The sequence below is a fragment of the Floridaenema aerugineum BLCC-F46 genome, assembly GCF_041929345.1.
Classification (GTDB): Bacteria; Cyanobacteriota; Cyanobacteriia; order Cyanobacteriales; family Aerosakkonemataceae; genus Floridanema; species Floridanema aerugineum.
Genome location: NZ_JBHFNQ010000098.1, coordinates 1 through 53,512, shown reverse-complemented (window position 1 = coordinate 53,512; position 53,512 = coordinate 1). Strand labels below are relative to the sequence as shown.

General features: G+C 40.4%; 42 protein-coding genes. 17 read left to right on the top strand and 25 right to left on the bottom strand.

Translation table 11 applies throughout. The annotated features are described in order from the left end of the window. Positions 1-1,303 (bottom strand): filamentous hemagglutinin N-terminal domain-containing protein (locus ACE1CC_RS12755; protein ID WP_413270810.1); only part of this gene is annotated, 1,303 nt, incomplete at its 3' end. A gap of 431 nt (positions 1,304-1,734) precedes the next feature. Further along, the gene (locus tag ACE1CC_RS12750; protein ID WP_413270809.1) at positions 1,735-4,377 is read right to left on the bottom strand and encodes a CHAT domain-containing protein; all 2,643 of its coding nucleotides are present in this window, start codon (positions 4,375-4,377) and stop codon (positions 1,735-1,737) included. 185 nt (positions 4,378-4,562) lie between these two features. Between ACE1CC_RS12750 and ACE1CC_RS12745 the strand changes: the two genes are divergently transcribed. The 5 genes from ACE1CC_RS12745 (at position 4,563) to gatB (ending at position 11,976) form a co-directional block, all read left to right on the top strand. Then, positions 4,563-4,799, top strand: coding sequence for a hypothetical protein (locus ACE1CC_RS12745; RefSeq protein ID WP_413270808.1), 237 nt, complete (start codon positions 4,563-4,565; stop codon positions 4,797-4,799). Positions 4,800-6,335: 1,536 nt separating this feature from the next. Next, positions 6,336-8,972, top strand: coding sequence for an alanine--tRNA ligase (alaS, locus tag ACE1CC_RS12740; RefSeq protein WP_413270807.1), 2,637 nt, complete (start codon positions 6,336-6,338; stop codon positions 8,970-8,972). A gap of 513 nt (positions 8,973-9,485) precedes the next feature. Then, positions 9,486-9,902, top strand: a complete 417-nt coding sequence (locus tag ACE1CC_RS12735) for a VanZ family protein (RefSeq protein ID WP_413270812.1) — start codon at positions 9,486-9,488, stop codon at positions 9,900-9,902. Between the two features lie 16 nt (positions 9,903-9,918). Then, positions 9,919-10,335, top strand: coding sequence for a zf-TFIIB domain-containing protein (locus ACE1CC_RS12730; protein WP_413270806.1), 417 nt, complete (start codon positions 9,919-9,921; stop codon positions 10,333-10,335). 162 nt (positions 10,336-10,497) lie between these two features. Further along, positions 10,498-11,976, top strand: coding sequence for an Asp-tRNA(Asn)/Glu-tRNA(Gln) amidotransferase subunit GatB (gene gatB, locus ACE1CC_RS12725; protein ID WP_413270805.1), 1,479 nt, complete (start codon positions 10,498-10,500; stop codon positions 11,974-11,976). Positions 11,977-12,162: 186 nt separating this feature from the next. Here the strand turns inward: gatB and ACE1CC_RS12720 are convergent, their stop codons facing one another. The 4 genes from ACE1CC_RS12720 to ACE1CC_RS12705 all read right to left on the bottom strand — a co-directional run bounded on the left by ACE1CC_RS12720 (position 12,163) and on the right by ACE1CC_RS12705 (position 14,760). Further along, positions 12,163-12,423, bottom strand: coding sequence for a hypothetical protein (locus ACE1CC_RS12720; RefSeq protein WP_413270804.1), 261 nt, complete (start codon positions 12,421-12,423; stop codon positions 12,163-12,165). Between the two features lie 125 nt (positions 12,424-12,548). After that, entirely contained in the window at positions 12,549-12,803 is a 255-nt protein-coding gene (locus ACE1CC_RS12715; RefSeq protein WP_413270803.1) for a hypothetical protein, read from the bottom strand. Between the two features lie 65 nt (positions 12,804-12,868). Beyond that, a complete protein-coding gene (locus ACE1CC_RS12710; protein ID WP_413270802.1) occupies positions 12,869-14,584 on the bottom strand; it encodes a S8 family peptidase in 1,716 nt (571 codons plus the stop codon). Continuing rightward, complete coding sequence (locus ACE1CC_RS12705) at positions 14,542-14,760, bottom strand: hypothetical protein (protein ID WP_413270801.1); 219 nt, start codon at positions 14,758-14,760, stop codon at positions 14,542-14,544. The genes ACE1CC_RS12710 and ACE1CC_RS12705 overlap by 43 nt, the downstream gene beginning before the upstream one ends. Before the next feature lie 281 nt (positions 14,761-15,041). On the opposite strand from ACE1CC_RS12705, the gene argJ reads away from it, so the two are divergent. The 3 genes from argJ (at position 15,042) to ACE1CC_RS12690 (ending at position 20,786) form a co-directional block, all read left to right on the top strand. After that, entirely contained in the window at positions 15,042-16,283 is a 1,242-nt protein-coding gene (gene argJ, locus ACE1CC_RS12700) for a bifunctional ornithine acetyltransferase/N-acetylglutamate synthase (protein WP_413270800.1), read from the top strand. Positions 16,284-17,046: 763 nt separating this feature from the next. Further along, the gene (locus tag ACE1CC_RS12695) at positions 17,047-18,993 is read left to right on the top strand and encodes a PAS domain S-box protein (protein WP_413270799.1); all 1,947 of its coding nucleotides are present in this window, start codon (positions 17,047-17,049) and stop codon (positions 18,991-18,993) included. Between the two features lie 59 nt (positions 18,994-19,052). Then, on the top strand, positions 19,053-20,786 hold the full coding sequence (locus tag ACE1CC_RS12690) for a putative bifunctional diguanylate cyclase/phosphodiesterase (RefSeq protein ID WP_413270798.1): 1,734 nt from the start codon (positions 19,053-19,055) through the stop codon (positions 20,784-20,786). 22 nt (positions 20,787-20,808) lie between these two features. Here ACE1CC_RS12690 and galT read toward each other — a convergent pair whose 3' ends face one another. From galT to ACE1CC_RS12670, 4 genes are all read right to left on the bottom strand, one after another. Next, the gene (gene galT, locus ACE1CC_RS12685) at positions 20,809-21,810 is read right to left on the bottom strand and encodes a galactose-1-phosphate uridylyltransferase (RefSeq protein ID WP_413270797.1); all 1,002 of its coding nucleotides are present in this window, start codon (positions 21,808-21,810) and stop codon (positions 20,809-20,811) included. A 318-nt stretch (positions 21,811-22,128) separates the two neighbouring features. Continuing rightward, positions 22,129-22,683 carry a glutathione S-transferase family protein gene (locus tag ACE1CC_RS12680; RefSeq protein WP_413270796.1) on the bottom strand — a complete coding sequence of 185 codons (555 nt, stop codon included), beginning with the start codon at positions 22,681-22,683 and terminating at the stop codon, positions 22,129-22,131. A gap of 23 nt (positions 22,684-22,706) precedes the next feature. Beyond that, on the bottom strand, positions 22,707-23,171 hold the full coding sequence (locus tag ACE1CC_RS12675; protein WP_413270795.1) for a hypothetical protein: 465 nt from the start codon (positions 23,169-23,171) through the stop codon (positions 22,707-22,709). Positions 23,172-23,207: 36 nt separating this feature from the next. After that, positions 23,208-24,440: an RNA-guided endonuclease InsQ/TnpB family protein gene (locus tag ACE1CC_RS12670; RefSeq protein WP_413270794.1), complete on the bottom strand. Its 1,233-nt coding sequence runs from the start codon at positions 24,438-24,440 to the stop codon at positions 23,208-23,210. A 520-nt stretch (positions 24,441-24,960) separates the two neighbouring features. Here ACE1CC_RS12670 and ACE1CC_RS12665 point away from each other — a divergent pair. After that, positions 24,961-25,695, top strand: coding sequence for a tetratricopeptide repeat protein (locus ACE1CC_RS12665; RefSeq protein ID WP_413270793.1), 735 nt, complete (start codon positions 24,961-24,963; stop codon positions 25,693-25,695). Between the two features lie 56 nt (positions 25,696-25,751). Here ACE1CC_RS12665 and ACE1CC_RS12660 read toward each other — a convergent pair whose 3' ends face one another. Together ACE1CC_RS12660 and psaM are read right to left on the bottom strand one after the other, a co-directional pair. Further along, positions 25,752-26,153 (bottom strand): slr1601 family putative cell division protein, encoded by a 402-nt coding sequence (locus tag ACE1CC_RS12660; protein ID WP_413270792.1) that lies wholly within the window; start codon positions 26,151-26,153, stop codon positions 25,752-25,754. A gap of 386 nt (positions 26,154-26,539) precedes the next feature. Beyond that, entirely contained in the window at positions 26,540-26,635 is a 96-nt protein-coding gene (gene psaM / locus ACE1CC_RS12655; protein WP_073596774.1) for a photosystem I reaction center subunit XII, read from the bottom strand. 279 nt (positions 26,636-26,914) lie between these two features. Here psaM and ACE1CC_RS12650 point away from each other — a divergent pair, with 279 nt between their 5' ends. Both ACE1CC_RS12650 and ACE1CC_RS12645 read left to right on the top strand, forming a co-directional pair. After that, complete coding sequence (locus ACE1CC_RS12650) at positions 26,915-27,649, top strand: TerC family protein (protein WP_413270791.1); 735 nt, start codon at positions 26,915-26,917, stop codon at positions 27,647-27,649. Positions 27,650-27,986: 337 nt separating this feature from the next. Next, positions 27,987-30,836: a tetratricopeptide repeat protein gene (locus tag ACE1CC_RS12645; RefSeq protein WP_413270790.1), complete on the top strand. Its 2,850-nt coding sequence runs from the start codon at positions 27,987-27,989 to the stop codon at positions 30,834-30,836. A gap of 496 nt (positions 30,837-31,332) precedes the next feature. Here ACE1CC_RS12645 and ACE1CC_RS12640 read toward each other — a convergent pair whose 3' ends face one another. Both ACE1CC_RS12640 and ndk read right to left on the bottom strand, forming a co-directional pair. Then, entirely contained in the window at positions 31,333-32,052 is a 720-nt protein-coding gene (locus ACE1CC_RS12640) for a Uma2 family endonuclease (RefSeq protein ID WP_413270789.1), read from the bottom strand. 165 nt (positions 32,053-32,217) lie between these two features. Continuing rightward, a complete protein-coding gene (gene ndk, locus ACE1CC_RS12635; protein ID WP_413270788.1) occupies positions 32,218-32,667 on the bottom strand; it encodes a nucleoside-diphosphate kinase in 450 nt (149 codons plus the stop codon). 179 nt (positions 32,668-32,846) lie between these two features. On the opposite strand from ndk, the gene speA reads away from it, so the two are divergent. Then, complete coding sequence (gene speA, locus ACE1CC_RS12630) at positions 32,847-34,847, top strand: biosynthetic arginine decarboxylase (RefSeq protein WP_459563836.1); 2,001 nt, start codon at positions 32,847-32,849, stop codon at positions 34,845-34,847. 409 nt (positions 34,848-35,256) lie between these two features. Here speA and ACE1CC_RS12625 read toward each other — a convergent pair whose 3' ends face one another. The 3 genes from ACE1CC_RS12625 to ACE1CC_RS12615 all read right to left on the bottom strand — a co-directional run bounded on the left by ACE1CC_RS12625 (position 35,257) and on the right by ACE1CC_RS12615 (position 37,897). Beyond that, on the bottom strand, positions 35,257-36,423 hold the full coding sequence (locus tag ACE1CC_RS12625; RefSeq protein ID WP_413270787.1) for a sugar phosphate nucleotidyltransferase: 1,167 nt from the start codon (positions 36,421-36,423) through the stop codon (positions 35,257-35,259). 73 nt (positions 36,424-36,496) lie between these two features. Then, complete coding sequence (locus tag ACE1CC_RS12620) at positions 36,497-37,480, bottom strand: segregation/condensation protein A (protein ID WP_413270786.1); 984 nt, start codon at positions 37,478-37,480, stop codon at positions 36,497-36,499. A 51-nt stretch (positions 37,481-37,531) separates the two neighbouring features. Further along, positions 37,532-37,897, bottom strand: coding sequence for a lipopolysaccharide assembly protein LapA domain-containing protein (locus ACE1CC_RS12615; protein ID WP_413270785.1), 366 nt, complete (start codon positions 37,895-37,897; stop codon positions 37,532-37,534). Positions 37,898-38,198: 301 nt separating this feature from the next. On the opposite strand from ACE1CC_RS12615, the gene ACE1CC_RS12610 reads away from it, so the two are divergent. Continuing rightward, positions 38,199-40,694 (top strand): putative PEP-binding protein, encoded by a 2,496-nt coding sequence (locus ACE1CC_RS12610; RefSeq protein ID WP_413270784.1) that lies wholly within the window; start codon positions 38,199-38,201, stop codon positions 40,692-40,694. Positions 40,695-40,871: 177 nt separating this feature from the next. Here ACE1CC_RS12610 and ACE1CC_RS12605 read toward each other — a convergent pair whose 3' ends face one another. Then, a complete protein-coding gene (locus ACE1CC_RS12605; protein ID WP_413270783.1) occupies positions 40,872-41,546 on the bottom strand; it encodes a DUF1361 domain-containing protein in 675 nt (224 codons plus the stop codon). A 213-nt stretch (positions 41,547-41,759) separates the two neighbouring features. On the opposite strand from ACE1CC_RS12605, the gene psbA reads away from it, so the two are divergent. Then, positions 41,760-42,842 carry a photosystem II q(b) protein gene (gene psbA / locus ACE1CC_RS12600; protein ID WP_413270782.1) on the top strand — a complete coding sequence of 361 codons (1,083 nt, stop codon included), beginning with the start codon at positions 41,760-41,762 and terminating at the stop codon, positions 42,840-42,842. 578 nt (positions 42,843-43,420) lie between these two features. On the opposite strand, the gene hpsJ-A is transcribed toward psbA, so the two are convergent. From hpsJ-A to ACE1CC_RS12585, 3 genes are all read right to left on the bottom strand, one after another. Further along, on the bottom strand, positions 43,421-44,101 hold the full coding sequence (hpsJ-A, locus tag ACE1CC_RS12595) for an HpsJ-like protein, cyanoexosortase A-associated (RefSeq protein ID WP_413270781.1): 681 nt from the start codon (positions 44,099-44,101) through the stop codon (positions 43,421-43,423). A 54-nt stretch (positions 44,102-44,155) separates the two neighbouring features. Then, on the bottom strand, positions 44,156-44,998 hold the full coding sequence (gene crtA / locus ACE1CC_RS12590) for a cyanoexosortase A (RefSeq protein WP_413270780.1): 843 nt from the start codon (positions 44,996-44,998) through the stop codon (positions 44,156-44,158). 117 nt (positions 44,999-45,115) lie between these two features. Next, a complete protein-coding gene (locus ACE1CC_RS12585) occupies positions 45,116-45,742 on the bottom strand; it encodes a TetR/AcrR family transcriptional regulator (RefSeq protein ID WP_459563837.1) in 627 nt (208 codons plus the stop codon). Positions 45,743-45,902: 160 nt separating this feature from the next. Here ACE1CC_RS12585 and ACE1CC_RS12580 point away from each other — a divergent pair, with 160 nt between their 5' ends. Genes ACE1CC_RS12580 through ACE1CC_RS12570 form a run of 3 tightly spaced genes read left to right on the top strand, consistent with a single transcriptional unit; the run spans position 45,903 to position 49,222 of the window. After that, positions 45,903-47,327, top strand: a complete 1,425-nt coding sequence (locus ACE1CC_RS12580; protein ID WP_413270778.1) for an ABC exporter membrane fusion protein — start codon at positions 45,903-45,905, stop codon at positions 47,325-47,327. After that, the gene (gene devC, locus ACE1CC_RS12575) at positions 47,324-48,499 is read left to right on the top strand and encodes an ABC transporter permease DevC (RefSeq protein ID WP_413270777.1); all 1,176 of its coding nucleotides are present in this window, start codon (positions 47,324-47,326) and stop codon (positions 48,497-48,499) included. Before ACE1CC_RS12580 ends, devC begins: the two co-directional genes overlap by 4 nt. Before the next feature lie 15 nt (positions 48,500-48,514). Beyond that, entirely contained in the window at positions 48,515-49,222 is a 708-nt protein-coding gene (locus ACE1CC_RS12570) for a DevA family ABC transporter ATP-binding protein (protein WP_413270776.1), read from the top strand. A gap of 112 nt (positions 49,223-49,334) precedes the next feature. Here the strand turns inward: ACE1CC_RS12570 and hemJ are convergent, their stop codons facing one another. From hemJ to ACE1CC_RS12550, 4 genes are all read right to left on the bottom strand, one after another. Then, positions 49,335-49,907, bottom strand: coding sequence for a protoporphyrinogen oxidase HemJ (hemJ, locus tag ACE1CC_RS12565; protein ID WP_413270775.1), 573 nt, complete (start codon positions 49,905-49,907; stop codon positions 49,335-49,337). Positions 49,908-50,189: 282 nt separating this feature from the next. Beyond that, positions 50,190-51,575, bottom strand: a complete 1,386-nt coding sequence (gene hemN / locus ACE1CC_RS12560; RefSeq protein WP_413270774.1) for an oxygen-independent coproporphyrinogen III oxidase — start codon at positions 51,573-51,575, stop codon at positions 50,190-50,192. A 252-nt stretch (positions 51,576-51,827) separates the two neighbouring features. Next, a complete protein-coding gene (gene hetL, locus ACE1CC_RS12555) occupies positions 51,828-52,556 on the bottom strand; it encodes a heterocyst differentiation pentapeptide repeat protein HetL (RefSeq protein ID WP_413270773.1) in 729 nt (242 codons plus the stop codon). A gap of 19 nt (positions 52,557-52,575) precedes the next feature. Then, positions 52,576-53,430, bottom strand: a complete 855-nt coding sequence (locus ACE1CC_RS12550; RefSeq protein ID WP_413270772.1) for an alpha/beta fold hydrolase — start codon at positions 53,428-53,430, stop codon at positions 52,576-52,578. Positions 53,431-53,512 lie beyond the last annotated feature (82 nt).

Sequence of the window (53,512 nt, the reverse complement as noted above, 5' to 3'; positions counted from 1 at the left end):
TAGCCACAATCGTCACACTTCCGGCATTGCCTTTTTCAAATGTGCTGGCACTTAGTTGAGCACCATTGGTAACACTCAGGGATTTAGCAGTGATACTCACACCACCTGCATCTCCCTCGGCAATCTCTTCCACCTGGCTATTAGCTCCACTGGGAAATCCATCCTTATTCTCACCATCAAAAGAGACACTATCGCTAGCCACAATCGTCACACTTCCGGCATTGCCTTTTTCAAATGTGCTGGTACTTAAAAAAGCGCCATTGGTAACACTCAGGGATTTAGTAGTGATGTTAATCTTGCCGCTATTTCCCATTGCATCAGGATTAACATTGTTTTCTATGGAGCTTGATGCAATTGTCATCGCCTCGGTACTATTAAGCGTAATATCTCCCGCTATAGCATCAACTGACCCTTTTCCTCTAGCTATCCCGGCAGTAAGTAAACTTTCTCCCGCAATATCTAAGTTCCTGCCAGTGATGGTAATGCTACCACCACCAGCGGCAATCACATTAATTCCCGCTTTATTAGTAATTGATATATCTGAAAGTACTACTCCTTCCGGGAAACTCAAACTACCATCAGCATTGAGTCCTACCGTTCCCTCTCCTGTTATTCCCCCTATCTCAACTCTACCCCCTGGTGCTTGTAAAATTCCACCGTCAACTACAACATTGCCTCCAACAAATGTCAAAGTTTTTCCTAGCAAAACTTCCAAAGGATTTAATGAACTGTCAAAACTTTCTGTGGCAAAACCTAAATCTTGACCTTTACCCTGCACGCGAATCTCTGCGGCATTCTTTCCATATTGCAAGCCAATAGGTACATTAATACTCAGTAAAGGTGCAGCTTGGGGATTGGTAGCACTAAATTCGTTGCCATCGGCAAACTTAAAACTATTAGCAGTAGTCGCTAAAAATGAACCGCCAATATTTAATCTGGCATTTGGCCCAAAGATGATTCCATTGGGATTGAGTAAAAATAAGTTAGCAATTCCATTTGCACGAATTAATCCATCAATATTAGAAGGTAATTTACCTGTGACTCGACTAAATATATTTCGGATATCGAAAGCGTTATTAAAAAAGGCTTCCCTACCTGTGGGAACGGAAAACTCTTGAAAACTGTGAAACAGATTACTACCTGCTCTGGTTCCGCCTTCAATTACATTAATATTACCAGTTGGTGTAACAGTGGTGTTGACTGTCCCATCTGGGATAATTTGTGCTGCTGCTGGGTAGGCGGCTAATAATGTTAAGAGGGCGCTGCTTTGGGTGATGTAGAATGAGCGAGTATTGGGTTTCATTCAGGTTGGTAGAGCAATTATTATCAATAATACCACTATTTAGGTTTTCTGAGAATTAAATTATCCTAATCTGAACCACCGGGGATGGCTTGCCTGACAGGTTTAATTCTACTACTTTCAACTAAGCTATTGCTCGTTAATCTCATTAAGTAAAGTTGAACTGGTGGAGCAAAAGCTATGACTAAGAGTATGCCTAATAAGAGTAATAAACATTTGAGCATAGCAAAAATCCAGCAATTTTTCTCGTTTCATTAAATCAAGAACAATTACTAAAATCATTTGCCTTTTCCGCAAACTTTAATTCTCAAATCAGAAACAGCTATTACCGAAAACTACAATTCGCTTAGATATCAGGATAATCAGCCTATAATGTAGAGACGTTATATATAACGTCTCTACATTATTTGTAATGTAATTAGCTGGAAATGATATTACAACCAACTACCAATTAGGATGAAAGGTGCCCAATATGCTGGATGAGCATAGTCTCCTCCTTGGGAAATTAAGGTTTTTTGGGCTGCTTGCAATGCTTGAGCTTTACTTAATCCTTTTTGATGCCAATTTTGGTAAAATTCATTCACAACTTTAACGGTTGAGGCATCATTAATAAACCACAAAGATGCTAAGGCACTGCGAACTCCTGCTTGTACTGCAACTCCAGCTAATCCAAGTGCTGCTCTATCATCTCCTACTGCGGTTTGACAAGCTGTAAGTGCTAGTAATTCTAGTGCTTCAGTATCGCTAATTTTCATGTTACGAATCGCTGTTTCTAATTGGATAATGGTGAGCTTTTCGTTATTTCCGGTGACTAAAAATGTTTCTTCGGGAACACTGCCAAATTCCCCATGAGTTGCGATGTGAATAATCGGGAAAATTGTGGTGTTTAATTCTTGCTGTAAATTCTGATATGTGAAACTTTCATCCAAGAGCAATTTACTTCCGGTAAGCTGACTTTGAATTTGATTGATTTCTGTGCTGACATTAGCTAAAGCTGGAAATAATCGCCCATCAATTGTAGCTTCTTTAGTTAACCCTACCGCTAATGCCCGCAGGTTTTCCGCTTTGGTTATTCTCGGATTTGTTAAGCTTAATGTGGGTGTGGTGGCAATGGCATAGTTTTCAACTAAAAATTTATTTCCATCGTGAAGTGCTGCCATTGGAATGCTGCGTAAAATCCCATCTTGGACAAAAACTAAGGTTTTGATTTGCGCTTTTTCTAAGTCGGCGGCGAAAGGACGGATGATTAAATCATATAGGTTTTGTGCGGGTTTTGGATCGTAAACTAAGTCGCGGAATCTTTCTAATCCTCGGCGAAATTCGTTGATTGTTTGGCGGAAAGTTTTACTGTCTGTGTTTATCCAAGTAAATTTCTTTTCTCCGTTGGGAAAACTGACGATAATAGCTGTGCCTTCGGGGAAAATAATTGAGTTAAAAATAGCTGTTTCATTGCTAATGTTTGCTTCGGCTAGATCTTGATTGGCGGGTGCTATTACACAGTCATTACCAAAGTAGTTTTGCAGTTCTGCTAGTTTCAAGGAATCAATAGTTCGCAAGGCAAAACTTATTTGTTTGGTGCGAGTGTTAGGTTCAATAAGTTGGGAGTTAGCTTGGTTTAATCTTAATTTAGCTAATTCTCGGTAAATGGGGTTAATACGATCGCGAAAATCAAACTGCAAATCCCGATTACTCGTAATAAGATCGCTACGAATCTCTTCTAATGTATTCACCGCTCTTTGATAAGCATTAATAGCTTCTGTCGATTTATTTTGAGCTTGAAAAATTCGCCCAGCTTGCCATTCCCAAAGGAAAAGACTGTCTTTAGCATTCAATCCTTGATCGGCAGCTAACTGCGCTTGTTGAGTTAATTCTAAGGCTTTTTGATAATCTTGCCGACATTCATAAATCTGCCCTAATTCACCTAAAGCAAAAGATTCAGCCCGATAATTTTTCAAATTTTGAGCAATTGAAACTGCTGACTCCAGTAATTTTTTAGCTGTTAATTCTTGCTCAGGAGTCAAGCATTTTGTCCTGTCGAAATCTTCAGCAAATAAGTTGACAGTTTGAAGAGTTCTCACTAATTCAATGGCTGCATAAACTTTCTTTTGGGAGTCTGGTAAACGTTCTAATAATGCAATAGCTTGTTGTCTCAAATCATCAACAAGCATAAATGAACTACTGCGATTATGGACAAAAATTGAGTTAATTATAGCTTGTAATTGTCCGGGAATATCATTTTGTGATTCGGCAATTTTTAAACTATCTGCAAAATATTTGAGAGCTTGGTTATCATAGCTCTTAGCTGCTTCTTTAAATCGATTAGCGGTGGTTCGATCGCCTCTAACTTCCGCTAAGTTAGCTCGATTATAATTTAATATTGCCAGATTAACGTAAGTGTTTCCTAAGTAATTTTGTAAGGAAGCGACAAACAGAGGATTGTTAATTGCTTCGGCAATTTTTAAGCTGTTTTCTAAATTTGCGATCGCCCTTCCATACTCACCTCGCTTAAGATAAGCATTACCTAAACTCCCCAAAGCTGCTGCTTCTCCTAAATTATCTTGAAAACTCCGGGCAATTTCCAATGCACTATTACTTTTGCAAGTTTCGCTTTTGTATTCTCCGCATAAAATGGCGATCGCTCTTTTCGATTGCCCCAAACTACTGTAAGATTGAGCTAATTCAGTTAACATTCGCCCCATTTGTTGATAATTTCCCAACTGGCGATAAATAGCCACAACTTGTTCCCAATAAGTGCGAGATTTATCAATTTCCCCGATTTGCGGATAAGCTCTAGCTAAATTTTCCAAAACGATCGCTTGTTGCGATCGGTCATTGCTGCTTTGATATAATTTTAGGGCAGCTTCCCATTGCGCGATCGCTCCTTGTACTTCTCCCCTTTGATACAATTCCACACCTCGCTGTACCAGTTGTTTAGCATCCACAGACTGAGCGACTACAGGTTTTCCCCATTCTACTTGCCCGGTTGTCAAGGAAAAGTTACCTAACGATAAACTTAAGATCAGGCTACCGAGAAAGATAATTGATAATTTTTTTAGAGAATGCGATCGATTTAGCATGAGTGCTTTTCATAGCAGCGTGATAACATTTTTGAATATACGATGTTTTAATTACCTTGATTATATAAAAAACTTATTTATCAGCGATCGGCTGGCTGGAGTTCGGGTCTCGCTCGACAAAAACTAATGTGTTCCAGTGGCGCAAACGCCACTTAAGTTTCAGAAATAGTACTCATTCTGAAACTATGAAACTGCTAACTTTGTCAGACTTTCAACCAATTAAAACTCACAAATCAACCTCTTCAGTTCCTAGCCACATTCAACAACAATTCCAGTTAAGTAGTCGGACAAAAGAAAATGATACTGTGTTAAGTTTTGCAACACAGGGAAGAGCGATCGCTAAATTTAGACAAGCGATTAATAGAGGTTTTTCAACATCAGGGTTAAATAACCAAAAGTTTTGGGGAAAGTTTTCTAAGTAGAGCTTGCTGAAAAAGTCTGTTGGTGGGGGTAGGGACACGGCATCATTAATATTTGCAATTCTTAGGTTATCTCTTTCATGCCGTGTCCCTACAATTTCCGCAGAAATTGGCAAGGATGAAAGCGCCAAAAGGTCTGAAAAACTAGCACTTGTTTTGAGCAAAAAAGGCGCTTTCACCCTTGCCTATCTTACTTTTTACCTTTATTCAGCAAACCCTAAGTAATAATTAAATTTTAGATAATCAAGGATATTATCGACGAAAATCCTGATAACCAAAGCTTTTCATCGGCTGTGTTATCAGAAGAAAGATTCTATGAAAGGTTATCTGGTTTATTTAATTAAAGCGATATCTTGTTACGTTTAATCCATTGTTTTGTTGCCGAGATTCTATGGCGCTGATCACCGCCAAACATAATTCATATTCATCCTCAAACATAGGACCTGCTAATTCATCTTCTTTGATTCTTTGCCATTCATTCTCAATCCGATTTAATTCAGGAGAATAACTAGGTAATGGCTCTCCCGTATTTATGGTGATAACAAAATCTTATTTAACTGTAGGGTGTGTTAGGCACGGATAACAAATTCAGCATTTCAACCAATAATTAAATTCCCGTGCCTAACGCACCGTTTTCAAAGTTTGTAACACCTATGAACATTTCTCACCATGAATCCGAAATAGCCTAAAATTGGCTCTCAATAATTCGTATTTACTCGTAACCTTGTAAAATTTTTTCTAACCACAATCCCCAAAAACCCCCAAACACAACAATGCCTAGTCAAGGAGACTAGGCACGTTCGGAAAAAATGAGCAAAATTTTCAAGTGTTAATCGTCAAAAACTAGGACGATGATAAACGGTAAACAACTAAGGTGGACAATCGTAATTGCAGTTTGACTACCTTGGCCTTCGCATAGATTGGTCTTTCCTGATCTGGGTTTGGCGCTGCTCTAACAAAGAGAGTTTTGCCACTTTTTTAAGCTATGCCTTGATAACTGCAATCTGGTTCCTGTCAGGAGATACCGCGACCGAACCGTTTATTTTTGGTTGATTGTTTGTTCCTTCGGTATCCATCTTTAAAGTAGCACAGTTAACTTTAACGGTGAGTGGTTGTTTACTTAATTTTATTTGTCTTTACACTACTTAGTTTTTAGCAAAGAGCGTTAACATTGCTCAAGCGGATGACAGGCGGATGACAGGCGGATGACAGGCGGATGACAGGCGGATGACAGGCAAGATGCCTGTCCTACGGGATTCGATCATGGTGCGTTAACACCAGTGTAACGCACCCTACGTTTTCTTCTTGTTCAGATGACTGCCGGAAATAAAACCCAAAATATAGTTAAAATGGGGGTTTGGAGATTGAGAACTGGGTAGCATGGGGAAACAACTCAAAACTTTCTTCCTAACTCAAAACTCTCTCCAACGAAGCTAAGAACTTTCCCAGTTCCCTGTCTCGTAGGACGGGCATCTTGCCTGTCACCCTTAGTTGCCTATCACCCTTAGTCCCCTATCACCAAGTAAATTAAACAGACTCATGCCAGCATCTCTCCCATATCTTAGCGGTAGCGAAATTCGACAAAAATTCCTCGACTTCTTTGCCCAAAAAGGACATCAAATTTTGCCTAGCGCTTCCTTAGTGCCAGAAGATCCCACTGTTTTGTTAACTATTGCTGGGATGCTACCATTTAAGCCGATTTTTTTGGGACAGAGAACTCCCGAATTTCCTCGCGCCACTACGTCGCAAAAGTGTATTCGCACTAACGATATTGAAAACGTCGGACGTACCGCAAGGCATCATACTTTTTTTGAGATGCTGGGTAATTTTAGCTTTGGGGATTATTTTAAAGAAATTGCGATCGCTTATGCCTGGGAACTCTCTACAGAAATTTTCGGTTTACCCAAAGAACGCATTGCTATTAGCGTGTTTGAGGAAGATGACGAAGCTTTTGCCATTTGGCGAGATCAAATAGGCGTACCAGAAAAGCGAATTAAACGCATGGGCGCAGAAGATAACTTTTGGAATTCAGGCCCAACAGGTCCCTGTGGCCCTTGTTCAGAATTGTACTATGATTTTCATCCTGAACGGGGCGACGATGAGATTGATTTAAATGATGATTCTCGATTTATTGAATTTTATAACCTGGTTTTCATGCAATATAACCAGGATGTTGAGGGTAATTTAACTCCTCTACAAAACAAGAATATTGACACCGGAATGGGATTGGAACGGATGGCGCAAATCCTTCAAGGCGTTCCTAACAATTACGAAACAGATTTAATTTTCCCGATTATCAAAACGGCGGCGGAAATTGCGGGAATTGATTACGCCAAAGCTGATGAAAAAACCAAGGTTTCTTTAAAAGTAATTGGCGATCATGTTCGTTCCGTTGTTCACATGATTGCTGATGAAATTCGGGCATCAAATATCGGGCGCGGTTATGTGTTGCGGCGGTTAATTCGTCGGGTAGTGCGTCATGGAAGATTGATTGGAATTTCGTCAGAGTTTACGCCGAAAGTTGCGGAAACTGCGATCGCTCTTTCCGAATCAGCTTACCCCAATGTCCGCCAAAGAGAAACCACCATCAAAGCGGAATTACAAAGAGAAGAAACTCGCTTTTTGAAGACTTTAGCAAGGGGCGAAAAACTGCTAGAAGAAACGATCGAACGAGTTAAGCAAGCTGGAAAAACGGAAATTCCCGGAAATGATGCTTTCACTCTTTATGATACTTACGGTTTTCCTTTAGAACTAACCCAAGAAATTGCCGAAGAAGAGGGATTAACGGTAGATTTGCCAGGGTATGAAGCAGCGATGAAGGAACAAACAACGCGATCGCAATCTGCCCACGAAACTATAGACTTAACGGTACAAGGTTCCCTGGATAAATTAGCCGAAAATATCCACGCTACGCAGTTTGTAGGTTATACCGAAGCTGTAGCTAACGCCAAAGTGGAAGTACTTTTAGTTGATGGGGAAGCAGTAGAAGAAGCAGAAGCGGGAAGCGAAGTTCAAATAGTTTTAGATCGAACTCCATTTTATGCCGAATCAGGGGGACAAATTGGCGATCGCGGTACAATTAGCGGCTATGGATCGATCGTTAGCATTCACGATGTTAAAAAAGAATCAGATTTCTTTGTCCATTTTGGACGCATCGAAAGAGGTAATTTACGAGTCGGAGATAGCGTCAACGCGCAGATCGATCGATCTTGTCGTCGTCGCGTGCAAGCTAATCACAGCGCTACCCATTTGTTACAAGCAGCATTGAAGAAAATTGTCGATGATTCCATATCTCAAGCTGGTTCTTTGGTAGCATTCGATCGCTTAAGATTTGACTTCAATTGTTCCCGTGCTTTAACTTTAGCAGAAATCCAACAAGTTGAAGAATTAGTTAATACTTGGATTGGGGAAGCACACGCCGGAGTTGTGGAAGTTATGCCCATAGCGGAAGCAAAAGCTAAAGGTGCGATCGCTATGTTTGGCGAAAAATATGGTGCAGAAGTCAGGGTGTTAGATTTTGGAGTTTCGATGGAACTTTGTGGCGGAACTCATGTGAATAATACTGCCGAAATTGGGGTTTTCAAAATTATCTCAGAAACAGGTGTAGCTGCCGGAATTAGACGGATTGAAGCTGTGGCAGGGCCAGCAGTGTTAGAATACTTGAATCTGCGGGATAAGGTGGTGCGAGAATTGAGCGATCGCTTTAAAGCAAAACCCGAAGAAATTCCCGATCGAATCACCAATTTACAAACCGAACTCAAAGCAACTCAAAAAGAATTAGAAACCTTAAAAGGCGAATTAGCAATTACCAAATCCGATCAATTACTATCCCAAGCAGAAACAGTTGGCGAAGTGAAAATCTTAGTAGCTGAACTGCCAAATGTGGACGCTGAATCATTAAAAACTGCCGCCGAAAGATTACAGCAAAAATTAGGGGAAGCTGCCGTAATTTTAGCATCCAGTCCTGAACCGCAAAAGGTGAATTTTATAGCAGTTTTTAGTCCAAAAGTCAATAAAAAAGGCTTACAAGCTGGCAAATTCATCGGGCAAATCGCCAAAATTTGCGGAGGCGGAGGTGGCGGAAGACCAAATTTAGCCCAAGCTGGTGGAAGAGATGCCACAAAATTAACAGAAGCCTTAGAAACTGCTCGCAATCAGTTACGAGAAGGATTATAAATCCGCATCTGGGGGATGGGGGACCCGGAAACTTCTTAGCTTCGGTTGAGAGAGTTTTAAGTTTTGGAGAAAGATTTGAGTTAATCAACTTTCCAAGAGTCCCCTTGTCCACCCATCTCCCCTGAATTTACGGATTTTGATATATTAGCTAGAAGAGATAAATTAGAAAATATTTAAGAGGCTATCAACCTAAACTGGGACAAATGTGTTTCCTGTTCCCTGTTCCCTTCCCTTACCAAAAGTCCCGATCGATTACCGATAGCCTATTAAGACCATAGGGTGATGTTTACTATCTGCCTAATTAGGTAGATCACTAGAAGTCGTGTTTAATAAACTGGCTCTCTTTTGCTTATGGTGATAAGTAAATCTGATTAATTTGTCATGCTTGATTTATCAGGGATTCCAGTTCTGAGTTTCCTGTGCTGAAAACTAGGATTTCCACCACAAGAAGCAGAGAACTAATAAAACTCAGCTAATTTCTCATTTAGCTGAGTTACCTTTGTAGTTTTTGTAATCTTTATAGCAGGCTCAGCAACTATGAACTTTTCCAAGATCAGATCGTCAAACAAAATTTGGATTTTTGCTTGTAGCTTATATTTAGGATTTTTAATTTTTATTTCTACTTCCGCCTATTTAAAAAGTCTGCAACCTCTACTTTTGAGGATACCTTTTGCCGATACATTCATGCACTTTCTATTACTGGGGCTAGCTGCCTTTTTGAGTCATCTAGCTTTAAATAAACGATATGTAATGGTATTTGGGATACTTTTTCCCCAAGGGCCGTTCATCATAGCTCTCTGTTGTATGGTTGATGAAATACTGCAAACACTTTCACCCAGACAGACTTCCAGCTTTTTAGACTTAATCGCTGACTTAGCTGGGATTATATTGTTTTACTTTTTAGCAGAAAGGATAAAATTAAAAAGTTAGTTGGGAGAGTAAATATATGAAATGTCCTGCTTGTGGCAACGAGTTAAGTCAGAAATTAGCGGGAAATATCATCGTTGATGCTTGCGAAGGCGGCTGTGGGGGTATTTGGTTCGATCGCTTTGAACTGCAAAAGGTTGATAACCTGGAAGAAGCAGAGGGAGAAAGTCTACTAAATATTAAAAAAAGTCCAGAAGTGGAAGTTAATCCTAACCTGAGAAGGTATTGTCCTAAGTGTTCAGGTATCCCGATGATGCGGCATTATTACAGCATCAAAAAACAGGTTTTAGTAGATGAATGTCCTAATTGTGCAGGTTTTTGGTTGGATGCAGGAGAATTGGCAGCAATTCGCTCTCAGTTTAGTTCAGAAATGGAGAAGGAAATCGTAACCGAACAATATATTGCCGATATTGTTAGTAAATATATGGGAACATAGAATTGGGGAATTTTTGTAATAAAATTGCAGCAGTTACTCAGTTGGCTCTGAAAATTGCTGATGGAAATAGGGCGAAAAATTTGCGGAAAACCGATTATCATAATGAGGACACAGAGGTTAAAATAGAAGCCAATTCTCAAGAAAGCTGCAATTTATTCAATTATGACTACAGCTGCTCCAGCTAAAACTACCTACGAAGCCATCATTGGTTTAGAAACCCATTGTCAACTGAGTACCGCTAGCAAAATTTTCTGTAATTGCTCTACCAAGTTTGGTGCAGCACCAAACGAAAATGTTTGTCCTATTTGTATGGGGATGCCAGGAGTATTACCAGTACTGAATCAAAAGGTGCTGGAATATGCAGTAAAAGCAGGTTTAGCCCTGAATGCGGAAATTGCGCCCTATAGCAAGTTCGATCGCAAGCAATACTTCTATCCCGACTTACCAAAGAATTATCAAATTTCGCAATATGATTTGCCAATTTGTGAGCATGGTTGGCTAGAAATTGAGTTAGTAGATGAAGAAGGTAACGCGACAAGGAAAAAGATTGGCATTACCCGTCTGCACATGGAAGAAGATGCAGGTAAGTTAGTTCACGCCGGAAGCGATCGCCTTTCCGGTTCTACCTATTCCTTAGTTGACTTCAACCGCACAGGCGTTCCTTTGTTAGAAATTGTCTCCGAACCAGATATGCGATCGGGACAAGAAGCAGCGGAATATGCCCAAGAACTACGAAGAATCATGCGTTATCTCGGAGTCAGCGACGGGAATATGCAAGAAGGTTCCTTGCGTTGTGATGTTAACGTTTCCGTGCGTCCAGTGGGGCAAAAAGAATTTGGCACTAAAGTAGAAATTAAAAATATGAACTCCTTTAGTGCGATTCAAAGGGCGATCGATTACGAAATAGAACGGCAAACTGCTGCACTCGAAGCCGGAGAAAAAATCGTTCAAGAAACTCGCCTTTGGGAAGAAGGAAGTCAAAGAACCGTCAGTATGCGAAAAAAAGAAGGTTCCAGCGACTATCGCTACTTCCCCGAACCCGATCTTGCACCTTTGGAAGTTTCCACCGAACAAAAGCAACACTGGAAAGAAGAATTACCCGAATTACCAGCCGCCAAACGCCACCGTTACGAAACAGAATTGGGACTTTCCCCTTACGACGCGAGGGTGTTGACGGACGATCGCGCCGTAGCCGAATATTTTGAAGTAGTTGTCGCAAATGGTGCTAGTCCCAAACAAGCAGCAAACTGGGTAATGGGTGATATTACGGCCTATCTGAACAACGAAAAACTCAGTATTACCGAAATTGCCCTGAAACCAGACTCTTTAGCTGAACTCATCTGCTTAATCGAAGACAAAACTATCAGCGGCAAGATTGCCAAAGAAATCCTGCCAGAACTGCTCACTAAAGGCGGCTCAGTCAAGGAAATGGTCAAAGATAAGGGATTAATCTCCGATCCAGCCGTTTTAGAATCCCTAATCGACAAAATCATCGCCGCCAATCCCAAAGAGTTGGAACAATACCGTAACGGAAAAACCAAACTACTCGGCTTCTTCGTCGGACAAATGATGAAAGAAACGAACGGTCGCGCCGACCCCCAGCTTACCAACCAACTCTTAGCCAAGAAGTTGCAATCTTGATAACTTCTTTACGAAAAACCCGCCAAATTTCATAAAAAACTTAAAAAAGGGGTGTTACCCCCCATACCCAAAATGGTATATTGATGTAAGTAGATGCACCCTGATGATCGGGAGAGTCGTTAAACAAGCGGCTCCCCTTTTTTTTTGGCAGAGCGGCAAAGAAGCAGGGGAGCAGGTCAACTAATCTCAGGCAATGGGAGCAGAACCGCCATCGATCGCACCGATCTGGGTTCCGTTTGAGGTTACGGCTGCTGAGAGCTCTTGAATCAACCAATTGGGCGGATCGCCAGCATTGATAGAATCGGCGGCTGGACTTGATACAAACTCATCTGCCGAATTAGAGGTTGGATTGGCTGCTGCGCCTCCGTTAATGCCTGCTGTAACAGGTAAAGAAACCTCTGACAATGAGCTTTCTAGAATTTGATCAGATTCGATGATAATTTTCATGATTCCATTTCCTAATTCAAACGACTCTAGGGTATGAACCCGGTTTCTTAACCTAATCGGTTGATTTCAGTGTTTGGATAAGAACGAAAAACCGGGTTTCTGGGACTATGGTGCTTCAGTCCTAATTAATTTAAAACTGCGTATCTCGCTTCAATATTCACTGGAACAGCTGTTAAATTCTGGATGCTGATCCAATAGGTGAAGTACTGAGCAGAAGTCCTGGTTACTTCAACTTTCCATTCAATCTGCTGACCGCTAGCAGCAGTAGAAGTTGGCACCACATTCCAGACAACGTGCCAGTTTGCTGGCCAGTTGAAGGTAAACCACTTTTGAGTGCTATTCGGATTGACTGTACCCGTAAATTGAACACCTACTCTCATGACTCATTCTCCTTAATTTGGATAGTATTGATTGCACGCAATTGAACAAGATTAGGGCTAATTGATTACCAACCTAAGACCGCAAACCTTCCTTCGATATTCACAGGTTGGTTAGTAAGATTAGTCACGCAAATCCAATAAGTAATAAACCGATCGGATGAGCGAGTAACACGCACTTTCCAAGTCACTTGGGGAGCGTTGGAAAAAGGTGAAGTGGGTACAACTGTCCAGAGGACGTGCCAGTGGGCAGGCCAGTTGAAGGTAAACCAGCAAATTGTTTGATTCGCGGGAACTGTTCCCGTAAACTGGGTGCCTGTCCAGGATGATTGTTGCAGGGCTGCCGGAATTAATTGCCGCAGATTGGGGCGATTGCCAATTCGTTGAGTTACTGGACGACCCGTTGCTGCCTGTTGAGGTGAACCTGTTGACCGCAGCAGTTCTCTGGCTCGTGCTGGACTCAGGGGAATACGACCAGCTGCTCGCAATACTCCTTGAACACAAGCCAAGGCACCGACGACGATCGGTGAAGCGCTGGAAGTGCCGCTGAATTGATCGGTGTACCAAGTGTCTTCGCTGCTACCGCCCTGTAGATCGCCATAGCCAGAGGTGGTGACTTCCCAACCCCAACCTTGCACATCTACCATTGCACCAAAGTTGGAGAATCCACAGCGGGCGCGATCGACATAAGGTTCACCCGTGTTGGGCTGAGAGTTCCGTCCGTGCGTTCCCGCAGGTGGATTTCCGGCTCCCACTACTACTGCGCCAGAGTCACGATTAGCCCGATTAAAAGGGTTAGTCCAACTGGCTGGGAATCCGGCAAGCGGTGTGTTGTAAACCGGATCGTCGAGATTATTACCACCGTTGGCGGCTGCTTCTACGACAATAATTCCCCGCGTTACCGCATAGCGAATGGCATCGAACTCAGCTGGCCACCATTCCACAGTTGTCCAACCTCTTGTGGGATGACCGTACTGCTGTTCTATTAAGATAATGTCTCCTGGACTCAGGCTATTAGCTGCTTGCACCAATGCCTGTGGCAAGTTATAGGTGAATGAGGCATCGCGAAAGACAGATACTGCCCGACAGTTGGCATCGGGAGCAATGCCAGTTACTCCGATCGCATTGGCATCTCCACCAATCTCACCCAACACAGCGGTTCCGTGATTGCGCCATCCCAGATCGGTAGACTGAACGCCGCCAATTAATCCACCTGCATTTTGTAGTAAATCCTCGTGACTAAAGCGCCATCCTCCTTCGATGTCGATCACCCGCACACCTGCGCCACGTCCTCCAGCCAGACTCCAGGCATAAGCAGTATCAATGCCGACTGGAGCAGGATCTAAATAATTTTGTCGTAAGACAAAGCTGGGTGTGATCGGGGGTGTTGCTTGCTGGGTGGGAGCCATCGCATTTAGCTCAAAGGGTAAACCCATCTGTGGCTGCACGTATGCTCCTGCAACACCAGGCTGATTGCGAATCTGTTCGGCTACAGCCTCGGCTCGCTCCGCAGGTACAATAGCCTGATAGTAAACCGATAGGTCTGGTACTGGTTCGCTGGTTTCTTCTGCTAGATTCGCTGTAGCAGAACGCAGTCGTTCTTCGCTTTGACCAAATAGGGGTTCTAAGGTAATACTGTCGTTTGCTAGTACTGCGGATAACGATGATATATCAGCACCTGTGGCTGAACGAATCCCGTTTGTTTCAGAGCGGAGTCCAATTTCCGGTTCTACAATCACAATTACTTGGCGAGTTGTGCCATCGCCTGCAAATTGTGGGGACATTTTTTGCCTCCTAAAATATTGTTGATATCCAGTGCAATCCCAAATGATGTGAGCGTGTGGAAGCTTTGTTGTCCCTTTTTGGGCAACAAACTCTCCAAACTTTGCGTTGTTTCTTGCAGAACTAATTTAGGATTGCTGTAGAGCAAAGCAAGTTCAAAAAATTGATTGGTAATCAAAATTTAATCAACTGCAATCCCGATCCAGATTTAGTTGGTTGGAGATGCAATATTTTTGGGATCGGACTTGTTTACTTGTGGAGAAGCACCAATACTTCTTTATGATTACGTGCAACAACATAGAAGCCAGTACCCTCAAGGGTACTCTTTTAATCAGCTTCTTTAACTGAAGCGCTCTGAACATTCTCCCCTAACTCAAAACTAAGAACTCGAAACTTTCTCCTTCTGCCTTTCCTGATATAATCGCCTCTCAAACAAGGATGCTGTCGGGAGGAGAAAAAATGTCAGATTGGCAGGTGATTGATGGTAGCATTACGGCACCGAGAGGGTATCGGGCGGCGGGAATTACGGCGGGATTGAAGGCTTCGGGATTGCCGGATTTGGCGTTGATTGTATCGGATTCCGAGGCGATCGCAGCTGGAGTTTTCACCACCTCTGTTGTCCGGGCTGCGCCTGTGGACTATTGTCGGCAAATATTGCAAACTAAACCTAGTGCCAGAGCGATTCTTTGCAATTCTGGACAAGCTAACGCCGCTACAGGCTCACAAGGCATGGCTGATGCAGAAGAATGCGCTAAAGTACTCGGAGAATCTTTAAATATTCCTGAAGATTCGATCTTACTCGCCTCGACTGGCGTGATCGGTCAAAGAATTAAAATGGACATCTTAAAAGGTGCTATCCCGCAATTAATTGCTTCCCTTTCCGAAACTGGGGGAGATACAGCAGCTAGGGCAATTATGACTACCGATACTGTGCCGAAAAGTATTGCTTTGGAAACTACCATTGATGGTCGTCCAGTGCGAATTGGGGGAATTGCCAAAGGTGCGGGGATGATTCATCCTAACATGGCGACAATGTTATCTTTTGTGACTTGCGATGCCGCAGTTTCTCCTTCTCTGTGGCAAGAAATGCTCTCTCGCGCCGCTGACAAAACTTTTAACCAAATTACAGTGGATGGCGATACTAGCACTAATGACAGTTTAATTGCTTTGGCAAATGGTCAATCCCGCACTCCGGCAATTACGGAAATGAGCCCGGAAGCAGAGAAGTTGGAAGCAATGTTAACCGCTGTTTGTCAACATTTGGCTAAGGCAATGGCGCGGGATGGCGAAGGTGCTACTTGCTTAGTTGAAGTGGTAGTTTCCGGCGCAGTGGACGATCAAGCAGCGCGTCAAGTTGCCAGAACGATCGCTGGCTCCTCTTTGGTTAAATCTGCTATTTTTGGTCGTGACCCAAATTGGGGTAGAATTGCGGCAGCAGCTGGTCGTGCAGGCGTGCATTTCGACCAAAAAGATTTGCAAATTAGTCTGGGTAATTTCCTGTTGATGGAAAATGGTCAGCCTTTACCCTTCGATCGTGCTGCGGCTAATGAGTATCTCAAAAAAGCAGCGTCGGGTACTTTTTTACAAGATGACACAGTGTTAATTTCTGTCAGCATTGGTAACGGGAATGGCTCTGGCAAAGCTTGGGGCTGTGACCTGAGTTACGATTATGTGAAGATTAACGCTGAATATACAACGTGATTGAATCACTTTTTGTTGGTTTTTTGTAAAGTAAAGCACTCCTCAAACTAAACTTTCTCAGAAGTCAGGAACAAGGGGTAAGGGGGAAAGGCTGGCAACATTCTTTCCCCTTGATAAATAAAAATATTTAGGCGATCGCACTAAAATTATTAAGTAAACTTTCTCAGTAAATTCCGTAGGTTTCATTTTTTTCAATATTTCGCACATAAATAATTAAGTAATAGTACTGACAAAGCCAAAATTATCTTTAATATTGTAATTATAAGAATATATAATATACTCAGTATAAATTATTTAAAATGAAAAGCTTGACTGGATAAGCTTTTCATTCTCACTTGTTATTAATGAATCATTTAGACCGACTATAGGAGTACTAACAGTCTTTTTTTTTAATTTATAATTAAACTTATGAAAAAAATTAAACCTATATTAAATTTAAATAGGCCGATCTATACAAATTAAAGAAGTTGGTTTATATTAAAAGATGTGTATTGCTCAGTCCGGGCAATCATTAATGATTATCACCCTAAATAGGACAATTGTAAGTGTTTGAATCCCTGCTTATAGTTTGGGTTTAAATCAAAAAGAAACAAGGTCAAAAATTTAGCAAAAAATAGTCTAGTTATACCAGGTTAAATTTTAAGTAAGAACTGCTTAAAATTAAGGAATCTAAATATATCAAGTTGCAAGATTGCCAAATTTGTTGTTTATTGCTGGCAGAAATTAAGAATAGACAATAATCAAGTAAAGGAAACTAATCATAATGGCTGATATCGGACATTTTTTCAGCAAGGAGTTTAGTATAAGGGGGTTAGAATTAATCCTGACTAGCCAGATTTTCTTGAGTTATTATCTGATATTTATTCTACTGATTTATTTAGTATGTCAATTTAAATTCCCGGTTTTACCAAACAGTATCCAATTCTTGAAGTTCCATTATTTGCTAGGAAAAATCAAACGAAGAAAACAACATTTGGGTTCAGTAGTAGAAGAAATGGCAGCTATTTTACAAGCTATTCCCGAGGGAATATTTCACATAGACAGAAGTGAAAGAGTTACAGATTATCAGAATACGGCGGCAAACTTAAATCTAGATTTACCTAAGCAAAACTTTTTAGGAAAAAATTTATCTGAAATTTTACCCCCAGAGGTTTTTGCTCAATATAAAAATGCGATCGCCGAAGCCAGAGAAACACAAACTCCTGTGACAATTGAGTATAACTTAACTTTTGCCAACAGCGAAAGAAGTTGGGAAGAAGCTCGCCTAGTTCCTTGGAAAAATGACCAAATTTTGGCGATCGTTCGGAACATTAGCACTCACAAACTTACAGAAGAAGCATTACGCGCCAGTGAAGAACAATATCGTCGGATTGTGGAAACTTCTGCTGAAGGAATTTGGCAATTCGATCGTCAAGGAAACACTATTTTTGTCAATAGTAAAATAGCCACAATGTTGGGCTATACCATAGAAGAAATGATGGAAAAATCTATTTTTAAATTCATGGATAAAGAAAGCCAACTTATAGCAAAAGAAAGAGTAAAAATTTGCCGCCAAGGTATTAGAAAACCGGAGGATTTTAAATTTCGGCGAAAAGATGGCTCGGATTTATGGGCGATCGTTTCTTGCTCACCGATTCACAATCAAATAGGGGAATATAGGGGTGCATTGGCTATGATTACTGACATTACTGAGCGCAAACTTACAGAGAAAGCATTATTACAAAGCGAAGCTACAAATCGGGCAATTATTGAGGGAATTCCCGATTTATTGTTGCGGGTGAAAAGAGATGGAACTTGCCTAAACTTCATTCCTCCCAAAGATTCTTCAGCTAAAAATTACGTACCGATCGCTACCCACCTTGACGAATTACTTACACCAGATATTTTGCAAAAACAGTTAGAACAGATAGAACAAGCACTGACTACCAAAGAAGTCCAAATTTACGAACATCAACTTTTAAAATATAACAAAATTTGTTATGAAGAAGTTCGGATTTCGCCCTGTGGTAAAGATGAAGTATTAATTATAGTCCGTGACATTACTCGGCGTAAAGAAGCAGAACAAAAAGTTCACCTAGCGCTGGAAGAAAAAGAAATTTTACTCAAAGAAATTCACCATCGCGTCAAAAATAACCTTCATGTAATTGCTAGCCTCTTACATTTACAAGCTCATACTATTAACGAGCCAAAGCTCTTAGATATTTTTGATGATAGCCAAAATCGTATCTACACAATGGCATTAATTCATGAGCAACTATATCAATCTGAAGATTTAGGAAAGGTGAATTTAGAGAAATATATTCGGCGGTTAATTGGTAATCTTTGTACATCGTTTAATAGTAATAGTAAACCTATTAATTTAATTGTGGAAGCCCAACCATTATCATTAAATTTAGAGACAGCTATTCCTTGCGGGTTAATTATCAATGAATTAATTACAAATGCTTATAAACACGCATTCCCTAATGGTAAATCTGGAGAAGTAAAAGTGCAACTATTTCAATGGGAAAATCAGCAATTAAATTTAATTGTCGCAGATAATGGCATTGGTATTCCCGCGACTGTGGACTGGCAAAATCCGGCTTCTTTAGGTTTGAAACTAGTCCAAATTCTCGCCAAGCAATTGAAAGCTAATTTAGAATTTGATTGTCAATCGGGGACTATTTTTAAATTAACCTTTCAGCAGTTACCCTATAAACCCAGGATTTAAAATACCTATTTACTTAAGCAAAAATCATGTTAACCTTTGAAAAGGAAAATAGAAAAATTATGAAAACAAACATTAAAATCCTTATAGTTGAAGACGAGCTAATTGCAGCCGAAAACATTTCCCGGAACCTTAAACAACAAGGTTATGAGGTAGTAGGTGTAGTTAGTACAGGTGAAGAAGCTATTCAAGAAGCGATCGCCAATCATCCAGACTTAGTACTCATGGATATCATGTTACCAGGAGATATTGACGGCATAACAGCAGCACATACAATTCATACTCAACTACAAATTCCTATAGTTTACATGACCGCTTATGCTGATAATGATACTTTAGAAAAAGCCAAACATACAGAACCTTATGGTTATTTAGTTAAACCTTTTAAGCCACAAGATGTCCGCACTACCATTGAAATTGCTTTACAAAGATATGAAACTGAAAAAGCAACGGCAATTCGTTACGCCGCACAAATGCAGGTAGCTCAAGAACAATTGCAACAATTAAGTCAAGTATCCAGTTTAAAATTATTAGAAAAAAAGTTTGAGCAAATTATTAATGCTCTGAATGAAACAACCAGTAATGAAAGTATTGTTCCGGTGTGTTGTTTGCGTTTAGATCGGTTACAAAAACTCAGCAACATATTAGGTTATCAAGAAAATGAATCTCTGGTGAACTTACTAGTAAAAAGATTAATCAGTCATTTAGGCGATCGCGAAGTTTTGGCGAAGTTAAATAATGATGAATTTGCGATCGTCCTCAACCCTGTGAAAACTAAAAGAGAAGTTACCGACACTGCTCAAGAAATTCTCCAATTATTTAACCAATCTTTCTTGATTAATTATCGGGAAATTTTTGTCACTGCCAGCATCGGCATAGCAATTTTAAATTATGATGGTCTGAAATTAGAGGAATTAATCAATAATAGCAAAAAAGCTATGAATTATGCCCAAAGTTTAGGAGGAAATCGCCATGAATTTTATCGAGAATTATTGAGTATAGATTGTGGCAATGAACTAGAACTAGAAGTAGATTTGCGTCATGCTATAGAGCGTCGAGAACTGCAACTTTACTATCAGCCTAAAGTAGATTTATGCACAGGTAAAATTGTCGGTGCTGAAGCTCTTTTGCGCTGGTATCAGCCAACGAAAGGGTTTATTTCCCCAGCCAAATTTATTCCGCTCGCTGAAGAAACAGGTTTGATTAAACCAATTAGTGATTGGGTGTTAAAAACAGCTTGTAAACATACAAAAGCTCTGCATCAAGAAGGGTTAGGATTTATCAGGGTAGCAGTGAATTTATCAGGTTATCAGTTCAATCAGCAACAGTTACCGCAACAATTACTTGAAATCACATTAAACGCTGGGATTAATCCAAAATTTATAGAATTTGAATTAACGGAAAGTTTGTTAATTGCTGATGTTACCTTAGCAGTTAATAAATTAAAATTATTGAAATCCTTGGGGATCAAAATTGCGATCGACGATTTTGGCACTAGATATTCTTCACTAAACTATTTACAACAACTTCCATTTGATATATTAAAAATTGATCAATGCTTTGTGCGTGATATTGAAAATAATACCAAAAAACAAGCCATTACTAAAGCCATCATTGACATGGCTCATCAATTAGGTTTAAAAGTAATTGCTGAAGGAGTGGAAACTGAAGGAGAACTGCAATTCCTCCGCAAAAATGGATGTGATGAAATGCAAGGTTACTTATTTAGTCGTCCCCTGCCATTTCGGGATTTTAAACAATTAGTTAAAAGTCAGGCAGCTTTATCTATTAAATAACCCCAAAACTGATGATAAACCCTTACAGAGGAATTTCTAAGTCTGATAAATATTTCGCACTTTCTTCCGGTAAAGCCGGGTTAATATACATCCCACTTCCTAATTCAAAACCAGCACTAATTCCCAACCGAGGCACAACAGCAATATACCAGTGAAAATAATCTTTCGCAAATGAATCAGTAGGAAGAGAACGAATAGAATAATTATAATCAGGATTATTTAAACCATAGTATAATTTGGCTAAAACAGTTTTTAAAGTCAAGGCAAGATCCCAAAGCTCTACATCAGTAATTTCATCAAAAGACGAACTATGACGCAGGGGAAAAATCCAAATATGAAAAGGAGAAAGCGCTGCATACGGAATAAAAGCAACAAAATATTCACTTTTGAAAACGATTCTTTCGTTTGCTGCTAATTCCTCTCTCAAAGTTCGGCAAAACAAACATTCTCCGGTATCATCAAAAAATCGAATCGCCTCTTCAATGCGAATCCGAATTTGTGAAGGAACAACGGGAGTAGCAGCAATTTGGGAATGGGGATGTTCTAAAGAAGTACCTGCTCTTTCACCATGATTTTTGAAAATAATAATCGCCCTAACTCTGTGATCCTTACTAATTTCTTGATAGCGTTGGCGATACATAAAAATAATATTAGCTACATCTTCCACAGGTAGTAAAGCAGTAGTTAAATCATGACGAGGATGTTCAATTACTACTTCGTGAACACCTACAGCTTCCATAGAACGGTAAACTCCTTGGAGGTGCATTGTAGGTTCACCTTCAGTTGCTAACGCAGGAAACTTATTAGGAACAGAGCGCACTTTCCAACCATTAGCATCACTAATTCGACCACATTCAATCGGTGTTCGCTCCTCATTTCCCGCACAAAATGGACAACTGGGGCTATAGGATGGCACTGCTGTTTTCAGGGGTTTTGGAGTAACTAATTCATGGGGTCTTTTCGCTCTCTCAGTAGCAATGATTACCCAATCTCTAGTAATTAGGTTAAGTCTGATTTGTGGCATATTTTTAAGTTTTGTTTGTCAAAAAAAGCAATTTGTATAGTGTCGGGGCAAAACACTCCAAATCTACGTTATCTCTCTATTTTTATTTAGGCAATAGAGAAGCCCACGACTAAGTAGGTGCAAATAAATAAAGTGAAAATAGTTATCTATCAATGGGGCGGGCAAGATGCCCACCCCACAAGAAAGCTGAAAATTTTGTGGGGTGGGCATCTTGCCCGCCCTTGTTTTACTTTATTTAGATCTACCTACTTACTCATCGTGGGACATTCGATTTCAGATTTCAGATTTCAGATTTGAGATTTTAGATTGCTCCCTTAGTTAGCGCTGCATTGCCTTTTGAAAAGCAGGGCGTTCTGTCACCCGTTTCATATAATCTAAAACAGCTGGGTAGGGACTAAGATCGACTTCCTTTAACATCATAGGAATGTAGGCTAACATCGATCCCACTGCCACATCTGCCACACTAAATTCTTGACCTAACAAATAAGGTTGTTTTTCCAAAATTGAATTTAATGCAGTCATTAAGCGGGGCATTTCCCGATCGCGATTTGCCTCCACAAACACCCCCGGCCCCAGTGTAGCATTAGCGAACAACACCCACTGAGTCAGCGTCGCTTTATACTCTGGAGAATTAGGTAAATTGCCATACTTTTGGGCTAGATACAACAGAATCGCACCCGACTCCCAAAGTTGAAAATCTCCATCCACAATTGCCGGAACTTTTCCGATTGGGTTAATTGCTAAAAACTCAGGTTTTTTGTGTTCCCCATTTTGCATATCCAACAAAACGAACTCATAAGGAACACTCAACTCTTCCAAATACCATTTAACAATTGTCGCCCGACTAAAAGCGCCACCGTATAGTTTCAACATCTTAGTTAAACTCAGTAAATCTGCTAAAGTGTTTTGTGTGTATATTCGTGCTGCTTTACATTATCTTCAGTACGAACTATTCGCTGAGAATTTAATACTCGCTTGCGTTCTACAGAATAATTAAAATCATTGCGGGTTGTCCCTGGGGGAATATGGGATTGAGCAACCGGACGACTCTTGTAGGTACGCGCAGCTGCGATCGCCCTTTGAGCAAAATCATCACAAAACTGAGCATCAGCAGGAAAATCAGCTGGTAACTGCGGTACCTCACTCGGTAAAACCGCCCCCAACGTAGTCGCATAAGCAAATTGATAAGAAGTAGGAATGCCTTTGATCAACGCTTCTAGCGCCGCAGAAGGAATAGGTTCCACCACAGAAACCTGATGTACTTCGCCATCTGCTTTCAGAAAGCAAGTCGCTAGTCCCAGAACCACATAATCATCAGCTGACACATCAGAAGCTTTAGCATTTAGGAAAGCAGTTGTCATGGTTAATCTCACATTCAGCAACAAAGATATCGTGAACTACCCACACTGACCTGAAGGTACAGTGTGGGCTTCCTGCCCAACAGAAAGCGCAGTAGTGGATTTCTTGCGTCCTCCCTTACTCCGTCTTACATCTGGGCAACAGGCTTTATCCCCCGTTCCAGAGGTCAAACCTTCGACTGCGCTCAGGTTTAAAATTCGTAGACCCTCATCTCTTAGGTTAATACTAGCGTTCACATCTCTGTCATGTGTTGTGTTGCAGTGTTCGCAAGTCCAAAATCTTATATCCAGTGGCAAACTACCAACTTGATTAAGACACACATGACAGGTTTTTGAACTAGGGAAAAATCTATCTACTTCTAGATAAATTTTCCCTGACATCTCTGCCTTGTATTTCAGCATGGTGCAAAACATTCCCCATCCAACTTGGTGAATAGATTTTGCTCCCCAGTGATTTTGCATCATACCTTTAACATTAAGATTTTCCACAATAACAACTTGGTTTTCGTTAACTATCCTACGAGATAGCTTGTGTTGAAAATCCTCACGGCAGTTGGTTATTTTCCTGTAAACAGAGTTCACTTTCCTTCTGGCTTTAATACAGTTATTAGAGCCTTTTTGTTTTCTAGATAGTTGCTGTTGCTTAATTTTTAAATTCTTTTCATGCTTACTGAATATTCTAGGGCGAGCAAATTTAGACCCATCGCTAGTAACAGCAAAGTGAGTCAGCCCCAAGTCAATACCTACAGCTTTGCCTTCTGTTTTTGATATTGGTTTATCCTTACCATCATCAAAAAGGATAGCTGCAAAGTATTGATTAGAACAGTTTTTGGATACAGTTACAGTTTTGATTTTCCCCTTAATTGGTCTATGAATTGTTGCTGATACATTCCCTATTTTGGGAAGTCTTAAATGGCTATCCGCCACCAAAACATTTTGAGGGTACTGTATTGATTGCTTACCGTGTTTGGATTTGAATCTAGGATAATTAGCTCGTTTTTCAAAGAAGTTATTGAATGCGACTCCCAGATTCAAGCAAACCTGCTGCAAGCATTGTGAATAGGTTAAGCTTAACCACTCATACTCTTTCTTTAACTGGGGAATTATCTTTTTAACTTCGTATCCAGATAATCCCTTGCCAGTTTCTTTATATGTTTGATTGGTCAAATTTAAGCAATAATTCCATAGCCAACGACAAGAGCCAAAAGCTTGTGCTAGTGACTGTTGCTGCTGGACATCTGGATATAGCCGAACTTTGACGACTTTCAACATATTAGAGTAAACACGATTAGTTATAAAAGCTTAACACAAATTGTACCCTACGGGAAGCAAGCTACGTTTGGGACTTGTTTCCCGACCTTGAACAAAGCATCGGCCCTTGAAACTGTCGTCAACTAAAGGAGCCATTCATTCCGCGCTGCCGTACCCTTGTCAGACGTGGGGATCGCTGTCGGTTTAAGCTAACCGTTTGCATCTTACCGCGACCGGGCAACATCACTACTTTCCTGATTACATACAGTAACACTAGTAAAGATGCCTAATGTAGTCGGAAATAGTAGCATCTACTGCTATTTCAGGAATACCGCTCATCCAATCTGTAGCTTTTACAGAGTGGACAACTGGTAAATTGACCACAGTTTTGATTGCTCTCTGAACTAATCACTGCCAATGACAGTCTTTATTACTAAAGACACATCTACAAGTGACACAAGAGATAGAGAGATTTTGAGTCATAAGTTTCTAAATTGTAAGGTGTGGAACCAAACTTAGCCTAAGCGATTGTAGGGGTCAGATGAACACAAGCTATTTTGTAGACAACCAAGACTGTTTTAAACGACAAGCCTGCTCGAATGTTCCATCGGCAAATACGGCTTTTTACCCTAACCGGATTGATTGTCCGAGTCGAGGGGGCAACTCTTCAGTCACACCGAGTTTGGCATCGTCTCAGGTAGCACCAGAAACTAGTCTGCGGAAATTAGCTCAAAACAAAATGCTTCAAGGCGACTACTGCGAAGCGATCGCGATTATAACTTGTTTGCTCGATCGCCACCCCGATAACGCCAACGATTACAACAATCGCGGATTCATTCATTATCAAAGCGGTGAACTAGATGCCGCCTTAGCAGACTATAACAAAGCTATTGAAATTAATCCCGACTTAGCAGCTGCCTACAATAACCGCGCTAATTACTATGCTGCCAAGAAAGAATTAATTAAAGCGATCGCAGATTATGACCGCGCGATCGATCTCAACCCCCTTCACGTTCGCGCTTTAATTAATCGGGGTATTACCTTGAGAGAATTAAAATTGTACGATCGCGCCATAGAAAACTTCGACTTCGCCTTAAGATTGGGACAACTCCAAGGACAAGCTTGGAAAGAACGGGGACGTACTCACCACCTGCGGGGCGACTGGAACTATGCCCTAGCCGACTATCGTCGCGCCCTCCCCTTCTTCCCCGAAGGTCGCCAAAAGCAGCAAATTCAAGCTTGGATCGACGAAATACTCAGTCCCTTTCAGTTTTAGGCTTAAACAGGAAGGGTTGCCGGATTGCTCCCCTGTTCCTGTTGGCATATTCTTGCCTAATCTATTTCCTGAATAGCTTTGTTATCTTTATGAAGCAAAACAATCTGACGGCGTGCAGGATCGACTAAGTGACTCTGTTGGCGCATAATATTTTTTGCTTGTTGCGGATCGGTGGTACGCTTGTACTCAGTTTCCAAGCGATCGACCCGCTGCTCAGTTTCCTTAACTTCAAACTTAATTTCTTGTAACTTGGTTTGTATTGATTGGTGATAAGGCAATAAATGTACCAAGCTAGAAACCGCTACTCCAGAAATAAATACATTAACTGCTAATTTAACAGTTGTCTCTAAACTAAGTGCGTCAGTTTGCCGAGTTCGCAACTGTCGCACTTTTTGCCGTACAACTTTCGGAGATTGTACAGGTTCCAAGTGTGGTCTTGATGGTTGAATTGCGTTCATGATCCTGAAAGGGCTTTTCTCCTAAACTACAACCAGCTAAGTCGCTAAGGCAATGGGAAGCTGACCGTTCAAACCTGACTGAGATTATGACATCCCACACCAAAAGTGCGGCTGGCATATCTTACAGTGTGGTAGGAAGCTAGCAGCACGCTATATCCTAGCAGTTGATTGCAGCTAGTACCAGACTGTTTACACTATTTGTGCCGATCTGAGAACTCCACTTTCCATTACTCAGATACCCTGGCTGCCACTTCCTCCTGATAGATTGCCCAGAAACATTCCACCCTTGGCAGGGTTTTTGAGAGGCAACAGACAAGAAAGGTAATTTGCTGGCTCTCCCATCTGAAGCTTCCCAAAAACCCCCCCATTCCCTCAACGGGAGTTGTTTACTTATAGAGTTCTGTTGCCAGACGGAAAGCGAGAATTCCAGGAATCAACGCTACAACAAGGGCTACGAACACTTGGGTATCGGATATAGACATATTGCTCATCTCCTGATTTAGGGGTTATTCGTTCACCAATTTCCGTCAAACTGCCCCCTTTTTGGAATACTTTGTAACAAGTTGCAATAAATCGGGACTCTTGGGGCAGGGCAGAGGGGACTAGGGGACTAGGGGACTAGGGGACTAGGGGACTCTTGGGAAGTAGGGGACTCTTGGGAAGTAGGGGCAATTCATGAATTGCCCCTACTTTCTGCCTTCTGCCTTTCTTCGGTTAAGATTAGTTAATGAAGATAAACTGTCAGATTTGAGAACTAATTAATGCTAGATCAGATTTTTAACTCTCCTTTTAATGCTGGGATTGAGACGCTGTTTATTTTGGTGATTTTGGTATTTTTAGAGGCGGTGTTATCGGCGGATAATGCGATCGCCTTAGCCGCAATTTCCCAAGGACTCGAAAATAGCAAACTACAACGTCAGGCGCTGAATATCGGTTTGCTAATCGCATACATACTCAGAATGGCTTTAATTTTAACAGCTACCTGGGTGACAAAATACTGGCAGTTTGAAGTATTGGGTGGTCTTTATCTACTTTGGTTAGTGTTCCAATATTTTACCTCGAATGATAATGAAGAACACCATCATCATGGCCCGAAGTTTCCTTCGGTTTGGCACGCTGTTCCGATGATTGCTTTTACTGATTTAGCTTTTTCTTTGGATAGTGTAACAACTGCGATCGCTGTTTCCAAAGAAACATGGTTAGTCTTAACTGGTGCTACGATCGGCATCATCACATTACGATTCATGGCAGGATTATTCATCCGCTGGTTAGATGAATTTGCCCATTTAGGAGATGCAGGTTATTTCACCGTTGGCATAGTAGGGGTACGCTTACTAGTAAGAGCATATAACCCGGATTTAATTCCCCCAGAATGGGTAATGATTAGTGTAATTGCGCTGTTATTTGTTTGGGGATTTTCTAAGCGCACAGCAATTGATGAAACCGAAACCGAAATTGCCACCACTGAAGCAGAAAAGCAAGAAACCTTTCGTTAAGTCAGACAACTTTCCTTAATTAATTATATCCTTTCATTAACCCAATTCTGTAAAAGAATTGGGTTTTTACATATAACTTAAAGTAAGAATATTAGCAGGTTACGGAATTTTAATTAAAATCTAATAATCGCAACTTTTGCTTATAAATATTTAGCTAAAAGTAAGATTTTTTATTATTTATTATCACTTGAGCTTCTATTAATTTGAGTATAATTACTACTTAGCGATCGAGTACTAAAATTTTAGGCACAAACTTAAGTCTTTGGAGAATTTCTATATATAAACTTGTTCGTCAAGACATCACTCTAGCATCAAGCTAACTATTGGAGGTTGAAAAATGGTTTGGCAATTGCTTAAAATAGTGGGAAAAGCTGTTAAACAAGTAGCTAAATTTGTTCGCCCATGCGTAGAAGAGTTAATTCCTATACCCATAACTAAAGATTATCCGATTTTAGCCGATCGCAAAAATGATATAGAATTAGCAAAATTAAAACTCCAATATGTACAACAATCCGAAAATCAACAATTTCAAGCCAAACAACTCGAAAAATCTCAAAATTTCCAAGCTGAAATAGCTAAACTCAGCCAAGAAAAAGCCAAAGAATTACAAGAATTCATCCAACGTGCGGAAGATGCCAGACTACAAAAAACCCTAGATTTTCAACAATGGCGTTTGGAACAAGAAAAAGCTTTACAATTGGAGTTATTAGAACTAAATCAACAATTTCAACGCGAGTTAGTCACCTATCAAAGACAAACATCCTTGAAAGTTGTTGAAGAACAAAAAAGACTAGAAAACTCACCAGTTTGGTTAGTTGCTGCTGACATTCTCAACTCTCATCCTGAAAATGAAATCATGCCATTGCGAGTCTTTTTTGCACCGCCAAAAGTGCAGTTTGAAAGATTCGCTAATGCTGCCAATGCTACCCAAGGTTTTCCCGACATTGAGTTAACTGTCGCTGAAGGATTAAGACAATTTTTTAGGAACTATTCTATCCAAGGAAGACAACTAGACTTTTTAGCAGGTGCTTGGGTAAGCAAAACATTTCACAGCGAAGCGAGTATTAAAGCACTTTTCGGCGTGTTGAAATCCGAACCTACCTTAGTTTTAGAATCAGAAGTAGATGGAGATTACTTAAATTTTAGGATTGCTTATTGGGGATTAAATTGGTCAAAATATCGCTACGATCCAATTATTTCTCGATTGCCTTATCGGGATATTTTATATGAAGCTGCGAAAACTCGCGCCCGGAAATGGCAAGAAACAAAAACTAAATTAATCAACGCCGGAGTTAGTGCAGAAGAAGTCGATAAACTTTATGGTGCTGACAATGCGAAAAACTTAGTGCTTTTGCAACTTGAAGAGAGATTTAAACAGGCGGGAATTGATTCAGGAGATTTAGAACTTGACTATACTATTAACAAAAAAGACTTTGAGGAACTATGTCAGTTTTTAATTATTTATCACTGTTTATTTGCTGGATTAGTTGCAGATGAATACTTTTTGTTTCAGTATAATCTCACGCCGTTGTTACCGCAGTTGCTTCCAGAATTAACACAAAATGTGCCGGATACGGAAGCAGTACAAGAAATGATAGAAGCGGTAGTTTTGTATTATCAGAATGTCTATCAAGCTTTGGAAAGTCAGCGTTCTAGCTTAGTGCCAGAATTGAATTTAGAGTTAGCGCAAAGTTTAGCGAATTTACCGAACAAAACTTGGGCGAAAGGTCGAATTATTGACTCGATGAAAGCTTGGCTGAAATTGCGGGAGTTAACTCAACCCGATGAGTTTGAAGATTTATTGAAAGCAGTTGAATCAGTTTTGAAAATTGCAGATTTGGCTTATGTCCAAAAGTTAAATGATTGTTTGGTAGCTGTTGGGGAAAAACTTTCGCTAAGTGTGAAAGATGCTTGTTATAACCGAGGAATGAGTCGCTGTCACAAAGGAGAATATGAGGAGGCAATTAAAGATTTTGACCAAGCGATTGAGATTAATTCCAATTGGGCGGAAGCTTTTTATAATCGGGGATTAGCTTATGGTAAATTGGCAGAGTATCACAAAGCTATTGAGGATTATACAAGGGCTTTAGAGATTAACTCTCATTGGGCAGATGTTTACAATAATCGAGGGAATGCTTATTACAAATTAGGGGATTATGAGAAAGCTATTGCTGATTATGATGCAGCAATTAAGATTAATCCTGAGTTGACGGCGGCTATTAAAAATCGGGATATTACCCAAGGTGTTTGGGATGAGTTAAAAAGGCAGAAGGAACAGGAAGAAGAACCTAAAACTAAATGGGAAAATTTCACATTTGCTCAAACTCTTACAGCGCATAGTGATTATCTTCGTTCTGTTTTAATTAGTCCAGATGGGAAAACGCTTTTTAGTGCCAGTGATGACAAGACTATCAAAATTTGGGAATTGAGTACTGGAAAGCTAGTTCGCACGCTGACAGGGCATACCCATTATATTTATGCTCTCGCTATTAGCCCTGATGGGAAAACACTTTTTAGTGCTGGTGCTGAGAACAATATTAAAATTTGGGAGTTGAGTACTGGGAAGGTAATTCGCATTTTGTCTGGGCATTTTGACACTATTTATGCTCTCGCGATTAATCCAGATGGACAAACACTTGTCAGTGCTAGTAATGACAAAACAATTAGGATTTGGCAGTGGAATACTGGACAACTAAATACTATAGCTGGGCATTCTGGTGGCATTTTTACTCTTGCTATTACTCCAGATGGGAAGACGCTTGTTAGTGGTAGCGATGACAAAACTATTAAGATTTGGGAGCTTAATTCTGGGCGGGAAATACGCACTTTGAAAGGGCATTCTAGCACCGTTTGTACCCTAGCTATCAGTCCAGATGGGCAGACACTTATTAGTGGTAGTGATGACAACACTATCAAGATTTGGCAGTTGAGTACAGGTAAAGAAATACGTACTATTACAGGGCATAATGATTGTGTTCGTTACCTAATAATCAGTCGAGATGGACAGACGATTATTAGTGGCAGTGCTGATAAAAACATTAAGATTTGGGAGTTGAGTACTGGCAAGGAAATCTGCAAACTTACCGGACATTCTGGCATTGTTTTTTCACTTGCTATTAGTCCAGAACAACAAACACTTGTTAGTGGTAGTGGTGATAAAACAATTAAAATTTGGCGAGTAGTTTAGCCAGGATTTTAGAACCTCGGTTTTTCAGAAAAACTGGGTTTCTGATTCTTAGCTATTTTTGTGAGAAATGATGAAAGTTTATGTAGGGGCGAAGCATTCGGGCGACAATTTATGAAACTCAACCAAAATATAAATATCCGAATGCTAATGCCTACGGCACGCTACGCGAACGCCCTGCCCAACAGATAAGTTGTATCTTCAATCTTTGCCAAGACAAAGTTGTTCAATTCTTGGGTTGGGGCAGGGCGAAGCATTTGGTTACGAATATCTTTGGTAGGTTGCAAAATTTGTCGCCCAAATGCTTCGCCCCTACTTATTCTTGTTCTTGTTTCCTTTGTCGATGTTGTTCTAATAACTCAGGGAAATGTTTAGACGAATTAGGTAAATTGGTAGATACATTAGTGTCGCTAAATATGGTGCGATGGTGCGTTACACTGGCGTTAACGCACCCTACAGATAGAGGCTTTTCATTTTATACAGGATGGCTAATCTAAGTTTAGATTAGGGTATCGGGATCTACTCCTAGCGATCGCAATCTCTCCCCCAATATCTCCGCCCGTCTTTCTGCTTGTTGTGCGCGATTTTCTGCTACAAAAGCTCGATTTTCTGCCGCAAAAGCTCTTTCTTCCGCTGTTAAAAACCTCTCACTTTGTTCATCATACCAATACAACCATTCCCGATTTAGTCCTTGATAAACTCCCATTTCTCTACCAATTCCTAAACCGATTTCTGGCATCCAAACGGGATTACCGGGCAACAAATCATAAACCCCATCAATTAATTTAAACACTTCTAAACGGGGTTTTCTGCGCCGACGGGGATTATAAACTGCATAGTACAAAACCCCTAATTCAGCGTACTTATCCTTCTTAGTTGTTAACTCGCCTCGGTAAGTTTGGGAGATAACTTCTAAGACGAAAATTGGTACTTGCTTTTCTTCCCAAAGGGTGTAACTTAAGCGTAAATCTTCATCGATACAACGCTCAACACCTAAACTAAGAAAACCATCAGGAACGATCGCACTTTGTTCAGGATGATAATAAATTCCCATATCAACCCCGAAAAACCAATCCTGACGATCGGCCCAAATTAAAGCTAATATCGCTTTGAGTAAACCCGGAATTAAATCTTGTAATTCGTTATCCACAGGAGTATCATCAGAGTCGGGTAAATCTTCTGCTGAAGGCCAATGCAGTTTCGGGTCGTATTCAAACATAAAATATACTTCCCAATAATTGTTTGTAGTAGCGACTTCAGTCGTAGCAATGTTAAAGAGTAGGACTAAAGTCCCTACAACGAACCTGTTTTTTTATTTTCCTAATTTTAACAACAAAAAAAGCCACCGAATTAACGATGGCCTAAAAGTGAAAACCAACTGAAATTATTCGTACAACCAAGGAGTAATTGTTGGTTGCCAACTTACCAATTCTTCATTCTTGAACCAAAGACCAATTTCGTAAGTTGCGGTTTCTGGCGCATCGGAACCGTGAATTAAATTACGTCCCACACTAACACCAAAATCACCGCGAATTGTACCAGGTTCAGCATTGAGAGGGTTGGTAGCACCAATGATTTTCCGTGCAGAAGCAATTACCCCGTCGCCTTCCCAAACCATTGCTACCACAGGGCCAGAGGTAATAAACTCAACCAAGCTGGGGAAAAATGGTCTTTCCTTATGTACGCCGTAGTGTTGTTCTGCGAGTTCACGACTGACATTGACCAGTTTTAACCCTACTAAGGTAAAACCTTTGCTTTCCAAACGGCTGATGATTTCACCCACCAGTGCTCGCTGTACGCCATCGGGTTTGATTGCTAAAAATGTGCGTTCCACTAAAATATTTGCTCCCAAACATTGTCTACCGCATAGTATCGTAAAGCTTTATGGGGTTAAATTTTTGTTAATTTCCGATTGGTGAGATAACTGAACTAGGTTAGTGAGGAAATTAGCCAGCTACTTGCTAGCCAATAAGTTAAACTGTCTATTCGGTAGTTGTTGTAGGGGCGAGAGCTATGGGGGCTTACTCACGGGCTGAAGATACATCTGTGGAAGAAAAAGGTAAATCTTCCGCTTTAGCACAATTAGAAACCAAGGGTATGCCATTGGTGGCTAGAGAAATAACTAGACAGTGGACTATTGAAGATAGCGAAGCCCTGTATCGCATTGAAGGTTGGGGTCAGCCTTATTTTTCGATTAATGCGGCTGGTCATATTACAGTTTCGCCTAAAGGTGAGCGTGGTGGTTCGCTGGATTTATTTGAATTGGTAAATGCGCTGAAACAGCGGAATTTGGCTTTGCCGTTAATGATTCGGTTTTCGGATATTTTAGAGGATCGGATTGAGCGATTGAATGCTTGTTTTGCGAAAGCGATCGCACGTTACAACTACCCCGGCATTTACAAGGGTGTCTATCCGGTCAAATGCAACCAACAACGCCACTTCATTGAAGATTTGGTCGCTTTTGGCAAACCACATCAATTTGGTTTGGAAGCGGGTTCTAAGCCGGAATTAATGATTGCTTTGGCGATGTTGGATACGCCTGGGGCTTTGATTATCTGCAACGGCTACAAAGACCGAGAATACATCGAAACGGCAATGTTAGCCCAGCGTCTAGGACAAACTCCGATTATTGTCTTAGAACAAACTGAAGAAGTAGATTTGGTAATTAATGCGGCGAAAAGTTTGGGGATTCAGCCCATTGTCGGTGTACGTGCTAAATTGAGTACTCAAGGCGTGGGTCGTTGGGGAACTTCTACAGGCGATCGCGCTAAATTTGGATTAACTATTCCCGAAATTATTCAAGTTGTAGACAAGTTTCGCGAAGCTAATCTGTTAGATTCTTTGCAACTGCTACATTTTCATATTGGTTCGCAAATTTCGGCAATTCAAGTAATTAAAGATGCCATCCAAGAAGCCAGCAAAATTTATGTGGAGTTGGCGCGGTTGGGTGCAGATATGAAATATCTTGATGTCGGTGGTGGTTTGGCGGTAGATTATGATGGTTCTCAAACTAATTTCTATGCGTCTAAAAACTACAATATGCAAAACTATGCCTATGATATTGTGGCAGAGTTAAAGGACGCTTGTACTGAGCATAATGTCTCTGTTCCTACTTTAGTGAGTGAAAGTGGCAGAGCGATCGCTTCCCATCAATCAGTCTTGATTTTTGATGTTCTTGGTAGTAGCGATGTTCCCACAGAAGAACCACAAGCACCACAAGAGGGAGAACCCCCAATAGTTTGGAATCTTTGGGAAACCTATCAATCTATTAATTACGAGAATTACCAGGAAGCTTATCACGACGCTACTCAATTCAAAGAAGAGGCGATTAGTCGCTTTAATTTGGGAATTTTACGACTGGCAGAAAGAGCTAGAGTTGAGAGGATGTACTGGGCTTGTTGTCGGAAAATTGTTAAGCTGACCAGAGAGGAAGATTACGTTCCTGATGAATTGGAAGACTTGGAAAAAATCATGGCTTCCATTTATTACATTAATATGTCGGTTTTTCAATCGGCACCTGATTGCTGGGCGATCGATCAACTATTCCCAATTTTGCCCATTCATCGCTTAGATGAAGAACCAACAGAAAGAGCAATTTTAGCCGATCTGACTTGTGATAGTGATGGAAAGATCGATCGCTTTATCGACTTACGAGATGTGAAATCAGTTCTGGAACTTCATTCATTAAAATCAGACGAACCTTACTATTTAGGAATGTTCCTTAATGGCGCATACCAAGAAATCATGGGTTCTCTACATAATTTGTTCGGTGATACTAATGCCGTTCACATCAAACTCACCCCCAAAGGCTACCAAATTGAGCACGTTGTTAAGGGTGACACCATGACAGAAGTGCTTGGTTATGTACAGTACGATGTAGAAGATTTAGTAGAACAAATTCGCCGTCGTTCGGAACAAGCCTTACAAGAAAAACGCATTACTTTGCAAGAATCTCAACTGTTACTGCAAAATTACGAACGCAGTCTCAGTCGGTACACTTATTTGGCGGATTAGTCATTGGTCATTAGTCATTTGTTATTGGTCATTGGTCATTGGTCATTGGTCATTAGTTTTGAGATGTTCTAGTAATCTACTAATGACTAATGACTAATGACTAATGATACAAGTCCACTTAATTAGGGCTTGCTGAATAAAAGTAAAAAGTAAGATAGGCAATGGTGAAAGCGCCTTTTTTGCTGAAAACAAGTGCAAGTTTTCCAGACCTTTTGGCGCTTTCATCCTTGCCAATTTCTGCGGAAATTGTAGGGACACGGCATGAAAGAGATAACGTAAGAGTTGCAAATATTAATGATGCCGTGTCCCTACCCCCACCAATAGACTTATTCAGCAAGCCCTAATTACCGATTATTCCCAACCGAACATGACCAATGACCAATGACCAATGACCAATGACCCATGACCATTATCGAGTTTCCATGCCGAGAACTTCTGCGATCGCTTGTCGTTCGATCGCACTCATCGAAGGAGGTTCTTGACGGGTATCAGTAATTAACCAGTCTAAAGCTGCGGCTTGAACATCGATCGCGGCACCTGTTTTATCAATACAATAACGACCGAACACCAGCTTATCTACTAGTTGCACACCTTCTCCCAAACGGGAGTATTCAAAAATAATACTGTTATCTACAGTTGCACCTTTACAAACCCAGCAATTAGGGCCGATCATCGTTGGGCCGATAATTTTTGCCCCATCTTCAATGCGAGTCATACTACCAACATAAACAGGCCCTTTAATATCAATTTTGTCCCAATTTGCTGCCACATTTAAGCCAGTAAAAACACCAGGGCGCACTTCATGTCCGGGAATAGAAACATTTTTCACTTTCCCCATTAAAACATCCCGAATTGCCCGCCAATAGTCAGGGACTTTTCCAATATCTACCCATTGGAAATCCATTGTTACTCCGTAAAAAGGAGCATTCATTTCCACCAATTTGGGGAATAACTGACCACCCAGATCGTATTCAACACCAGAAGGAATATAGTCTAAAACTTCCGGTTCAAAAATATAAATACCAGTGTTGATATCGGTGCTGAGGGCTTCTTCTACAGAGGGTTTTTCTTGGAAAGCTTTAATTCTGCCATCTTGATCGGTAACGACTACGCCATAACTAGAAACTTCTTCTTTGGGGACAGATTTCATGACTACAGTGGCGATCGCACCTTTAGATTTATGCCATTTCACCGCTTCCGTCAAATCCAAATCGATCAAAGCATCGCCGCACAATACCACAAAAGTATCATCAAAGAAAGGAGAAAAATCTTGAATGCGTTTGAGTCCGCCCGCGGAACCGATCGCCTCTCCCACTAACTTACCTTCATCAATTTTCCCTTCAAAGGAATAGCCAATTTGTACCCCAAACCTTTGACCATCACGGAAATAGTTTTCAATCTCATCTGCTAAATGGCTGACGTTGACCATAATCTGGTCAAAACCATGCAAGCGGAGCAATTCAACTAAAAACTCCATCACTGGCTTTTGCAAGATGGGGATTAAAGGCTTGGGGATAGTGTATGTAATGGGGCGAACGCGAGTACCCTTACCTGCTGCCAGAATCATGGCTTTCATAAATATCCTTACCTCAAACTAGAGTCAATATAAACCGCTGACAAGTCAGTGCTCATTAATTTATTGTCTTGCGTCATTCATCAATTGTCACTTGCTTGTGGCTTCTGGAGGGATCGATCGAGCCTTTTCCATTCTCTGTAACTTCTACTAAAGCGCGGATTTTCAAGTCTTGGTAGAATTCCTCTTGAACTAACTCTACCTTGGACTGAGCCGAGAGCATCAACAAAGCCCAGAAAACATTTACCCGTTCATTTACTAGATCTTGGGGCGAAGGATGAACTACAGAAAAAGTTTCTGCTGCTTCCCCATTTAAACCGACAGACTGATCCCACTCATCTGCGACAGCAGCAAGTTGTGCGGCAATCGCTGTGGATATCTCCACATCACCCTGTTTTCTTTGCCACCATAACTCCACCAGCCGATCCAAATCCAACCAATTGTCATCTTCAGCATCTTCTGACCAGTATGTAGCCAGTAAATTTTCCAATTCTGCCGCCACTTCTACAGAATTTTCTTCATTTACCAAATCCATCGCCACCCGCATAGCTTGAGCGCGTGACTGGGAACGCAAGGGACTAGAACGGACTTTTGGCGGTTTTTTCTCAATTGCTGCTGCTACTAACCGCAATTGGTCGATTAACTCCTGTAGAGTTACCCGCCGCCTCGCAGGTGGGGCTGGGGTCGGTCGTCGGCGTAATTGACGCTCTAAGTTCCTTGGTAATAAAGGATTACCCCAATCATCCAACTGGACAATTTCCGCTTCTTGCTCTACATCAGCTTCGGCGGCGGATAGTTCGAGTGCTTCTAAAGTTTTCGCTTTGAGTAACACCAACAAAGAGGCATCTAAAAACGCTTGTCCAGATTGAGATAAGTCAGCCTCACAAGAGCCAGAACTGGTGTCACTTAAAGCGGCTAGTTGACTCAAGGCTAAATCGATCACTTCAATGACTTGGACATCCCAAGGGTCAATTTCCCCGCGTTCGGCGAGGTCAATTAACAGGGAAATGGCGCTGATCTCACGCACGGACTTTGTTTCTGGAGTTGAAGAAACTGCCATGCCTTCACCCAAATACTTCTTGATCTACTTTACCGACGATGTTTGAATTGTTTACACTGTTCCGTCAGCGGTTTCTACTTGGGGTGAGGTGGCGGGTGGTAGCTTAAGTGGTTCGTTGGCAACTTCAGTTTTATATTGTTGCAGGTCTTTTTCTAATGCTTGAATCCGCAGATCTTTTTCCCGCATCATCTGGGCGGTTTTGCGGTTTTCTAGCAGCACGAGTAAGCGAAACCAAATCCCAGAAAGTAATGCTAACAATGCTCCTACGCCTATAGCTGCAAATAATGCCACACATAAGGGTGCTTGCAGTTCGACTTGTGGGGCTAGATGAATCATTACAGGCTGAGTATTTTCTAAGCTAAATAATACTAAGGCTAGGGAAAAGGCAAAAATAATTAAAAGACTAATAACTCGCATGGTGAAACTCCTTGATCGCGAAAAATGTGGCAGGGGGACTCGCTTAGGCTCCAAGGGTAGGGACTGGGGCAGGGGAGGTGGGGGACTGGGGAGATGGGGGGGATAATAATTTAACTAACTACCTCTTTAACAAGGGCTACCTCCCCGCCTCCTCTGAGCGAACCCAATCCCCAGCCCCTAGTCGCTAATCCCCAATTTCAACTTTACTCTTTGTTTCCGCTCAATTAGCAGAAAACCAGGAGACATCACGGCACAATGAAAAAGGGAAAATAAAATATTATGCTAATTTTTCTATCTATCTGTGGATGATTTTCTCTGGCTTGACCAGATACGATTTGACGATCGCCTCGCTGTAGGTGAAAAGGCGTTTTACTTGAGCCATCTAACTCACAGGGGTTATCCGGTAATTCCTGGTGTTGTGGTTAAGGCTCCGGTTTTACGTCAGTTTTTGGCTTCTATTGAGTGGTTAGACCCATTCTTTGCTGATTTGGCGAATTCGGCTCTCCATCTGGATGTAGATAACCCGCGACAATTGCAATTAGTGGCTCAACATATTCGCCGGGAAATTGTGGCTACGGCATTGCCAGAAGCATGGTTAGATAAATTGCTGGAGATTTGTGGTTATTTACCAGGAAATGCGCTGATCTTTCGCCCTTCTTTGGCTTTGCCATCACAGGCAGGCGATTATTCATCAGTGAGTTTTTCTGGGTTGTGGGAAAGTCATGTTTGTGGGTTATCAAAAGAAGCGATCGATCTTGCTTTAAAACGAACTTGGGCAGAGTTATTCCGCGCTAGAAGTTTACTATATTGGCAGCGTCTTGGTATCCAGCTGCAAAAAATTAATTTGGCAATCTTAGTTCAACCACTGCAAAACTGTTTGGCTAGTGGTTGGCTACAAACGGGGGATTTTATTTCCCAAGCTGCCGCCAGTAGACAACCTTCTACTTATGAAATTCAGGCAACTTGGGGGCTGGAAATGTCTTTGGTGAAGGGTGAGGTGTTACCTGATTTTTATCAGGTACAACCAGACAATAGTGCTATCCTGAACCAAAAACTTGGGGTAAAAACTCTAGCTTATCGGTTGCTCGAAGGTTCGGCCTCCTTAGTTGAGGAAGGATGGAATCAAGCTGTTAATCCACCTCTACAAGTTTATTTACCCAGTGAGGAAGCACAAAAACAGTATGTTTTGCCAGCCAGTTATTTACCAAATTTGGTGCAGTTGGGACATCGATTGACTGCTGAATTAGGTGCGACTTTATCTGTAGGTTGGATACTTCTAGCAAACGAGTCTGAAGTTTCGCAGCCTAAGTTTTATATTACGCAAATCCAAAGTTGTGAGCAGCGAAATGAGGCTCTGTTTAAACAGGAAAGTGGTTTTCCTGTTTCTCAGGGGAGTCAGGCAGAGGGAGAAAAAACCAATCCGCTCTTAGCTGCTAATCAGGACACAAAATCTCAAGTTTTTAAAGGTTTAGGGGCGGCCGGGGGTAAGGCGATCGCTAAAGCCCAAATTGTGACTGATTTCCCTACTCAAAATTGGGATACTTTTCCATCTGGGGAAATTTTAATTTTGAAACATCTACATCCAGATTGGCTTCCTTTGCTGCGAAAGGCGGCGGGAGTTGTGGCTGAACAAGGGGGGATGACTTGTCATGCGGCAATTATTGCTAGAGAATTGGGAATCCCTGCTGTTGTTGGTGTGTCTAATGTGACGAAGTTGATCCAATCTGGTGATTTTCTGCTGGTGGATGGCGATCGCGGCGAGATACATTTAGGCAGCGAACAGGGTTTAAAGTTAAAGAAACAGAAGTATAGGAGTAGACCGTCTACTGTGGATTTAGGGGATCGGGAAAGATTCCAAACATTAAATTTACCATCGCTAATGGCAACTCAATTGATGGTAAATCTCAGTCAACCAAGCACTATTGAACGTGCTGCTAGTTTACCTGTTGATGGTGTTGGTTTATTACGTTCAGAGTTGATGTTATTGGAAGTTTTGGAAGGACAGCATCCTAATCGATGGTTAAATTCTGGACATCGAGAACAACTATTAGAAAGGTTGAGTGACACTGTTGGTCAATTTGCTAGTGCTTTTGCACCTCGTCCGGTTTTTTATCGTTCTTTGGATTGGCGATCGCATGAGTTTCAAAATGCTTTTCCTCAATCAACTAAAGAACTTAATCCTATGTTAGGAATCCGAGGTACTTTTGCTTATCTGCAAGAACCAACTTTTTTTGATTTGGAATTAGAAGTACTTCAGAGGGTTCTTCAGTCAGGTTACACCAATGTTAATCTAATTCTGCCTTTTGTTCGCACTGTGGAGGAGTTTGCTTTCTGTCGTCGTCGCATTGCCGAACTTGGTCTTTTCGCTGTTTCTCAATTTCAACTTTGGATGATGGCAGAAGTTCCTTCGGTGCTGTTTTTACTCCCTGATTTTGTGAAAGCAGGTTGTATGGGAATTTCTATTGGTACTAATGATTTGACGCAACTTTTACTGGGTGTCGATCGCGATAAGGCAGAAATGGCAACTGCTTTTGATGAACGTCATCCCGCTGTTATGCAAGCAATTCGCCAATTAATTCATCAGGCTAAAAAAGCTGGTATTCCTTGTTCTATTTGTGGTCAAGCACCTGCACAATATCCAGAGTTAATTGATCGTTTAGTCCAATGGGGAATTACTTCTATTTCTGTCAGTTTGGATGCTGTGGAATTTGCTCATAATGCGATCGTCCGTGCTGAACAACGCTTAATTTTAGAAGCTGCTAGACAACAGTTGGGAGAAAAAAGTTTTGAGTTGTAGGGGCAATTCATGAATTGCCCGTACAGAGTTTTGAGTTTTCCCCATCAATTCGTAGGGTGCGTTAGTGCAACGTAACGCACCATATTTAATTATAGTTACACACTAGAAAGAGGGTTTCTAATTTGCTTAATTCGTAGGGTGCGTTAGTGCAACGTAACGCACCATATTTAATTATAGTTACACACTAGAAAGAGGGTTTTGATGATTAATTTGCTTAATTCGCAGAATCACTCCTAAAGTTATTTGTTTCATGATCCAATACAAAATCGTCAAAACTATAAACATAACAGTCATGATTATTATGGGTCGTTTACCAATCAAATCATATATGAGACTATTAATTAAATCAGGCAATTCAGTAATTATGTGCCAACTGTTAAATCGGAGAAATCTTCCTAAATAAACACCTATAGCAGAAAGGGCATGAATTACCAATTCAGCCATAACAATCTGCTTTTGTTGCCAACCTTTGCTTTTTAAGAATTTGGCTAAGTTAATTACAGACAACACATAAGCGCTAAACCCAATCAGTGTAAATAGAAAATATTGGGGAAACAGCACTAAAAGAATCATTAATAAAGAATCATTTTCTTTGATGTTTTCTACCAAATGAATTAAATCGGTTAAAACGTAGGGAGCATTAGGTAAAAAAACCATAAAAACTAGAAATCCTATGAACCATAAAAGGGTTATTAAATTAAATTTAAAAGCTGAAACTCGAAGTAGATTAAACAGAATTATACTTAAAGCTAACGGTATCAAGGCTAAAAATAAATTCCACGCCATCCAATCGAAGTTTTCTAAGAAAAGTTGCCAAGCAGAATGAATTTGATTAGTAAGTGCGGAGATCATAGTTTAACTTGTTCCCAAAAGTTACCATCAATTATTCTAGATCCCTGACTTCTTGCAGAAGTCGGGCATCTGAACGGTTCTTATAAGTAAATTTTATACTCTAACTATATTGACAATCATATAACCATACAGTTATAAATACATACAGCACGGCAAACGCTGTGAACATTCATCAACAAATAAAGCATTCATCTTTCAGGAGATATCAATTTCATGTCAACTTCTGTAGTCAGACCTACAGGCGATCGCCTGTGGACTCGGTTTTGCAATTGGATTACCAGCACCGAAAATCGGCTGTATATTGGTTGGTTTGGGGTGTTGTTGATTCCGACGATGCTAACGGCTGCGATCGCCTTCATTCTTGCCTTTATTGCCGCACCTCCAGTGGATCTGGATGGCATCCGGGAACCTGTGTCTGGTTCCTTGCTGTACGGTAATAACATTATGACAGCAACGATCGTCCCAACTTCGGCGGCTGTAGGCTTGCACCTTTACCCAATGTGGGAAGCCGCTTCTTTGGATGAATGGCTCTACAATGGTGGCCCATACGAATTAATTGTCCTGCACTTTTTAATCGCGATTTTTGCTTACATGGGTCGGGAATGGGAATTAAGCTATCGTTTAGGGATGCGTCCTTGGATTGCCGTAGCCTTCTCTGCACCTGTAGCAGCGGCAACTGCGGTGTTGTTGGTTTATCCGATCGGACAAGGCAGTTTTTCTGATGGTTTGATGTTGGGAGTTTCTGGTACTTTCAACTTCATGATTGTTTTCTCCGCAGAACATAATATTTTGATGCACCCATTCCATCAATTAGGTGTAATTGGTGTGTTCGGTGGAGCGCTATTTTCCGCAATGCACGGTTCTTTAGTAACTTCTAGTTTGATTCGGGAAACAAGTGAGAACGAATCTACTAATTACGGTTACAAATTCGGTCAAGAGAAAGAAACTTACAATATCGTAGCTGCTCATGGTTACTTGGGTCGCGTACTCTTCCAATATGTAAGTTTTAATAATGGCCGATGGCTCCACTTTGTCCTCGCAGCTTGGCCTGTTGTAGGTATTTGGTTCGCGTCTTTGGGTATTTCGACAATGGCGTTTAACCTCAATGGTTTTAACTTCAACCAATCAGTACTTGATGCTGAAGGTCGAGCAATTAATACCTGGGCTGATATTCTTAACCGAGCTAATTTGGGAATTGAAGTAATCCACGAACGCAATGCTCACCAATTCCCTCTAGATTTGGCTTCTGTTGATCTGCAACCTGTAGCTTTAACTGCGCCTGCAATTAACGGATAAAGTCCTCTTTTTGTCAGCAGCTTCTCTTTAATTTGTTACCCTGATTCTTGGCGGTTGCAGCTAACAGCTAAAGTCAGGGCTTTTTTTATTTACTTGTATTATTTATTACTGATTTCCAAAAATACAGGTAGCCGGACTGAGTTACTGTTGTTTAGGCAATACCTACCATACAATAATTAGATCGTCAAAACTTAGACACCATTTCACACTTAATAGTGTAATTTAATACCCTAATCAATGAAAAACCAATTTTTTACTGTTGCCGCTCAAACTGTTAATTAGTTCAATTCTCGTATCAAGGTTTTTATTCTCATTGTCTGGCAGAAATGTATCAGCCGCTACTTTTTCTCCCAAAAATTCAGGAGAGCCGGATTTTGCGCCAAAAGGTCTGGAAAACTTGCACTTGTTTACGCAAAAAAGGCGCTTTCACCATTGCCTTTCTTACTTTTTACTTTTATTCAGCAAGCCCTAGTTACTTAGAAATGAGCGATCTCATGTCCGGCTGCTCAACCATAATATCTTTATTGCCAAACTCTGTAGAGAAGTTATATATAACGTCTCTACATTATGGGTAATCACTAACGCGCCCAATCAGTAATTTTCCAAATGTAAATAAATAAGACTCCGCAAATTATCGCTCCTAAATTCCATTTCACTGAGTTCTTAATTAGTTCAATTCTCAGATTACGACGATTAATTTCTGACTGGGTTTTGGCGTTGGTTTGTGCTGTGGCGATTTCGGTTTGAAGGCGATTTCGCAGTTCTTCGGGATTTTTGATGTCTGGAGTTTTCCCTTGACGATTTAAGCTGGTGAAAAGATTGTTAATATCTTGTTGGGAAGTGGCTTGATTTAGCCGATCGTTAATTTGTTGTAGTTGGCTTAACTGTTGGGAAAGTAGATTATTGATCTGGGCATTATTATTAGTATTCAACCGCAATGTATTGTTGAAGCCTAAAGGAACAAGTAAAAAATAAGCTATACCCACTACTAGAGTAGTTGAAGATAAAACTCTTAAAATATGTTCCTCAAAGTCTTTGCGAAATTCATCTTTGGCGTAAAATACCAATGCTAACCCAATTAAAGGAACTGGTGATTTTTCAACTAATTGGCTTAACATTTGAAATTCCCAAGCTGGGTTGGTGAAATTTGGGGGAATGAAAATAATAATGTAATCAATTGCTGCTAAGGCTAATATTCCATAGCCAACTATCCGAAGCAGTGCAATAGAACGCCATTGATAAGGTGACAAGTCTTGCATTGGTTTATTTTAAGCTAATTTCAGTTGTTTTTTAATTAAAAAAATGCTGTTACTCTATTTTGACTGTTCTGGTTCTTTTTGGATTAAGGATTTACAGAAAGCCGCAAATAGCAACAGGGGAATTGTAGAAAAAATTTGGGCTTTATCGGAGTGCAGGAATTCAAATACTGCATAATTATGAGCCGCCATATAACTCATGATGGCAATACGAATTCCGTTAACAAAAATGACGATCGCGATCGCTCCCACCGGAACCAATATTTTATGTATTAACTTGGTGGGAAACATGACTAAAAACAACAATCCTAATTGTAACATCCACAAAATAGTTAAAATTCCCGAACAATTTGGCCCTACCCAAATTGATTTGATCGGTAAAATTATAAATTCTCCTTGTCGGGTAACAGCAAATCCCAAATACCAAAGAATAAAGGTAGAAAATTGCGCGAGTAAAGTTGTAATACCAAAAGTTTGATTAATTGGTTTAATTAATGCTTCCAAGGGAATTGCTAACCCTAGTAATAGCATTAATTCTACCCAATATTGCTTGATTCCTTTAATCCCTGATGCCAAAATAGCTAAAGCAAAAGCTGTAATTAAGGGCAGTAATCTAATTACATATTCAGGAGTTGGCAAGATACATTGAAGGAAAATCCAAATGATAATTATGAAAGCTAAAGTCTGAGAAAGGCGATCGCTCTTTAACCTTAAATCCTTCCATCTTTTTTGAATGCGTAAATAAATCGCACTTGTAAACAAAATCGTGGTGACAACTAAATTTATTAATCCCGCTTGCCAAGCTGAATTTAAAGTTAAAGCAACTAAGAAACTTCCAAAAATTAACAACAATATTTTGCCAATTTGGAAGTTGCTTAATTTACCAAAGTATGATCTCATTTTTGGCGATTCTTCAGATAATTCATGGTTGTAAAAGTAGCCAGAAACACAATTGTAATAATTGAACTCTAATTAGTCAAGTTTTTTCTTGATTAGAAAAATCTCCGAAAACTTTCTTCAGTCTTTACAAGCGGAGCAACAAGACATTAGGTGGGTTAAGCTGTCGATTATGCGATCGCTCTCCATTGGGATAATCTCATTTCCGTGCAGCACTTCTTGGGACAGCGTAAAATGAATTAATGCTCCTAAAAATATTCGGGCTGTGGCTTCTGGATCGGGAATATTTAACTCTGGATGATCGGCTAAATATTGGCTTAATGTTTCTAATCCAGGTTTGGCAATATTATTCACAAAAGTTCTCGCTAAATTGGGAAATCTCGCTGATTCTCCAATCACTAACCGCACAAAAACCATATACTCTGGATCGCTAGACATTTGATAGATTAATGCTGTGGCTAACTGCCGTAAAAGTATTTTTGGCTCCTCACATAACGATAAGCTTCCCATAATTAGCTGAAACTTTTTTTTCGCTAATCTCTCCACCAAAGTAACAAATAACTCTTCTTTGTCCTGAAAGTGGCTGTAAACTGTCGCTTTGGATACTCCCGCTGTCTTCGCTACTCGATCCATGCTGGTAGCGGTGAAGCCTTGCGCTAAAAACTCTTGCATCGCGCCTTGAAGTATTTGCTCTCTCTTATCTTTGACTTCTTCTATTGGTGCGGCTTTACTGACTCTTTTACTCATCCTTTCCCCACTGGTAGTTACTAGCATTCTTAATCATCCCACCTTGTTTATTATCGGAATTTTTTCCGGGGTACTTGACTACATTATACTAAACCGTTTAGTATAGCAGTAACAAAACTAAACGGTTTAGTTCTTAAGCTAATCATGTAAGAGGTGCCAAATGCTCGTAGATTCGGGTAAATCCAAGTCTGGGTTAGGCTGGCTAGAAAAATTACTTCCTAAAAATGCTTTGGTAATGGCTACCGCAGCCACATTGTTAGTTAGTGGGACTAGTGCTTACACAATTTGGCGGTTTCAGTCTTCCGAGTCAGAAACTTCCCAAGCGCCAGTGGTGGTAGTTCCCCAAATCAAGGTAGTGACGGCTTTAGGACGTTTGGAACCGCAAGGGGAAGTTTTGACAATTTCTGCGCCTGCGTCTGCGGAAGGTAGTCGGGTTGAGCAACTGTTGGTGAAACAGGGGGATAGGGTAAAGGCGGGACAGGAGATTGCGATTTTGGATAGTCGCGATCGCCTAGCTGCATCTTTACTGCAAGCGCAAGAGCAAGTAAAAGTAGCACAAGCTAATTTAGAGAAAGTGCTAGCGGGAGCGAAAAAAGGCGAAGTTGAAGCCCAAAAAGCCACAATTGCCCGAATTTCCGCCGAAAGAGAGAATGAAATAGCTGCACAAAAGGCGACAATTGCCCGAATTAATGCGGAACGTGAGAGCGAAATTGCAGCGCAAAGAGCAACAATTGCCCGAATTAATGCGGAACGTGAGAGCGAAATGGCGGCGCAAAAAGCGACAATTGCGCGGTTAGAAGCGGAACTTCGCAATGCTCAAACGGAGTATAAACGCTATGAATTGTTATATAAAGATGGGGCAATTTCTGCCTCGGCTAAAGATAGTAAAAATTTAACCTTAGCGGCTGCACAAGAAAGAGTGAAAGAAGCGCAAGCTAATTTAAAGAAGGTTGAGGCGACGAAGTTTGAGCAATTAAAAGAAGCGGAAGCTAACTTAACCAAAATTACTTCCGCAAAAGCCGAACAATTAAATGAAGCCGAAGCTAATTTAAGGCGAATTTCTGCGGGGAAACAAGAACAAGAAAACGAGGCGAAAGCGACTTTAGAAAGAATAGCCGAAGTTCGCCCAGTCGATGTGCAAATTGCTAAAGCCGAAGTTAGTCAAGCCGAAGCAGCAGTGAAAAGGGCGAAGGCAAATTTAGAAACTGCTTATGTGCGATCGCCCCGTGATGCTCAAATATTGAAAGTTCATACAAAAGCTGGAGAATTAGTTAGTAATGAAGGCATAGTAGAACTGGGAGAAACCCAGAAAATGTATGCAGTTGCCGAAGTTTACGAAAGCGACATTAACAAAGTCAAACTTGGGCAAAAAGCACGAGTGAAAAGCGACTCTTTAACCGAAGAATTGCCCGGAACAGTTGAGCAAATTGGCTTACAAGTCAAAAAGCAAAATGTAATTAACACCGACCCTTCAGCAAATATCGATAACCGAGTTGTAGAAGTAAGAATTCGCCTAGATGACGCAGCAAGTCAAAAAGTTTCTGGATTAACTAATTTACAAGTGAATGTGGAGATTGAATTATGATCGGTTTTATCCAACAAATACGCCGCCGCACACCTTTAGGTTGGTTACAATTAACGAAACAAAAAAGCCGTTTATTAGTCGCAATTTCAGGAGTAGCTTTTGCTGATGTTTTAATGATGATGCAATTAGGTTTTCAATCAGCTTTGTATGAAAGTAACACCAGATTGCATCAAAACATAAATGCGGATTTAGTATTAATCAATCCCCAAGGTCGGAACATGATTAATATTTCTACTTTTCCCCGCAGACGATTGTATCAAGCAATGAGTGTAGAGGGAGTCAAATCAGCCGATCCATTATATGTAAATATCGCCAATTGGAAAAACCCTGAAACGCAAAAGGAAACTAACATTTTAGTCTTAGGCTTTAATCCCAATACACCTGCTTTCGATTTGCCAGAATTGCAGCAGAATTTAAATAAGATTAAAATGCCAGATACGATGTTATTCGATGAAGCGTCGAGAGGAACATATCAAGAAACAATTGCCAAAGTTTCCCAAGGTCAAACCGTTAATACTGAGTTAGAAAGACGCACAATTCACATCAATGGATTATATAAAGTTGGCGCTTCTTTTGCTGCTGATGGCAGTTTAATGACCAGCGATCAAAACTTTTTGATGTTGTTTCCCAGAAAGTCAGCTTCTAGCGTTAGTATTGGCTTAATTCACTTACAACCAGGTTATAATCCTCAGCAAGTTGCTACATCTTTAAAAGCTTATTTGCCGAATGATGTCGAAGTATTAACGAAGCAAGAGTTTGTCGAATTTGAAAAGAATTATTGGTCTACAAATACTGCGATCGGTTTTGTGTTTAGTTTAGGCGTAACAATGGGATTTTTGGTAGGTGTAATTATTGTCTACCAAGTCTTGTCAACTGATGTGAACGATCATATCGGAGAATACGCCACTTTCAAAGCAATGGGATATAGTCATGCTTATTTTTTAGGTGTGGTATTTGAAGAAGCAGTAATATTAGCAGTTCTGGGATTTTTTCCGGGAGTAACTGTTTCCATAGGATTGTATCACTTAACGCGAGTTGCTACAAATTTACCCATGTATATGACCATTGCTAGAGCTTTACAAGTGCTAATTTTAACGATGGTAATGTGCGGTATTTCTGGCGTAATTGCTACTCAAAAACTACAAGCTGCCGATCCTGCTGATATGTTCTAATTAGGGGTTAAAAAAATGTTAGAATCACGAGTTATTGATATTAAAAATCTCGCTCATTTCTTCGGTCAAGGTCAACTGAAAAAACAGGTACTTTTCGATATTAATTTAGAGATTCAAGCGGGAGAAGTTATCATTTTAACAGGCCCTTCTGGATCGGGAAAAACTACTCTTTTGACTTTAATTGGTGGGCTACGTTCTGTCGGTCATGGTAGTTTAAAAGTGTTAGATAAAGAGTTGTGTAATGCTTCAGCAAAAGAGTTAGTGGAAGCGCGTCGTCGCATTGGTTATATTTTCCAAGCACACAATTTACACAAGAGTTTAACGGCGCAACAAAATGTACAAATGGGATTGGAATTGCATCGGGAATATTCGGTGGGGGAAATGCGATCGAAATCCGCCGAAATGTTAGAAGTTGTAGGTTTGGGAAATCGGATCAATTACTACCCGGAGGATTTGTCTGGGGGACAAAAACAACGGGTAGCAATTGCGCGGGCTTTAGTCAGTCATCCGAAAATTGTTTTAGCTGATGAACCGACTGCTGCTTTAGATAAAAAGTCGGGTCGAGATGTGGTGAATTTGATGCAAAAGTTGGCTAAGGAACAGGGTTGTACTATCTTAATGGTGACTCATGATAATCGGATTTTGGATATTGCCGATCGCATTGTTCACATGGAAGATGGACAGTTGTCTAATGCTAATTTGCAGTTAGTTACTGCTGGGTAGCAGAGATTTTTTTTTGAACCGCAAAGGACGCAAAGGACGCGAAGAAAGAAGAAAGAAGAGAGAAGAAGAATTTATGTTTTCATCTGCTTTCATCTGTGGTTAAAAAAAGATCTCAAACCTCAGACTTAGTTGCTAAATCCATCTTACTTTCATTTTGTTGGCGAATTTTGGCATAAATTTTATAAATTGCCACAATCACCAAAGTTAACGCCACAAGACTAGCAATAGCTGAATTTACTGGCAAACTTTGTTTGAAAACTGCTAATAAAATGATCGCCAATAACAAAACTGTCGGAACTTCATTTAAAATCCGAAATTGTTCGCTTTTCCAAGTAGATGTTCCTGCGGCTAATTGTTTCATAATCCGACCGCAGTAAAAATGATAACCGATTAAAACGGCGACTAAAAGCAATTTAAAATGTAGCCAAGGACTTTTTAAAACTTCGGGTTCTGTGAAGATAATTGCGATCGCCATTGATGCTGTTACTACCATTCCCGGTGTGGTAATAATCTTGAAGAGGCGTTTCTCCATGATTTCATATTGTTGCTTGAGAATTGTTTTTGCAGGTTCCGGTTTTTCCTCTGCTTCAGCATGGTAAACAAACAGACGCACTATATAAAACAACCCAGCAAACCAAACAACAATTCCTATTAAGTGAAATGTTTTAAACCAAAGATATGCCATGACTCATTTCCTGCAAAAGTCTCGACCCAATATTTTAGCATTGTGGGTGGTGTTGCGATCGCACTGAGATCCCCCATTATCCCCCTTAATAAGGGGGACTTAAACTAAATTCTTGTTCCCCGTAAATTGCTCGATCGCACGGAGATCCCCCATTATCCCCCTTAATAAGGGGGACTTAAAACTAACTCTTGTCCCCCTTGTTTCGCCAGACTGAAAACCCCCTCTTGTTCCCCCCTTATTAAGGGGGGTTAGGGGGGATCAAGCTTCTGTAGCAAATTGCGATTAAATTGCTCTAGAAAGTAGGTTTTCGGTTCTTGGTTTAGTATGAGTGTCAAAGACGATCGCAATATTTCGCACTAACAACCTTCCCATCGATGTAATCTCAATCCGATCGGCAGATACCTCCACTAACCCATCTTTTTCCAAAGGTTTTAACGCTGCTAATTCTGACGCAAAATAGCTATCGAAGTTGATATTATATTTCGCCTCAATCATGGATTTTTCCAACTGGAAATTAGACATAATTTGCATAATTACATCGCGGCGCAAAATGTCTACAGGACTAAGTTTAAATCCGTGATTTACTGGTAAACAACCAGCATCAATTGCTTGGTAATATTCCTTCAAAGTTTTCTGATTTTGCGCCAAAGTATCTTCCAACATACTAATAGAAGTCGCGCCAAAACCAAACAGATCGATTTCTGGTTTAGTTGTATAACCTTGGAAGTTGCGTTTTAAGGATTTTTGTTGTTGTGCGATCGCTAATTCATCATTCGGTTTAGCAAAGTGATCCATCCCAATAAACACATAACCATTATTGGTAATTTCTTGAATCGTCATTTGCCAAATTTCCAGCTTTTCCTGCGGTTTTGGTAAAGCAGCTTCCGGGATGTTTTTCTGTACAGGTTTCATCCAGGGAACATAAGCAAAATTAAATACTGCAATTCTGTCAGGATCTAATTGCACTGTCTTTTTAATTGTATCCTTAAAGCTAGACAAACTTTGGAAAGGTAAACCATAAATCAAGTCAACATTCACACTTTCAAAACCCGCATCTTTAATCCATCCCATCGCTTCAAACAGCATTTCTTCTGGTTGTACCCGATTCACTGCTTCTTGCACTTGGGGATTAAAATCTTGAATCCCAAAACTAATTCGGTTAAATCCTAGCGACTTTAAGAAGAAAATATAATTTCTATCTACATATCTGGGATTAATTTCGATCGACACCTCTGCATTTGTATCCAACTCAAAATGACGATTGATCTTTTCCCAAAGTAATTCAACTTGTTCTAAAGATAAATAATTCGGTGTACCACCGCCCCAATGCAATTGTAAAACCTTTCGGTTAGAGTCAATCAAATTAGAGGTAAGTTCGATTTCTTTAAATAAATATTCTAAATATTTATCAGCAATTCTCTTGTTATTAGAAACAACTACATTGCAACCGCAGAAATAACAAGCACTTTGGCAAAAAGGTAAATGAAAATATAGCGATAAAGGCGTATGACGAGAATTAGAAGCTTCTATTGCTTGGCGATAATCCAACTCGGTAAAATCTTTGCTTAACTCCGTTGCAGGTGGATAACTAGTATATCGCGGTGTAGGATTGTCGTATTTTTTGATTAAATCGAAGTCAAAACTTACATCTCGTAGGGAAAATTTCATTTACCTTGTCTCCACAATTAAGCAATAAGTAATAATACTGGTGCAGTTCTCAGGTGGTAAAATAGCCTGCGAATAAACATTTAACTTTAAATCGCTAATTAGTTATGAATTGCTTAATAATTTTTAATATTTAATTTAAATCGGAAAAATTCGCCAAAATATGATATATAGCCACAGATGTAGAGACGTTTCATGAAACATCTCTACATTTTTAGTACGGATAAATCTAAAAGTTATGATTGCTAACAACCATCAATCATGAACAGAACCATCTGGCATAATTGCGCCTGTTAAATTAGCATCAGTTAAGATAGTTCTGGTTAAATCTGCGCCTAATAAATTAGCTTTTTGTAAATTTGCTCCTGTCAAATCAGCATAGCTCAAATCTGCACCTTGCAAAAGGGCTTCGCTAAGATCTGTGTGATAAACTTGCTCCTTTTTCCAAGTTGCTAAATTAGCGCGACAAAGTTTAGCACCATCCAATTTAGCTTGACTTAATTGCACTCCATTTAAGTGAGCATAACTAAAGTCTGCATCACTCAAATTTGCACCTTTTAAATCCGTTATTTGATGGGAAGTAGGACGAAAATCGGCTTCAAACAAAATAGCTTTAGCTAAATTTGCACTACTCAAATTACAACCACACAAACAAGCTTTGGCAAAATTTGCTTGTTCTAAGTTCGCTTTAATTAATATTGCACCACTTAAATCTGCTTCGCGCAATTGTGCTAAAGAAAGATCAGCTTCTCTTAAATCTGCACCCCAAAGAATTATTTCACTTAAATTTGCTTGACGGAGGTTAGCTTGAACTAGATTTGAGTGTCCTAATCTAGCTTCGCGCAAGTCACTATTGCTGAGGTTAGCACTGTGAAGATTAGCATCCACCAAGTTAGCTTCCCGCAAATCAACTCCGGCTAAATTTACTTCAGCAAAATCTCTTTCCTCTGCTGCATATCGTCTCAGCAGTTCATCGACATCCATAATTTTTCAGCTGTTATCTTTATGTGCGTTTTGTATCATGACATAATTTTGTTAAAAATGTTCTAACAGTTTGATTAAACTTTTCTGGTTCCACTAAAAATGCCCAATGATTTCCCGGAACTTGACAAATTTGTAAATTTTTGAGAAAAGTTTTATAAGGTTGTAACTGCCAATCAAAGCGATTTACACCTTTTTCTGGCTGGATAAATAAGGTGGGAAGATCGATCGCACTAACAAACCCCGGTTCCAACATTACTTCATCAAAAATACCATCCCGTGCCGCAACTGTAAATTTACTAAGCCAAGTTCCATCAGCTTTTTGCATAAGACTTTCTTGAAAAATTTGCTGTTGTAAAGGTGTCCAACCTTGATATTGATTTAATAATTTTGCCTGTGCAACAGCAGCTTCATAAGTCGCAAATGGGCCCATACCTTTTAAAAAAGGCAAAACTTGATATAGAATTGGAAAAGTTAACTTAACTAAGCTGGGAAATTTCCAAATAAAAATCGGATCGACTAAAATCATACTGCGAAAACGTTGGGGATTTTTTCTCGCCCAAATAGCCGCTAATTTCCCAGTCCAAGAATGACCTAAAATATGAGCACTTTGCCATCCTAAATGATCCATTAATGCTTCTAAATCTGCGATCGCACTCTCAAAACTATAATCCTTTTCCGGTTTACTACTCTCCCCATGTCCCCGCATATCCGGCGCGACAACATGAAATTCATCAGCTAAATCATCACCCAAAATTGACCAAACCAAAGCATGATCCGCCAACCCATGCAATAATAAAACAGGTTCCTTTCCTTGATTCCATTCTAAATAAGAAAGTTGAATCTCCGAAGTTGATAAACTTTGACGTACAGCCATTTTTCCCCACTTTTGTAGATTTTCCCAAATTAACCTTAAGTACGTTGTTGCGCTTCAGCGCTAATAAGAGCGCTGAAGCGCA

What these genes read in the sequence shown, in the direction of transcription:
- ACE1CC_RS12640 (WP_413270789.1), bottom strand. Translation starts at nt 32,052, where the DNA reads ATGTTTGAATACGACCCGAAACTGCATTGGCCTTCAGCAGAAGATTTA.
- ACE1CC_RS12625 (WP_413270787.1), bottom strand. Translation starts at nt 36,423, where the DNA reads ATGAAAGCCATGATTCTGGCAGCAGGTAAGGGTACTCGCGTTCGCCCC.
- hemN (WP_413270774.1), bottom strand. Translation starts at nt 51,575, where the DNA reads ATGAAATTTTCCCTACGAGATGTAAGTTTTGACTTCGATTTAATCAAA.
- galT (WP_413270797.1), bottom strand. Translation starts at nt 21,810, where the DNA reads ATGCCACAAATCAGACTTAACCTAATTACTAGAGATTGGGTAATCATT.
- ACE1CC_RS12660 (WP_413270792.1), bottom strand. Translation starts at nt 26,153, where the DNA reads ATGAACGCAATTCAACCATCAAGACCACACTTGGAACCTGTACAATCT.
- alaS (WP_413270807.1), top strand. Translation starts at nt 6,336, where the DNA reads ATGCCAGCATCTCTCCCATATCTTAGCGGTAGCGAAATTCGACAAAAA.
- ACE1CC_RS12650 (WP_413270791.1), top strand. Translation starts at nt 26,915, where the DNA reads ATGCTAGATCAGATTTTTAACTCTCCTTTTAATGCTGGGATTGAGACG.
- ACE1CC_RS12615 (WP_413270785.1), bottom strand. Translation starts at nt 37,897, where the DNA reads ATGCGAGTTATTAGTCTTTTAATTATTTTTGCCTTTTCCCTAGCCTTA.
- ACE1CC_RS12680 (WP_413270796.1), bottom strand. Translation starts at nt 22,683, where the DNA reads ATGTTGAAACTATACGGTGGCGCTTTTAGTCGGGCGACAATTGTTAAA.
- ACE1CC_RS12670 (WP_413270794.1), bottom strand. Translation starts at nt 24,440, where the DNA reads ATGTTGAAAGTCGTCAAAGTTCGGCTATATCCAGATGTCCAGCAGCAA.
- ACE1CC_RS12645 (WP_413270790.1), top strand. Translation starts at nt 27,987, where the DNA reads ATGGTTTGGCAATTGCTTAAAATAGTGGGAAAAGCTGTTAAACAAGTA.
- ACE1CC_RS12585 (WP_459563837.1), bottom strand. Translation starts at nt 45,742, where the DNA reads ATGAGTAAAAGAGTCAGTAAAGCCGCACCAATAGAAGAAGTCAAAGAT.
- ACE1CC_RS12570 (WP_413270776.1), top strand. Translation starts at nt 48,515, where the DNA reads ATGTTAGAATCACGAGTTATTGATATTAAAAATCTCGCTCATTTCTTC.
- argJ (WP_413270800.1), top strand. Translation starts at nt 15,042, where the DNA reads ATGTCAGATTGGCAGGTGATTGATGGTAGCATTACGGCACCGAGAGGG.
- ACE1CC_RS12550 (WP_413270772.1), bottom strand. Translation starts at nt 53,430, where the DNA reads ATGGCTGTACGTCAAAGTTTATCAACTTCGGAGATTCAACTTTCTTAT.
- hpsJ-A (WP_413270781.1), bottom strand. Translation starts at nt 44,101, where the DNA reads ATGCAAGACTTGTCACCTTATCAATGGCGTTCTATTGCACTGCTTCGG.
- psbA (WP_413270782.1), top strand. Translation starts at nt 41,760, where the DNA reads ATGTCAACTTCTGTAGTCAGACCTACAGGCGATCGCCTGTGGACTCGG.
- ACE1CC_RS12605 (WP_413270783.1), bottom strand. Translation starts at nt 41,546, where the DNA reads ATGATCTCCGCACTTACTAATCAAATTCATTCTGCTTGGCAACTTTTC.
- gatB (WP_413270805.1), top strand. Translation starts at nt 10,498, where the DNA reads ATGACTACAGCTGCTCCAGCTAAAACTACCTACGAAGCCATCATTGGT.
- psaM (WP_073596774.1), bottom strand. Translation starts at nt 26,635, where the DNA reads ATGTCTATATCCGATACCCAAGTGTTCGTAGCCCTTGTTGTAGCGTTG.
- ACE1CC_RS12675 (WP_413270795.1), bottom strand. Translation starts at nt 23,171, where the DNA reads ATGACAACTGCTTTCCTAAATGCTAAAGCTTCTGATGTGTCAGCTGAT.
- ACE1CC_RS12690 (WP_413270798.1), top strand. Translation starts at nt 19,053, where the DNA reads ATGAAAACAAACATTAAAATCCTTATAGTTGAAGACGAGCTAATTGCA.
- ACE1CC_RS12620 (WP_413270786.1), bottom strand. Translation starts at nt 37,480, where the DNA reads ATGGCAGTTTCTTCAACTCCAGAAACAAAGTCCGTGCGTGAGATCAGC.
- ACE1CC_RS12715 (WP_413270803.1), bottom strand. Translation starts at nt 12,803, where the DNA reads ATGAGAGTAGGTGTTCAATTTACGGGTACAGTCAATCCGAATAGCACT.
- ACE1CC_RS12720 (WP_413270804.1), bottom strand. Translation starts at nt 12,423, where the DNA reads ATGAAAATTATCATCGAATCTGATCAAATTCTAGAAAGCTCATTGTCA.
- ACE1CC_RS12710 (WP_413270802.1), bottom strand. Translation starts at nt 14,584, where the DNA reads ATGTCCCCACAATTTGCAGGCGATGGCACAACTCGCCAAGTAATTGTG.
- crtA (WP_413270780.1), bottom strand. Translation starts at nt 44,998, where the DNA reads ATGAGATCATACTTTGGTAAATTAAGCAACTTCCAAATTGGCAAAATA.
- ACE1CC_RS12745 (WP_413270808.1), top strand. Translation starts at nt 4,563, where the DNA reads ATGAAACTGCTAACTTTGTCAGACTTTCAACCAATTAAAACTCACAAA.
- ACE1CC_RS12730 (WP_413270806.1), top strand. Translation starts at nt 9,919, where the DNA reads ATGAAATGTCCTGCTTGTGGCAACGAGTTAAGTCAGAAATTAGCGGGA.
- speA (WP_459563836.1), top strand. Translation starts at nt 32,847, where the DNA reads ATGGGGGCTTACTCACGGGCTGAAGATACATCTGTGGAAGAAAAAGGT.
- hetL (WP_413270773.1), bottom strand. Translation starts at nt 52,556, where the DNA reads ATGGATGTCGATGAACTGCTGAGACGATATGCAGCAGAGGAAAGAGAT.
- devC (WP_413270777.1), top strand. Translation starts at nt 47,324, where the DNA reads ATGATCGGTTTTATCCAACAAATACGCCGCCGCACACCTTTAGGTTGG.
- hemJ (WP_413270775.1), bottom strand. Translation starts at nt 49,907, where the DNA reads ATGGCATATCTTTGGTTTAAAACATTTCACTTAATAGGAATTGTTGTT.
- ACE1CC_RS12750 (WP_413270809.1), bottom strand. Translation starts at nt 4,377, where the DNA reads ATGCTAAATCGATCGCATTCTCTAAAAAAATTATCAATTATCTTTCTC.
- ACE1CC_RS12665 (WP_413270793.1), top strand. Translation starts at nt 24,961, where the DNA reads ATGAACACAAGCTATTTTGTAGACAACCAAGACTGTTTTAAACGACAA.
- ACE1CC_RS12580 (WP_413270778.1), top strand. Translation starts at nt 45,903, where the DNA reads ATGCTCGTAGATTCGGGTAAATCCAAGTCTGGGTTAGGCTGGCTAGAA.
- ACE1CC_RS12695 (WP_413270799.1), top strand. Translation starts at nt 17,047, where the DNA reads ATGGCTGATATCGGACATTTTTTCAGCAAGGAGTTTAGTATAAGGGGG.